Below are 57,671 nucleotides of genomic sequence, written 5' to 3'. Positions count from 1 at the left end.
TGCAGTTAAAATCGGTGACACAGAAGGGAAACGTCATCAATGGCCGGGTGGCAGAATTAAAAATTGCCGTTGGCGATCAGCTGCCGGAGAAGACCTTTCTGATAAGTGAAGATGGTCAGTATATTAACCTGTTATTCAAGCCGATTAATAAAGATAGCTGGCTGATGAAAATTAATGATAACTGGGTAGCAATGTGTGAGTATAAATAATCCCACGATAATTTTATTATAAGACATATCCAGGCTGACGAGTTTTTAAATCTGCTGCTGCAGTGAGCTGTTCTCCTGTTTTCAGGAAGATGAATATCCTATCTTGCGGGACAGGATTTCATTATTAAACCTGGAGCAGGATATCTCCCATGTTAAAGAAAAATAAAATATCTCTGAGCGCTATCGCCGCAGGCCTGGCGTTAAGCGGAATGCTGGTCAGCACGTTTAGCCATGCGGCCGCAACCGACGCCGCCTCACAGATGCCGGATATCAGTCAGAAAAAAATTCTCGTAGGTTATTGGCACAACTGGGGAATTAACCCGGAAGAGATAGACAAAGCGCGCGGCTATCAGGGAGGTTTACCTTCTGATATGTCGCTGCGTGAAGTGCCGAGAGGCTACAACGTCGTCAACGTCTCCTTCATGAAAGTTATGGACGGCCAGAGCGGGAATATTCCCACCTTCAAACCCTACAACGCGAGCGATGAGGAGTTCCGCGCTCAGGTTGCAGAGCTGAACGAGCAGGGGCGCGCGGTGTTGATTTCACTGGGCGGCGCTGACGCGCACATTGCACTGAACAAAGACCAGACTGAGGCGTTCGCGGCGGAGATTATTCGCCTGACCGATCGCTATGGTTTTGATGGTCTTGATATCGATCTGGAGCAGACGGCCATTACCGCTGCTGAAAACAGTACGGTGATCCCGGCGGCACTGAAAATGGTGCGCGACCATTATCAGCAGCAGGGCAAACACTTCATCATCAGCATGGCGCCAGAGTTCCCCTATCTCCAGGCCGATCGCGGGGTCAACTACAAAGCCTACCTGCAAAATCTTGAGGGCGTGTATGACTTTATCGCTCCACAGTATTACAACCAGGCGGGCGACGGCGTGAATATGATGACGCAGGAGGAGAAGGACGAAGTCGGTGAATGGTGGCTGCCGCAGGAATGGGGGAAGGGCTATAGCGACCGTCAAAAAGAGCTTTTCCTTTACTATCTCACCGACAGCCTGGCAAACGGGACGCGCGGTTATGTGAAGATCCCGGCGAACAAGCTGGTGATTGGTCTCCCGGCCAATGCGGATGCGGCAGGAACCGGCTATGTGCGAGACGCGCAGAGTGTCTTTAACGCACTTTCGCGACTGGAAGCAAAAAATGAAGCGGTAAAAGGGCTCATGACCTGGTCAGTGAACTGGGACAATGGCAACACTAAAAATGGTCAACATTACGGCTATGAATTTCTGAACCGCTACCAGAGCATCCTTGACGGCAGTCTGCCGGATGGGGGCGACGAAACGGATACTCAGGCGCCAACACAGGTGCAGGGCGTGCAGGCCACGCTGAAGGGGCAGGATGTTTCGCTCAGCTGGCTGCCAGCTAAGGATAATACGGGCGTGGCGGGGTATGCCATCTGGCGCGGTCTGGAAAAGATCGGTGATACCCATGAACTCAACTTTACCGACACCCAAACCCAGCCTGGCATGAGCTATCGCTATACGGTCATCGCCTATGATGCAGCCAACAACTTCGCTACGCCGAGCCAGCCGGTCAACGTTACCGTGCCCGATAATGACGATGGCGGAGGCGAAGAGGGCGGCCAGGGCGGCGACGTTACCCCATTCACGCCGGGCAAACTCTATGCCGTAGGGGATAAAGTGCTCTATGAGGGCAATGTTTACCGCTGTCAGATTGGCCATACAGGTGCCAGCCATTGGTCGCCGGATCGGGCCCGCAACTTGTGGGTAGCTGAATAACCTCTTTTTTAAACAGCATGGCTTCGCAGGGAGCCGTGCTTTTTGTTTTACAGGACAACGACTATGCAAACTTCTCTGGTTATTGCCAAACGTTACGATCGGTTTTCTCGCCTTCTGCACTGGGTGGTCGCAGCCGTCATTATCTACGCGATGTGCATGGGCTATATTCTGCACGCGCTGGAAGGAACCCGCTGGTTTACCTTTTTCTCCGTGCTGAATATGTCGCTGGGTACCATCGCCACGCCTATCATGATGGTGCGCTTCGTCTGGCGTTTCTTCCGCCCTTCGGTGCCCTATCCGGCAACGGTAGCCGGACGTAAAAAACAGCTGGTGGTATTTATTCATGAGCTGTTTTATCTGACCATTATGGTGGTGCTGGTTAGCGGTTTTCTGATGCTGCAAAAAGACTACAACCTGTTTGGTCTGGTGCCGGTTTCCCGCCCGATTGCCATCGCCGAAGTGAATGCGTTTTTCTTCCAGGTGCATCGCTATAGCTGCATTCTGCTGGGTGTGATTCTGCTTGGGCATGTCGCGGCGGTGTTGAAGTACACCTTTAGTGGGCAGCGGGAGATTCTGCAGCGGATGCTGTGAGAAAGAGGCTCACTCCCCCCATCAGATGCGCGGTATTGCCAATCCTGTGAAACATCACCATCCCGCGCATCTGCCTTCCGTGCAGCGTTTGCAGAACAACTTCCCGGGCAAAGCTGCTTTCACGTTGCTGTGAGTACCAGGCGCGAAAACCGGGCAGGAACGGCGTATCGCAGTGTGCGTCCAGTAGCGTCAGGGTGCTCAGCGTCTTTTCCTCATCAGGGAACAGCGCTTCCGTACTGCCTTGCCAGAGGATCTCCTCCTCTGGCATCGAGAGGCGAAACACGACGCAAGAACCCGTCTGCGACAGGCGAATAATGATGGCACTGGTGCTGGCCGCGAGCGCCTGTTGCTGTTGGATCCAGCGGCGGTACTGATATAAACAGTTGGCAAAAATCGCCGAAAATACCAGGTACCACTGCGCCTGCCAGATTGCGGGGATGAGATCGGGCGTTAGCGTGTAAAAAATCCCTTCCCGCTGCTGGGTCGCCAGCACCACAATCAGGTATTGAATAAGCAGCAGAGCGCCAACGCCGCGTCCGGAGAGCGCAAACACGCTCAGTAAAACCACCGTCGTTTGCACCAGCAGCAGGTTTAGCCCCTGCCAGAGCGGTGGCAGGAAAAAGTACCCCGTTATCAGCACCAGGGTATTCGCGGCAAGGAGCAACGCTTCCCGCCCGTTAAACCGCGGGTGCGACGGCATTTTGCTCTCACGCAGCAGCGGCAGAATGGCGAGAATGCCGGTTAATGCCGCCAGCACCCAGGAAAAAAAATGCAGAGGCGCAATCGGATACCCTGAGAGTAACAGCGCCAGATTAAGCAGCAGGCTGCCGCAAAAAATGCTGAAGATTAACTGCAGGGGGTAGATCAGTTCACCAATAATCGGCCTGCGCGCAAAACGCAGCGCAGGCAGTTGCGCATTCAGACGAAAGACGGCGACGCACAGTGGAAATATCGCGACGTCGAAGAGGGCGAACAGGCACGCCAGCGCGAGCGGGCGGCCTATCCAGACGCCAGCAAACACATGCAGCAAGCCCGCGGTAGCCAGCCACAGCGGCCACTCTCGCGGGGCCGTCAGCCATAACGCGGCGAAAAGCAGCGGCGCCGGGAGCCAGAGCGTGGTGGAGAGGCTCCAGCTATCCCGCGTATGAAAGCTCAGCAATGCCAGCAGGATATAGAGACCCGAAAAGGCCAGCCAGCGGATAATATTGGTAATCAGCGTTGTTCTCCCACTGAGGCATTCAGCGTTATTCAGGTATTTATCATTTTAAGCTCAATTATTTTATCGTCGCTATTGATACGCTGGGATTTTTTCTAAAGGGCTTAACGATGGACTGGCAAAGCGACAAACGCGACCCTGCTACCCTGTGGTTTTCACTTTCTTCACGAGCGGCAGAACATGAACAGGGAAAGGAGTGGCATATCGCGGCATTATTGTGGAAAGAAGCGGCACAGTATGCAAAAACGCATCTGAATATTGAATGGGCGAACTTGCGCGGAGACTTTTGTACTTTACGTGCAAACAGGCTGCCTAAATATAACGAGTAGTCTCTGCTATTATCGGAGATTGCATGTCCCTTAGAGTGTGGAACCATGGTTGAGAGTGTAATACTCGTTTTTAGCGTTTTTCTGGGTGCCATTATCGGCAGTTTTTGCAATGTCATCATTTATCGGCTCCCCTTGATTCTCCACGGTGAAGCACTCTCTTTATCGTGGCCTGCTTCCCACTGCCCACGCTGTAAACACCCCATTAAATTTCGCCACAATGTTCCTCTGATGGGCTGGCTGCTGCTGCGCGGGCGCTGCGCCAGCTGTGGTCAGGCGATATCGTGGCGCTATCCGCTGGTTGAAGGGCTTATGGCGCTGCTGTACGGGGTGATTATCTGGCAGCAGGGCGTCACGCCGCAGAGCCTGTTCGACCTGCTGGCGGTGACGTTTTTGCTGCCGCTGCTGTTTATTGACCTGCGCACCATGCTCCTGCCCGACCGTCTGACGCTCCCGCTGCTGGCGATGTCTCTGACGTTTGCCGTCAGCGGCTATAGCCGGGTGGAGCCAACGCAGGCATTAATCGCCGCTCTGCTGGGATTTGGCGTGCCCTGGACCCTCTCTTTGCTGTTTCGTTTGTTGCGCGGCCATGAAGGGATGGGGATGGGGGATATGAAACTGCTGGCGGCGATCGGGGCGTGGCTTGGCCCGCTGGCGCTGCTGGATGTTTTTGTTGCCTCGACCCTGCTGGCGCTGATCACGGCGCTGATTCTGTTGCGGATCAAGCCCGGTCAACCGTTTCCTTTCGGCCCGTATCCGATTATTGCCGCGATAGGGTGGGTGATCTTATACCGATAAAAAAGCGCCGGAACGAAGGGGTGATTTCCGGCGCAAAAATGATAACGAAAGTGTAGGCAGGGAATGATAATGTGAGGCGCGGGTCAGTGAAGACCCGGCCAGAGTTAACTTACAGTATTATTTGCACTCTTTAGGCATGTTGGCAGCACCTTCTTTCTTCCAGACGCCCCACTCGCCATCGGAACCAGGCTTAACGCCTCGGGTTTCCCAGCTGTTCAGCCAGATGTTGCCCTCATAGCTCACTTTTTCACAAGGTGTCTTGTAAGTCTTGCTGTGATCCCAGGCTTTTACATTGGTTTGCGCCGGGCGCAGCTTGATCACCTTCGTCGCCGTGGAGACTTTACCGGTGTCAGGCGCCGTCACTTTCACCTGCAGCGTCACGTCCACATTGTCGGTATACGGATGTTTACCCATGAGGTTGGTGCTGAAGTTATTTGGTGACGAGATCTGAATCTTATCGGCGTGATTCAGTGCGGACCATTCAATTTTTGCCCCTTTTAACGAGTCATTGTTTTTGGACACGACGGCGGCAGCAATAACGTCACTGCCAACGATGGTGTCCTGGTTGTTGCCCGTATTGATCTGCACATCAGAAGCCTGCTGCGCTTCCTTCACGGTCACCTTGATAGTGTCGGTGCTGGTTTTGCCATTTTTGGCCTTAACCGTCAGGCGATAGGTCACTACACCGATTTTGCCGGGTTTAATCAGCGCACGGGCTTTCGCTGCTTTGACGGTTGAAACCCATTCACCGCCATCGGCGACCTGCAACGCACCAATGTCATGGCCAGAGTCGATAGTCCATTGATATTCTTCAGCATTCACGCTTGCGGAACCGTTAAGGTCATAACCACGGGAACCGCTGTTGCTGGTCACGGTGAAGTCTTTGCCCGGCTTCGCCACCGGTGCCGTGTTACCTGCGTCCGCTTTGGCATTCAGGGTGACGGTTTTTGAATCAATCTCGTTTTTATCGTTAGTGACGGTCAGCTTCACATTAACGGTAAAATCGCTCTCAGGTTTAGCCTTCAGGCGAATGCTGGCTTTCGCGCTGGTGCTGTTTTCCAGAATGACCTTGTCGGCATTGCTGGTGACGGCCCAGTGATATTTCAGCTCTTTCCCGGTAGAGGCGCTACCGTCCAGCGACAGCGCGCTGGTTGACAGGTTATGGCTGGAAGGCGTGACGCTGGCCACCGGTTTGCTAATGACCTCACCGCCGAAATCAACGTCGACCATCTGATAAAATGCGTTATCGGTATCGCGCACGCGCCAGACGGCATAAATTTTCTGCTTACCTTCACGCTCCGGTACGTCGCAAGTGTGGGTTTCGAAGCCTGTCGGGATCGAAATATCTGCCGACGGGTTGCCTGGCGCATAGGTATAAACCTTATGGCAGAATGGCTTATCTTCAAACATCGCCCTGGTCAGGCGCGAATCCGCACCCGGAACAGACTGCCAGTCCGGCTTAGTGATGTAGTAGGTAAAATAGGTGGTGCGGTGCTTAGCCGGTAAATGCCATTTAAACTGGTGCGGACCCGCAGACATCGGGTTGTTGTAGGTATTCTGCTTTTCGTCATCAAGCTTGCTGAAGGCGGGAGTTGCCGTTGAACCACCGCTTGCCAGTTTTCCATCCGGCGGGAACTGGAATAGCTGTTCGTTGGCGATCGGGGTTGGGCTCATATCGTTGCCAGCCGGGAGCTTCGGCGCTTCCACGGCGTCAGCAGGCCAGACGTTACTATGCTCACCTTTATCGTTCATCGGCGGGAAATGAATCACCGAACGGGATTTTGGTTCAAAAACATAGCCATGCGCCAGTGCGCCCGTGGAATACATACCAATCAATGCCACGGCTAACGCCGACGTAATATTATTCATCTTGAGTATTTTCAAAATAATCTTCCCTGAATTAATTGAAGGACACTTCTACGTGACTGAGAGGGTTGTTCTGTTTGGCATACACCTTATTTGGCTCTGACTCATCGGGTGTAATCTCGCCGTTGCTGTGCCTGAAACCGGCACGCAGTTCGGGGTGCTGCTGATTGATAGCCTGGGCGAGGGCGTAGGACCAGTGGGCCTCTTCGCCAGCAAGAATGGTGACGCGCGTTTCCAGATTTGGCAGTTCGGTTCCGTCGTTAAAGAAGCGCGCACGAATCGTTTGCCCTTCAACGACCTTCACTTTCTCACCGTTGACGGCGCGTTCCAGCGTGCCTAGTTCTTTCATGCAGTTCTGGTGACCCTGTTCGCAGTTTGCCGATGGCGAGGTCGTGGCGGCGTTAGCTGAAACGCTGACGCCCGCCCCTGCCAGTAAAGCGGCAAGGACAAAAGCAGATCCTGTTAATTTCATAAGTTCCCTTATTTATTACTGAACAATAACGAAAAGTTAATCTCACCTGCGGCGCAGGTAAAAAGGCGTTATTACCGTGTGATAACAGGGACAAATAGTAACGGGAGGAGACAACCGGCTTGAATAAGAGACTTCTCTGAGCAATTAAGAGTCGGGGAGTTTCGGCAGAGAAGAGCGACCGTTCGTGCTGTAAAGAGGGCGGAGCGCGACAGAGTATGAAATAGTACTGCCAATTTCAGTCCTTGACGCGTATTAATAAAATCTGAGCGAGGACGGAGTTTAAGAAATGACGTTTTTACGCTTTTCCTGAGTGTTGAATTAATAAAGTAAAGCCTGGCTTATATCCAGGCTTTACTATTATGTTAACCAAAAGGGTTTTTAAGGGCAGCTATTATTAGCTGCATCCGACGTTCGCCATGCCCCCCACTCACCGCCGCTTCCTGGCTCTTCTTGTCCTGCGTTGACATACCACTGATTCAGCCAGATTTTGCCGTTATGCGATACGCGGGTACATTTCACCGGGTAGGCGATCCGCGGGTTATACGCTTCTGAGCTGTCATCAGGAATATCAGGTAACTGTGGTTTTTTCACCGTTACGGTGATCTTCTCAGCGCTCACGCTTCCGTCTTTGCCCGTGACGGTTAACCAGTAGGTTGCTTCTCCGTCTGTATTGGCAGGAATGAGTGCCCGGGCGGTAGGCCCTGAAACTTCACGTACCCAGCCTCCGGCATGTTTCTCCTGTAGCCAGAATGTGCCAGTACTGTTTTTGTCGATAGTCCATTTCCAGGAGACGGCATTCTTGCTGGCGCTCCCGTCTAACTGGTACGCACGGGAAGAATCGGTCGTGCCGGTAACGGTAAAGCTTTCTCCCGGCACTGCCTTTACCTCCTCCTGCTCTTCCTCTTTGAGTTCCAGAATCCTGGCTACAGCTTTTGCCATATTGGGGTGAGTACCTACTTTCGCTGAATCCCCCGCAGCTAAAGGTGTACCGGTTTCCTGGAGAATGGAGCGCATCTGTTGAGGCGTGACGGTGATATTGTGCGCTTTTGCAATGGCCGACAGGCTGGCGACCACGCCTGCGATAATCGGGTTCGCGGAGGACGTGCCGGAGAAACTTGAGGTGTATTCCGCATTTTTTATGCTATGCAAACCGCCGTAACCCGTAGTAACCACATCCCAGCAGCCCCAGCTGGCGCTGGTCACACGTGAGCCATAGGTGCTGAAAGAGGCTTTTTTGCCATTGTTTGCACAAAACGCGCCCGCAATGATCGCGCCGGAATCCCGCTTTTTAACGTCAAATTTTCCATTAAATCCGGCGTGATCGAGGTTGATATTGCCATTGCCTGCCGCCTGAATCACGTGCACGCCCTTATCCGTCAGCGCTTTTATCACGTCATAATAGGCTGGAGCGTTTTCCTGGGGAACATAGCAAGAGGAGGTGCAACCTGTCACATCTCCTCCGCCGGTCTGCATACCAATTTGCACTACATCTCCTGCCTGGAGTCTGGGGATCATATTGTAGAGATTATTGGCCTGCCATTTGACGTATCCCATACGGGCGTTCCACGTCAGGCCTTTGATGCCCGCATTGATATCTTTCGCCGCCATAATCCCGACGGAGCTGGTGTCGTGATCTTCGCCTGGCGTATAGCGCTTATCACCTTCATGGAAATCGATCGGCGGCAAATTCACATGGCTGGTATTCCATGCGTTGTTTTCCATCGAGACCAGCGAAATGCCGCTACCATCGTGCCCTGAATACTGACTTACGCTGTCGCGATTAACGCCACCCATATAGTAGCCGGGCCGTTTTTCATCTGGCGATTTGGTGTAATCCTGCAATCCACGAAAATCCGGGACGGTGGCCTGGCTGGTACTGTTCAGGGCATAGCTCAGCCCGGAATAGGGCGGCAGGTCGGGAACAGTGACCCCCTTTTCCAGCGACACCGGCATGGATTCCGGGTAAGCCAGCTCAATATCTTGTCGCGCCGCCAGTTCATTAATTACGTCATTGATATATGCCGCGTCATGTTGCTTATCGGCTGGCAGGGCTATACGTAAATAACGGTTAAAGCCGTAGCGTTCATTAAGCGCATCCATCTCGCTTAATTCACTGCTGCGCAAATGATTTGCCGTAAATAACGGACTCACGGCGAGGGTACTGTCGCGTAATGAAAAGGGTGAAGACTTATTAAGCGTTGTACCGGGTTTTAATTTCACGATAACGGAGAGATACGAAGTGCCTTCCCAGGCTTGCTCGTGCGTGACGGAATTTTGCGCAAAAGCGGGGGCACTCAATAGTGCACAAATAAGCAGGGCCAGTCCAGTTTTATTCATGTCAACGATCTTCCTTATTAAATGACATCCAGAGTATTGATGGGATCATCCTGCCATTAGGGGAAAACCTGCATAAGAAGACGGGCAGCAATAAAATTGCGAGGTGTCTGTTCCATGTTAAGAATTACCTGCTCCGGAAAATATACGGCTGAAGTTGGGCTGAGAAATTTATGAAGCAGGCTGAAAGAGTTGTTAAACATCAACGCCTAAGCATTGAATTTAATGAGGGACGGAAAATCTCATGATCATCTCCTGATTACTGTATGGAGTTTAGGAATTATCTGGATCTTAATATCGCTAACCAGGGAGTTTAATTAATTAGGGATGCGTCACAATGCCCAGTGTTTCGTACTGTTCTTTACGTCAAAAATTATCCGTGTGGATAATCCTTTTACATTATTTATTTTCCATCTTTTTGCTCACGGTTCCCCCCGTCGCGCGGGCGCAAACTGAAACTCACGCAACCATTGAAAGCGAAAGCAATCAGCCCCTGCGGGATAAAATGGCTGGCATGTGGGGAAGCGCCCAACAAAACGGCGCGGGTGATGCCCTGCGCGGTGCGGCAAATAGCGAGGTGAATGCCGCGTTAACCCAGGAAGTGGAAGCGTGGTTAAACAATATCGGCGGGAAAGCTCGCGTTAAGGCAGATGTCGGTATTGGCGGGAGCGATAGCCGCGATTTCGGGCTGGACTATCTGTGGCCGGTTAAAATCTGGCAACACGACATTCTGTTCACTCAGATGAGCGCACACCGCTGGAACGAGCGCGATATCCTTAACGTTGGCCTGGGCTGGCGGCATACCTTTAACCCGCATCTGATGGCGGGTGGAAACCTCTTTTTCGATCAGGATGTCACGCGCCACCATAACCGAATGGGGGCAGGCGCCGAGCTGTGGAGCGATGGGATTCGTGCGTCCGCGAACTACTACCTGCCCCTGAGCGGCTGGCGTCATTCTGACGACAGCATGTTTAATGACGATCCCGACCGCTATGAACTGTATGAACGTGCCGCCCGCGGCTGGGATCTCAATCTGGAGACGGCCCTTTCACAGCACGTCGCGCTTAAATTGGGCTGGTTCCAGTGGTATGGCGACAAAGTGGACGTTAACGGCAGCCGCAGCGAAGCCAGCCACAATCCTCACGGGCTTAACCTCGGGCTTAAGTGGCAACCTGTGCCGCTGGTAGGGGTCAGCGCGGAGCAGAGCATGATTAGTGGGCAGCGGGATAACTTCTCTGTGGGGCTGAATTTCCACTGGGAGTTTGGCCGAAAACTTTCCGAGATGCTGGCAAGTGAAAATGCGGCGGCTTTGCCATCGCTCATGCAGTCCCGCACGGAGTTCGTTACCCGTAATAACAACATCGTTCTCGCCTATAAGCAGGAAGAAAAAGACAGACGTCTCTATTTCAGCCCGACGGAAAAAACCACGCAGGCTGGCGTGCCTTTGCTGCACGCGGTGAAAGGTGGGCAGGGGGGCGTCATTCGCTACACCTCCTCCAGCACGGCGATCGCGACCGTGGAGCCGGGCAGCGGACTGGTGAATCCAACGCATCGGGGCGATGTCACCATCACAGCGACGGAAACGTCACCTGTCGATCCGGAGCACGTATTAAGTTCCGCCAGCTATCACCTGACCGTGACGCCGGGCGATTTTGCCCCTTCCGTCGAGGGCGTTGCCATTAAGGGGGACATGTCCCCGGGCCAGATCCTGGAGGGGAGTTATCTCTATAAAAGCAATGAAGGGGAGGATGAAGACCCTGAACAAACCCGGATGCGTTGGTATGACGCAGATTCAGGCGAACTGCTCAAGGAAGGGAGTGCTACGTATGAGGTGCAAACGCGTGATATGGCCCGAAGCGTGGTCTTTGAAGTCACACCGTTCAACAAAAAAGGGATACCAGGGGAGAGCGGAACGGCGAAAGTTACCGGGAGCGCAACGATAACCACCCTGCGTATCGATCATCTGCTTTCACCCGGTGAGATCCGCCGTGACGGCAGCGTGAAGTTCTTCGAAGAGAGTCACGGTGCGTTGCTGGTGTTAGCCGAGGTGAAAGACGGTCAGGGCTCCCCTCTGACCGATCAGATGGTGTACTGGCAGAGCAGGAACTCGCTTGGCTCGTTGTCGCAAAACAGCGTACGCACCGATGAGCACGGTCAGGCGCTGGTAAAAATAGAAAACATCATGGCGGATGGTGAAGATGAAATTACGGCCTCGCTGATCCCGCCAGGCGGGATCCAGACCCAGAGCACCGCCAGTGATAACAATGTTCAGCAGGAGAAGATGGCGCTGGTGGTCGATTTTGCCCACCCGCTTGCCATCCGCTTCGTGGCCTCTCCCGAGCGCGCAGAAGTTGCCACGGAAAAGACGTTCACTATTGAAGTTACCGATCAGGATGGTAAGCCTCTGACGGTTGAGAAGAACGTCACGTGGAGCAGTAACGGTGAAACCCTGAGCGGCAAAACGGATAGCGAGGGAAGAGCATCCATCGCGCTTATCGCGCCGCAAAAAGCAGCAGAGAAGTGGGTGGTGAACGCCACGGTAGATACCGTGAGTAGCCCGTCAGCGCCCGTAAGCCTTGAGCCAGGGCCGGTGGAAAAAGTTGTGCTGGACGTCCCGGAAAACGCGGTCGCAGGCAGTCAGGATAAAACCGTCAGCGCGCAGCTGTATGACCGGTTTGATAACGCGGTTATCAGCCGTAAGCAGGCCATCACCTGGCGGATAGAAGGGAGTCAGTTCCGGGAAGCGCCTACCGGAGACAGCGATGAGCACGGTATTGCCAGTGCAACCGTAGTAGTACCTGAAAAAGCGCCAACGCAGGTGAAAGTCTCCGCCGGTGATGAGCAGAAGATCGTCAATGTGACTGTCGGGAAAGTGAATCATGTTGAGCTTAAAGGTACCCCAGATACGCTGAATGCCAATGGGAGCAGCACTTCGACGCTGACCGCCATCGCGCTGGATGAGCACAACAATAGCGTACCGGACGCACCCGTAACGTGGTCGTTAATCACGCAGCAGTTTGGCGCGCTAAGCAACGCGATCGAAAAAACCGATGCAGAAGGCAAAGCGACGGCCACGTTTACGACCGCATCCGCGGGGGGCAATGCGCAAATAGAGGTCGATATTGGCGGCAAAAAACAAGCGACGCAGCTGACGCTCAACGGTTACCCGATTATCCGCAGCATCACGCTGAACCAAACCGCCGGGCTGAAGGTGGGCGATACGGTAAGCGTGGAAAAGGTGGACGTGGAGCAGAACGGCGGCGGTGAGGTGACGCTGAGCTACCAGTGGCACCGTGACGGTGGCGCGATCGATGCCGCCACGTCAGACAGTTATCACCTGACGGAGCAGGATACGGGTGCGACTCTCTTTGTGGTGGTGACCGCGACCAACAATGCCAAAAATGAAGGCGATAAGGCGTCGTTGAAAACGGAGCCGGTGGTCGGGAAGGCGTCAGATGTTACGGTAACCGCCAGCGCGGACAGCGTGGATGCGAACGGTCTCAACACCATTACCTATAACGCCGCGGCGAAGGATCGCTTCGGCCGTGCGGTTGTGGGCGAGGCGATTGTCTGGGACATCGACAAGCCCGAGCTGGTGAGCCGGGGAGAGGCAAGCGCCGTCACCGGTACAGAAGGCACGGGAACGATGATCGTCACCGCGAAAAATACCGGCGGAAACATCACGGTGAGCGCCACGGTCAACGGCAAAAAGGGCGAGTCCGGCGTGGCGCTGCAGGGGATTCCGACGATCAAAAGCATCACGCTGAACCAAACCGCCGGGCTGAAGGTGGGTGACACGGTAAGCGTTGAGAAGGTGGACGTGGAACAGAACGGCGGCGGTGAGGTGAAGCTGAGCTACCAGTGGCACCGTGACGGTGGCGCGATCGACGGCGCCACGTCGGACAGTTATCACCTGACAGAGCAGGACACAGGGGCAACGCTGTTTGTCGCGGTAACCGCTACCAACGCGGCCAAAAATGAGGGCTATAAGGCGTCATCAAAAACGGAGCCGGTCACCGGGAAAGCGTCAGCCGTGACGGTCACTGCCAGTGCGGCCAGCGTGGAAGCTAACGGGCTGAACACCATTACCTACACCGCCACGGTGAAGGACCGCTTTGGCCGTGCGGTAGTGGGCGAGGCGATTGTCTGGGATATCGACAAACCGGAGCTGGTGGCTCGGGGGGAGACCAGCACCATCACCGGAACCGGAGGCGTGGGGACAATGACCGTCACCACGAAAAATACCGGTGGAACCATCACGGTGAGCGCCACGGTCAACGGCAAAAAAGGCGAATCCGGCGTGGAGATTTACGGCGCGCCGTTGGTGACAGACCTGCATATCTCCGGCACGCCGAAGGTGGGGCAGACCCTGAGTGCGGAATACACCTTCTCGGCAAACGGGAGCGGTGCGGATGCGTCCACCTACCAGTGGCAGTGGAAGGACGGAGAGACATGGAAGAATGCGGCAGCCGCTGGCAATACGGCACGAACGTTCACGCTGCCGGACAGCTATGCGGGCTACAGCGTGCGGGTGGTGGTGACGCCGAAGGGCAGCAGTCACCCGTCGCTGACCGGAACGTTACAGGAGAGCCAGGCGGTGACGGCTTACGGCACGCCAGCGGTGGAGGACGTGCGTACATCCGGCACGCCGGAGGTAGGACAGACCCTGAGGGCGGAATACACCTTCAAGGCGAACGGAACCGGTGCGGATGCTTCAACCTATATCTGGGCGAGGTATGAGAAAACCAGCTGGATGCCGATCGAGGGGGCCAACGGCCGGGAATACACCCTCCAGGCGGGAGACGCGGGTTACAGCATTAAAGTAACGATAATACCGGAGGGCAGCAGTCAGCCGTCGCTGGTCGGGGCGGTGCAGCACAGCCCGGCATTAGATGTTTACGGTGCGCCATCGGTGGCAGATCTGCACATTTCCGGCACGCCGGAGGTGGGGCAGACATTGAGGGCGGAATATACCTTCACGGCGAACGGAAGCGGTGCCGATGCCTCAACCTATATCTGGGCGAGGTATGAGAGAACCAGCTGGATGCCGATCGAAGGAGCCACCGGCCGGGAATATACCCTCCAGGCCGGAGATGCGGGTTACAGCATTAAGGCGGTGGTGACGCCGACGGGCAGCAGCCAGCCAGCACTGGCCGGAGCGGTACAGAGCAGCCCGTCGGTAGACGCTTATGGGGCGCCGTCGGTAACCAATCTGCACATCTCCGGCACGCCGAGGGTGGGGCAGACCCTGAGGGCGGAATACACCTTCTCGTCAAACGGGAGCGGTGCGGATGCGTCCACCTTCCAGTGGCAGTGGAAGGACGGTGAGACCTGGAAGAATGCGGCCGCCGCTGGCAATACGGCACGCACGTTCACGTTGCCGGACAGCTATGCGGGCTACAGCGTGAGGGTGGTGGTGACGCCGAAGGGCAGCAGTCACCCGGCTCTGGCCGGAGTGGCGCAGGAAAGTTCAGCGGTCGAAGTATATGGCGCGCCGTCGGTGTCGGGCCTGAAGATTTCCGGCACGCCGAAGGTAGGGCAGACCTTGAGGGCGGAATATACCTTCAAGGCGAACGGAACCGGTGCGGATGCTTCAACCTATATCTGGGCGAGATATGAGAAAACCAGCTGGATGCCGATCGAGGGGGCCAACGGCCGGGAATACACCCTCCAGGCGGGAGACGCGGGTTACAGCATTAAAGTAACGATAATACCGGAGGGCAGCAGTCAGCCGTCTCTGGTCGGGGCGGTGCAGCAAAGCCCGGCATTAGATGTTTACGGTGCGCCATCGGTGGCAGATCTGCACATCTCCGGCACGCCGAAGGTGGGGCAGACATTGAGGGCGGAATATACCTTCACGGCAAACGGGTCCGGGACGGACGCCTCCAGCTTCCAGTGGCAATGGCAGGATGGTGCAACATGGAAGAATGCTGCAGGCGGCACGGCAAGAACGTTTACGCTGCCGGACAGCTATGCGGGCTACAGCGTGCGGGTGGTGGTAACGCCGAAAGGCAGCAGCCAGCCGTCGCTGACCGGTGTGGTACAGGATAGTCCGACGATGGCAGCCTATGACGCGCCGTCGGTAACGGGCCTGAGGATCTCCGGCACGCCGAAGGTGGGGCAGACCCTGAGGGCGGAATACACCTTCACGGCAAACGGGGCCGGTACGGACATCTCCAGCTTCCAGTGGCAGTGGCAGGATGGTGCAGCATGGAAGAATGCCGCAGGCGGCACGGCAAGCACGTTTACGCTGCCGGACAGCTATGCGGGTTACAACGTGCGGGTAATGGTAACGCCGAAGGGCAGCAGCCAGCCGTCGCTGACCGGTGCGGTAAAGAACAGCCCGGCGGTAGCGGTGTATGGTATGCCGTCTGTGACGGGGCTAAGGATCTCCGGCACGCCGGAGGTTGGGCAGACCCTGAGGGCGGAATACACCTTCACGGCAAACGGGGCCGGTACGGACGTCTCCAGCTTCCAGTGGCAGTGGAAGGATGGCCAGACGTGGAGGAATGTTGCAGGCGGAACGGCAAAAACGTTCACGCTGCCGGACAGCTATGCGGGCTATGACGTGCGGGTGGCCGTGACGCCTAAAGGTTCAGGGCAGCCGTTATCTGGCACTCAGGCCTTTAGTGGAGCTGTTACCATAAGATCTAAGCCTGCGCCTTTCGTTACAAACCTGGGTTACAGCGGCAGTACCGGAGCCTGTAACAGAATAACGGCAACCTACACCTACAACGCTAATGGCGGTGCATCTGAAGGCAACACGATATTTCAGTGGAAGTGGGGAAGCACCGTCGTTTCCAACATAAAAAGCGTTACTTTAGGCTATTGGGGGGAAGTCACGCTTTATGTGACGCCAGTTAATAAGGACGGTATCAGAGGAAAGACGGAATCAAAAACGTTTAAAAATACGGGCTTAAGTAGCTGTGATTGGTAAACACGTTAATTCATTCTGAGGTGTTTTTGTAAACAAGGGGGCATAAGCCCCCTGAACTCTACCTGTCGAATATTTTACAAAGTGCAGGGCTAAAATTCATGAATAATGTCTATCCTGAAAAGCAAGCATCAATACTCATTGGCGATGCCGCCACGCAATTATCCTTGCAGGGGATTAATATTGATCATGTTTCGCTTAGTTATTATCTGGGTAAAAAACTTGAGTATGCCCGGAGTATTAATGATTGCTTGTACGCTGAAGTCATATGTATTGCGCTATCAATGTTGAAGGAAAACACTAAGTCATCCGGGCAGTGCTGCTGTAAATATAAGGAATGGATTGAGGTATCACTTGATTAAGGGATGGGCTTATTACGTTTTCAGATCTGCCTTTTACTGTCTCGGGCGATTTTCACTTCTTCAGCAAAATCCAGTGCTTCTTTGTAATCAAAGCTACGCGTTTTGGCATTATGCCTGCCCGGTAACGGTGCCGGTATTTTCACCCCGAACAGCTCACCCGTCGTCATGAGCGCATACACTAATTCAGCCTCGGTGACATCGGCCATTTTCGCCAAAACATTCGTCCTGATACAAAAACTTAACTTCACGTCTAGTCCTCCGTTTGCAAAAGATTTTCAGTCATGTTGCCTTCTGTAAAAATCGATAACGCTGTCGAGATTGGGTCGCATAAAGTTCATGGCATCAATGGTTTCGCACCAGCCCGACAGGGATTCATTTGCTTTTACATACCATGCATGCTGCTCGCTTCGGGTGTGATGACCCGTGATCAAAACAAGCATGTCGGGTTTAATTCTTCTGATGAACTCCAGATACTTCACCAGATGCGTCTTCGTGCCAAACGTGTCAGCATCGATAATGCACAGTATTTTATCTCTGGCGATAAAATAAAATCGCGCTATTTCTTCAAGCCCTTTTTCGAATAAAAAAGAGTTTGTTCGCACGCAAACCCGAATTTTTTCATGAGTCTGTTTAATTGATGGTTCCATCTTATGTCTCGCTCGTCAGGGTATAATATATGAGATGGCTATTAAGCCTACTATTCCAGCCTGAATAGTAGCAAGGCATTATATTCATTCCTCAGAATAAAATAAGACGGTGCTGGTCTTCTGATTAATAAGAATCTTCTCTGTATCTATGAGTTAAAAATAAATAAACGATGATTTTATCTGGTGATATGTTTTACGGCCTGACGCATTAAGATATGGTCACTGTTGCGTAAACTTGTTGTTTTTATTTTTCTCAAAGAGGACATTTTCATGACAAAGACCGTCGTAGCATTAGCCATGCTTAGCGCTTTTTCAACGGCATCAGTATTTGCCAGTAATTATGCGCGTATGATTAATATTGAAAACCCTGACCATCTGAAAATCAGGGTTCAGAATGCTATTTATGAAGAGGGTTACGATAGCGATTTTATTCCTCATGTCTGGTTTGGTAACGAAGATAACGGCGTGATGAATATCATTGTCGATAATGGTGCGGTGCTGAACGAATCTATTGAAAACGGCCTTAACTGCAACTATGCCATGATTGTCAGTAAAGACAACGGCGTCAACTTACAGGCAAACGGGAAAAACTGTCGTTATAAGAAAAAGAGTTACCGTTCCATTAACTCTCCGGTGATCACCATTATTAATGATTCATCTTTAACGCTTCGGCCCTATTTTTCCGTTAACGGGAATGACTTTTTTGCTGCCGCCAGCACGATCATCCCCAACGGGATCCGCATGTTCACCGGGGACAGTGGCGACTGGAAAAAACAGGGCGTTCGTCACGGGGATAACCTGAAAGTGAAGTTTAGCTACACGCTGGCAGAGTCGGGTTCGCAAAAAGAGGTCGTCTGCCCGTCTCTTGACACCTTAACGGAAAACCGACTTTATCGCCTTCAGGGCGGTGAGCAAAATGCGCTCTGCGTCCTTGAGAGTAATGAGATTCACATTAAAAACGATCGTATTGTTGCCGGATGGAACAAACCTCTGACTAAAGCAGAGCTGCTGCGACGGATCGAAGCCACCGCCGCAGACGATGACGTCATCATAGATATGCCAGATGACAAATACATGGCGCTCTTTACCCAGCCGGATGAATATAAAATCCCGCTGAAAGCAGGGGACGCAAAGGCGACCATTACCTTAGTGGTTAGCAAAGTGACTATTCCCGTCTATTAGCGAAGCGGGCAGGCAACATCTTACAGAGCCTGTTGCCTGCCCTATTCGTACCGTTACGCCGGGCAGACCAGACTGCGTGACAGGGACATCAGGTCTCGCCACATCATTCCATTAGCGACCACAAGCCGCAGGCAGCGGGGCCTGCGGATCGCTCTCTACCTGAAATTTCCAGTCGTAATACGTTTTCGCTTTGGCAAACTGTTTTGGATCGTGACGAAAGCCGACTTTTTTCCGTGGCGTACCCTTTCCGAGACTGCGCACGCCAATCCAGCGTCCCTGAGGATCGAGGATCATCCCCCAGTTTTTACTCCCGGTTAGCGGGTCGGCGTAGTGCTGGCGCAGGTGATAAAGCGGTTTTCGCCCGCGTTTATCAATAAGTAGCTGTTCGAAACGCACGGGAAAACAGCCATCACCGTTGCCGCGGTAGGCCTGTATCGCCGCGCGGATTTGATCGCCGCGAAATAAAAGCTCAGCCTCCTGTTGCGCCTGATAACGCATCTGCACCTCATCGCGGCTTTTCAGCAGCGACAACGCCAGCGTGGAGAGCGCAATCAGCAGCAGCAGATAGGTAAAACCTCCCTGTTGTTTAATCGAACGCATCGCGATGATCCTGAACGGGTTTAGGTGGCGTCTCGACGTCAATAATTTGCCCTTCGTCATCGGTCTTCGCCTCCCAGATATCGCGGCGGTTGGTGATGGGATCCAGCGGCATCTGGCGCAGATAACCGGCCTCGATCAGATCCTCCAGGCTGTATGGCCCCGCCAGGCGATCGCGGCGGTAGTGATCGATCGCGCTGCGCAGCGCATGCAGGTTATGCTCGCGCACCACCTCTTTGGCTCTGTCCGCGTGCTGGAAAAAACGTGGAGCGACCAGGGTCATCAATGTCGCGATGATCGCCATCACCACCAGCAGCTCGATGAGCGTAAAACCTTTTTCACCATTGCGCATAGGGTACTCCATTCAGACCGCTGGCCGTACTGGTACTACTGACATCAAACACGTCTTTCCCGCCGCTGCTGAAATCGCCGGGTGGCTGCGTGGATGCGCGTAACCGCCAGGTCTCTTCATCATTTTTTCCCTCGCAATCGCACATCGGATCGCGCGGTATATGGCGCAGGAAGTAGATCATCGCGCCAGTGGGCGATGTCTTATCCCGGACGCCTTCCACCAGGCTTTTTAGTGTCGGCGGATATCCCGATTCGCTGGTTTTTTTCTCAATGATGCCGTCCACGCTTGCCTGGTGATAACGGTCAATGGCATCGCGTAGCGTGCGCAGCGACTCACGTAGCTGCGTCTCCTGCTGCCGCTGATGGTAGTTACGCATCAGCGGCGCAGCGGCAGCGGCAAGCGTGGCGAGTAGCGCCAGCGTGACGATCATTTCAATCAAGGTAAAACCGCGCTGGCGCTGCATTACGATGCTCCGTTTTCCGTCTCTGACTCATCGAGGATCGGTGGCGGCAGCGTGGCCGCCCGGTCAGGGAAATGGGCTGGCGGCGCTAGCGCCGGTGCGGTAAACCCGCTGCCCGGCTCGTCGCGCTGCAGGTCGCGCAGTTGAATGCTGTCGCCCGTTAAATCGTCGCTGCCCATCTCAATGGTACTGACGTGGCTTCCCGGTAAATCGAGGTTGCGCTCAATGGTCGGCGTAATTAACAGCACCACCTCCGTGCGCTCTTTGTTGTCGGAATTGCTGCTAAACAGGCGGCCCAGCCCCGGAATGTCACTTAATAACGGCGTTCCTTTTTGGGTCGTGGTTTCATCCTGCTTGATCAGCCCTGCCAGCATCTGGGTCTCGCCGTTCATACTGCTGAGCGTGGTATTGGCTTCGCGTTTCGTGGTGCGGTAATACTTTGCTCCGTTCTCACCGGGTTCTTCGGCGCCCAGGGCACTGAGCGTGAACTTCACCTCCATTGAGATATTGTCATCCATACTGACTTCCGGGGTGACTTCCAGCTTCAGGCCGACGTCCTGATAATCCACTTTCTGTTGCGAAATCCCGTCATTGACGGTTGTGGTCAGTACCGGGATCGTTTGACCAATATCAACCAGCGCTTTTTTATTGTTTTTCACCCGGATCCGCGGGTTGGCCAGCACTCTGGCGTTGCTCAACACCTTTTTCATGTCAATGGTCATATTGTCGATATCGACCATGATATTTTTGGCGCTCAGGTCGCCCAGCGGGATCCCGCTTCCCTTTAAATCACCTTCTTTACTTTTCGCAAAACCCGCACTGATGGTTTGCGGCAGCTTCACGCCAAGCGCTTCGAGATCGTTGGTATTCACTTCCAGCACCTCAACGGCCAGCGTGACCTCCGCTTCAGGCCGGTCGAGCGTCACTAACAGGCGCTCCGCTTTTTCCACGTTCTCTTTTGGCCCGCGCAGGGTGACGGAATTGGTTCGCTCATCAACGTGCACATCCTTCAGCTTGACCATATTGCGCAGGGCGACGTTGACCTCTTTTGCTTTCGCATAACCCAGGAAGATGGTTTTGACGACCACGTCGCGATAGATCTTCTCTTTTTGCGCGGTGGCGGGGTAGATCAGCAACGTATTGCTGTTCAGCACCTTCTTCCGCAGGTTATTCGACAACAGCAGCACGTTGATAGCATCTTCCGCAGTGGTGCGTTTGGCTATCAGGCTGCCGGTAGTGCTGGAAGAAATATCTTTGTCAAAAATGATATTGACCCCGGTCATCTGGCTGATGGTGTTAAAGATGGCCATCAGGCTGTGCTCGCGAAAATTAAGCGCTATCGTTTTTTGCAGTTCCCGGTTCAGACGCTGCTCCGGCTGGTTGATCCGCGACACCTCACGCATCAGGTGATCGCGCAGCGCGCGCGCCTGGGGCCAGTTGGGATCTTCTTCCAGTACCTGCTGGATTTTGTGCAGCGCGCGTGCCGGGTCGCGGGTGCTGTTAGCCACCGCCTCCTTATACAATGCGTCCAGCGCTCTACGGGCATCGAGTTTGCGTAAGCCTTGCAGGGCGCGCAGGTTGCCGGGCTCATAGGTAAGCGCATCGCGCCACATTTGCGTCGCCAGGGTGTAATTGTTCTGACGCACCGCGAGATCGGCGTTTTTCAGGTAGTCATTGACCAGCTTTTTGCTGATGTCAGCCTGCTCGGCGCGAAGCGCAATATCCTGTGGGCTGGCGATGCGCTGTTGGTCTATCTCCTTAAGCCGCTTAACCAGCACCTGCGGCGAGGCGGTCACTGATTCCCGGACCGGAGGCGCCGCACGTTGTGCACAGCCGCTCAGTAGCGCGCATGACAACAAAAAAGTGAGAGCAATTGTTTTTTTCATGATTAATGTGTCGGTTCCGATTGCAGCTCATCCAGTTCCAGCCGCTGCTGGCTATGGGTGGGCTGCCATTCAAACAGGAGGTGGTCGTTCGCCACCGCTTTTAAAATCCAGTTGTTAACCGGCGAACTGCCGATCCAGATCCTGCCGTCCGCCCTGCAGCGCTCGCAGACCGGCCAGGTCTCTTTGCCATCCGTCAGCACAACGATCCTCTGACGGTTTTCCCACCAGGCACCGAGGAGCTGAAGCGGTAGCGGCGGTGCGGTTGGTGTCGCCTCTTCAGGCCGATCGTTTTCCGGCGGCTTTTCTGCTGCGTCTTGCGCCCTGCTATGTGGCGTTGAAAAGAGATCGATGCGCGTTGCGTGAGCCGTCTCCGGCTTTGCTGGCGCGGGGCGCGGGCGTGAGACCGGCTGCGCCTCAAGCGGCGCTTGCGATATCTCGTCATCGGCAAACTGGCTCCAGAAAACAGCACCGGCGGTCAGCACCAGCGCCAGCTGTAAATAGCGCGGCAGTTTCATGGCGACTCCTTCAACAGGCGAAGCTGCACGGTGGCGCTGAGCTGGCTTTCCGATGGCCCGGCGCGCCGCAGGCTTAGCTGCTCAATGCGTAACGGCAAAGTGCGGCTTAGCGTTTCCAGGGCGTCCATCAGCGGCAGATATTCACCGCGCAGCGGAATATCCAGCCGTAGCGCGGTTTTGCCGTCGTCGTTTTCCAGCTGATAGCGGCTGGCGTCGACCTTCATCCCTCGGCTCCTGAACTGCTCAAAAATGAGCCTGACCTGCTGATATTCTCCGAGGCTGATGCGGCTTTGCAGTTCCGGCTGCTGTTTATCCAGCGGCAGCGTGGTTTGTAGCTGCGCCTGGATCCGGGCAAGGTTCTCCTGCAAATGGATGGTGTGCGGCCGCACGCCGCCAAGCCATAACAGCAGCAGTCCTGCGGGCAGCCCGGCGAGCACGAGCGGAACCGTTCCGATGCGCCCGGCAAATAACGCCGCCTGCCAGCGCAGCACGGCGGGTTTATTCTGAAGCCGCATGGTGCGCCTCCGTCGTCACCTTGACGTCGAGTACCGCGTTAATCGGCCAGGCAGGATCGCCCTGCGCCGACTGGCGATGGTTCTCAAGCACCACATGCGCCGGCAACTGCTGTAGCCGCTCGCTAAAGGCGAGCAGGGCGTCAAGATTGCCTGCATTCACCGTAAGCCGCGCATCGCCTTTACTGGCAATGACGTCAATACTCAGGAGCGCAATATCAGGCGTCAGTACGCTGCCGATGTTGTCCAGCAGCTTGATGGCCGGTGGGACGGCCTGCAGTTGCTTAGCCTGGCGCAACCGGCGCTGCTCCGCTTCACGCAGCTGGCGCAGCACCTGCTGCCGTTGGGCGAGCTGCTGCTGTATCTGCGACGTCTCCAGCTCAAGGCGCTGGTGCTCAAACAGGCCATACATCACGGCACCGGTGAGCGGTAAACAGAGGAGTCCGGTTAACAGCAGCGTGCGTACGGCCCACGGGGAACTACGCGTAAACAGCGGCGTCATGAGGACTCTCCTGTAGCGCGACTTCCTGGTGATGCTCACCGTCGGTATGAATGACGTAGCCAGGACAGTCCTGCATTCCGCTTAGCCGGGCGATAACCCGCAGCTGGGCGTCCATCTCCTGCTGTGGCAGGGTGAGTGTCCAGACGTCGCGCCAGCTGTGGTGCTGACGGCTGGCAATCCGGCTATGGTGGGGGCTCATCGCCACAAACAGGCCGTTTTCCGGCAGTGCGGCGGCGAAGTGGCTAAACAGCTTTTGAAACGGCGTGACAACACCGCGAAAACGCAGCCGCTCCCGACGCGCCAGCGCGACAAGCAGGTGCCAGCAAGGTTGCTTCAGGCACGCGGCCAGCGCTGACTGCTGCCAGTTAAGGGTCTCGAAGCGCACCTGCCAGTCGACGGGCGGACTCGCGCGAAGAACCGCCTGCTGTCGGGCGAGCCGGAGCAGTTCCTGCGGTGTGGTCACGCCGTCATGCCAGGGCTGAATTAAAAACGTCAGATCGTCGGTATCGAGGTGAAACTCCACCGCGTCACGCCACGGTAAGACGGAAGGGCGCTGGCGCAGCAGCGTTTCGAGCGCGGCTTCAAGAGGCTCATCTGGCCGGCGTTCATGGGTGGCGAGAACCACGTTGTTGCGGCGCAACCGCACGGCATGAGGCCAGATATCGCACTGCCAGGTGTTAGTGAGTGATAACACGGTTCACCTCCTCCCAGGTGGTTTTGCCTTCGACCACGGCGCGCAGCGCGATGGTCGAGAGCGGAACAAAACCGTCATTCAGCGCCACTTCCTTTAGCTTGCGCCGGGGCGATCGCGCCAGCATTGCCTCTTTCATCGCATCGCTGAAATGCAGCACTTCCGCCAGCGCCAGCCTGCCGCGAAAACCGCTGTCGCGGCAGGTATCGCAGCCTCGCCCTCGACGCCAGCGGGGCGTGAGCTGCTGCAGCGGTCCGGATTGCCACGCCGCGAGAAGGTCATCTGTGGGCGTGGTGTCATCAATACAGTCCGGGCAAATCTGGCGCACCAGCCGTTGCGCCACGACGCCGTTAAGGGCGGTGATCAGGCTGGCGGGCTCCACCTGCATATATAAAAAACGTTCCAGTACGCTAAAGACGTCATTGGCGTGAACCGAGGAGAGCACCACGTGGCCGGTGAGCGCCGCCTGCACGGCAATGCCAGCGGTTTCACCGTCGCGGATCTCACCCACCAGGATGATGTCCGGGTCGTGACGCAAAATGGCGCGCAGGCCGCGGGCGAAGGTGAGCCCTTTTTTATCGTTGACCGGAATTTGCAGCACGCTGTTGAGCTGGTACTCCACGGGATCTTCAATGGTGATAATTTTGCATTCACCACTGTTGAGTTCGCTGAGTGCTGAATAGAGGGTGGTGGATTTCCCGCTCCCCGTTGGCCCGGTGACGAGCACCATACCGTGGGGCAGATGGGTTAACTGGCGAATCGCGCCCAGCGTGTGCTCATCAAAGCCGAGCGTCTCCAGGCGCAGGTTTTGATCGTGAGATTTATCCAGCACGCGCAGTACGGCATCCTCGCCATAGACGCCCGGCATAATGGACACGCGAAAATCGACGGGACGCTGGAGAATCAACGCCTTAAAGCGCCCGTCCTGAGGCGTGCGTCGTTCGGAAATGTCCATGCAGCTTAATACCTTGAGACGGGAGATCACCTGTTCCGCCTGCTGAAGTCCGGCGCAGTGGCGAATGCTGTGCAGGACGCCATCAATGCGGTACTTCACCATCAACCCATCCGCGACGGCACAAAGATGAATATCGCTGGCGCGGCTCTGCAGGGCATCAAACAGCGTGGCGTTAACCAGCTTAATGACGGCATGGGGTTCACTGGCGATGGCTGCTGGGGTGATCTCCAGCCACCGGGCCTCTTTATTCTCTTCACTCTGCTGCTGCTCCAGCTGATCGAGCGTGCGCTGCTGTTTTGCCAGTTCATCAAGGCGGGCATTAAGCTGAGAGAGCGGGGCGAGCGCGGGGAGCGCATTCACGTTATAAGCCCACTGGCGCAGTGCCAGTGAAAACGGATCGCCCAGCGCAACGTGGAGCTGACCGTTAACGCGCAGCGGCAATGCTCGCTGGCTGAGCGATTCGGTCAGCGGCACGGCTTCGAAATCCTCTTCGCTGTCGGCGAGCTGTGTGGGTGAGAGCGGCGTGAGCCCCAGGGAACCGGCGGCTTCTTCTAACGCGCCGGGGAAACTGTCCAGCAGTTCCGCCAGCGCCTGACAGCGCTGCTCGTCTGGCAGGTCGAAAAGGGGGTCTACAGACGGTGAGTGAGACATTATTGCAATCCTCCTGCCAGTTCAAAAATGGGCATGTACAGTAAAAACACGACGAGCCCAACGATGCCGCCAACGACCATCATCAGAATCGGTTCAAAAATTTTGCTAAAGGTTTCAATCGCGCGTTCCAGCGATTCGTCATAAAAAGCGGCGATCCGCTCGCACATGGCAGGCAGTTCGCCACTGCGCTCGCCGACCTGCAGCAGGCGGCTGGCGACAGGAGTCGTCATCTGCTGGGCTTCCAGCATGCGGGAGAGCGACTCGCCGGCGGCGACGTACCGGATAACCTGTTCAACCTGCTGACGATGCGTGGCGGGCAGGATCTCCCGGCTCAGCATTAACGCATCTGGCGCGGGAAGGCCGCCCTGTAACAGCAGGCCCAGCGTGCGGTAGAAACGCACCAGCACAGAAAGCTGATGCTGCTGGCGTAAGGCGGGAATGCGCAGCAACAAACCGAGCGCGCGCTGGCGCAGGCGCGGGCTGCGCACCGCCATCACGATGCCTGCGACCGCTGCCGCGCAACCGGCCAGCAGCAGCGAGCCATGGGTTTGCGTCAGGCGTCCCCACCAGAGGATAAGCTGTGCGCTGGCGGACGGGTTCTTCATCCCGTCAAACACCACGGAAAAACGCGGAATAATAAAGCCGAGCAGAAAGAACAGAATTATTCCGCCGGCGGCAATGACAATCGTCGGATAGAGCAGGGTTGATTTAATCCGCTTGCGCAGAATTTCCATTCTTGATTCGTAAAACTGAAAACGCTTTAGCGCTTCGGGTAAGTGTCCGGTTTGCTCAGAAGAGGCAACGGTGTTAATCAGCAGAGGCGGAAACAGTGCTGGTAACGCCATCATCGCCTGGGAGAGTTGCGCTCCTTCGTAGAGCTTTTTAACCAGCGTATCCAGAACCAGCGAGGTGCCACCGTCGCGGCTGCTTTCGCGCAGCGCTTCGACGGCCTCGACCACGACCAGCCCGGCTTCCAGCAGAGCGATAAGCTCCTGCAAGAACAGATTCAGTGGAAAGCGTTTCTCCTTGCGGGCGGGGCGTTCCTGTACCTGCAAAACGATGCCGCCGCCGGCAATAATGCGGGCGCTGGCATCATCAGGCGACGCGGCAAGTACGGTCTGATTGACGCGTTTCCCCCCCTGGAGGATGGTGACGGTATATGGTTTCATTTTGGCGACAGTGTATGGCTCTGCCTTTTAAGGCGGGCATAATGCGGAGCCACTTTTTTTATGTATTGTTGACGAAGCGCGCGGCGCTGGGGGGTATTTGCCGTTCCGGCGTTATACGCCCCCACCGCGTCCCAGGTATAACCAAAGCGCTGGATTTGACCTGCCAGGATCCAGGCGCCGGTCATGACACTTTGGCAAGGGTCGGTTAGCAGATCTTTTTGACTAATACGAAATTTACGCAGCGCATCGAAGTGAATGCTATTGATCTGCATCAGACCGACATCCATTGAGCCATCACGATTTTTGTTGATGGCCCGGGTATTACCGTTGGATTCCACTATCGCTATCGCCTGTAATAGCTCTGGCTCAATGCCGTAACGTTCTCCCGCCAGCTGCCAGCAATCGGCCCGGCAGGAAAATACGCTGAAGATAAACAGCGAATATATGGACAGGCGCAACATATTCAGAACCCGTAAGTGACAGGCTTACCGTCTTTACCGCCGGAGGTTATTTCGACTTCATTAATGGCGTCTTTTGTCCGGGCGGGGTTATGCCACTGGTACGGATTGCCCCAGGGGTCTAACGGCACATGCTGGCTAAGATAAGGGCCATTCCAGTTTTGCGCGTTGGAAGGCTTTTCAGTCAGCGCTTTCAGACCTTGTGTTTCAGTTGGATAACTGCCGGTATCGAGGCGATATTGCCCGAGTGCCTCAGCAAGCGAGCGCATCTGGCGCATGGCGGTTTTCTCCTTAGCTGAGTCGACATTTGAAAAGACTTTTGGCCCGACAAATCCTGCCAGCAGCGCAATAATCATCAGCACGACCAGCAGTTCAAGCAGGGTGAAACCACCCTGTTTTCGCATCACGTTTGTTGCATATTTCATTGAGAGCGTCCCTAGTTGGATAATAGTTGTGATTAATTCCTGAATTTTCCCTGATAAAAGAGCGGGAACACAGGTATGCCATCTTTTTTAATTGGTGAAGATGGGAAAATTAAATAAAGAAGCGTCTTACAGGATGCGAGAATTCTCCCGCGCTGTCGTTGAAGTATTTATTATAAATGCGAGAGATATTTCTTATTTAACGCGGAGGGTTTCCTGATTCACCACTCTATTATCCCCAACGATCTCGGCGCTAAAAAAAAAGACAATTTGCGAGGTAATCCACAGGACTATCATCACAAAGCAATAAGGAACTTTGATGAAAAAACTTACATTATCTCTGTTAATTGGTAGCGCACTAATGGCGCAGTCGGCTTTCGCGGCGCAGGCACCGCGAGCGGTCACCTATCTGACCTCCTGGGGCGTTCCGGTCGAGTCCGTTGAGGATATGAAAGAGGTGAAAGCGGATACGTTCCTGCTTTCATTTGGTGGCTGGGATGCTAGCGGTAAGCTGTCCAGTTCCGATAATATTGTTGCAGTACCACAATATGATCCCTGGTACATTAATGCGCCAGCCTATGTCGTGTGGAGTCAGCTGAAGCTGGCGCACCCGGAGAAAAAAATGATGCTGGCGCTCGGCGGCGAGACGTATTCCGCGATGTGGTCTTATCTGAATAACGCGCAAACGCGAGAAACGCTGGCGCAGAATCTGGTGAATCTGCTGAATACCAACTTCCCGGTATATAAAAAGAACCTGAAGCCGGAAGAGATGGTTGGCGAATGCCTGAGCGCCGACTGGCAAGGCAAATGTAATATGGCGAACTACCAGAAGGCGGGTACCGTTCAGCTTGACGGCATCGATTTTGACTTTGAAAAGCCCGATCGCGTCACGCCAGAGGAAAACGCAAACCTGCTGGATCTGGCTGAACGGGTTCGTAGCAAGCTCAATGCGTCCGGCAGCAAAAAGCTGCTGAGCCTGACCACCTATCACGTTGGTGCTGACCCGGAGAACTGCACCAACAGCGCGGTAACCGAGAATTGTTCCTTCGTTGAGGCGGCTCGCTCTTCACACCATGGCGAAGTTCTGCCGCTGCTGACGCAGGGGAAAAACGTTTTCGATTTCTTCAACGTCATGGCCTATGACGCCGGCCCACGCTTTAAGTATGACGTGGCGATGGCTAACTACGCCCGGGCGGTGGGTGATAAGAGCAAAATCGTTCTCGGTCAGACCATCAACTCCCAGTGGGGGCCAGAAGGTCGCTTTGTTGAGAACCGACAGAACAACGTAAACCGTGCGGGCTGGCAGGCGGAAAACGGCTATGGTGGGTTCTTTATCTGGACGTTGGGTTCAAACGATCAGCAGCTGTCCATCCCGCAGCAGGTTGACTATTTCAATGAAATGAAAGAGCGCGCGGACCTGATGTCGCCTGAACGCCCGCAGGATACCGTCGCGCCAACTGCGCCAGCAGGACTGAAGGTGCTGAACAATGGCTTGACTATCACCCTTGCCTGGCAGCCCTCCACCGATGACCGTGGCGTAGTGGGATATGACATCTACCGTAATGACATCAAAGTCGGGTCTTCAACGGACACCCAGTGGACCGATAATGCAGTAGAGACCGGCGGTGTGGTGTACCACTACAGCGTGAAAGCACGTGATGCAGCGAACAATATCTCTGAAAGCAGCAACGTGGTTAAGGTAGAAACCGTACAGGTCGAAGAGGGACGTCCTGACGCGCCAGGCGGCCTGGCCCTGGTTTCTTCGACGGAAAACAGCCTGACGGTGAAATGGAATGCGGTAGACAACGCGGTGAAATACCACGTACTACGCGATGGGGCGGAGTTACTCACCGTAAGCGGAACGCAGATCTTCGACAGCGGCCTGCGCGCGGGAACAACCTACAGCTACCAGGTGATCGCCGAAAATGCCAAAGGTCATCAGTCTCTCGCCAGTACACCGCTTAAAGCCACGACGAAAGAGGGGTCTGTGACGCCTGAGCCGGAAGGCGAGTGGAAAGTCGGTACGCGCTATAAGACTGGAGAAATTGTCACGTATCACGGCACACAGTATCGCTGCGTGCAGGGGCATACGTCTCAGTCCGACTGGGCGCCGACTGCGGCTGCGACGCTTTGGCAGCCTGTTCCTTAATCTTTCGCGGCCCTCGCAAGGGGGCCACTTTCAGCCGTAAGCACGCCTTATTTATTACTTTTTTGTTAACTTATTGTTATCATTTACAGTGCAAAAAATTAACAATAGCACTATTGTAGTGCGATATTTGCACTGTTTTTGTGCGTTTCATGTTCTTTTCTGGCCTTTGTCGTCTCAGGATGCCGCCTGCATCTGTAACAATAGGTTGCTGTAACCCCTTCATTTACTACCGCTTTTTTAAATCTCTTTTGAACCATTAAAAAATTGGTTCGTTTATTGCTTAATCATTAGCACGATAAGTAGCACGCCATATCAATAACTTATCGTTCATAAAAAGAAAATAACGATGATAGTGAGCGAACCAATATGGAAAAACCGTCACGGTTTCTGGCCAATTCCAGCACCGCGCTTGAGCAACTGCGCGGGCTAATCAACCAGCATGAGTCAACACCAGGCACTCCGCTGCCCACGGAACGTGAGCTGTCGGAAACACTCGGCGTAGGACGACGCGAAGTGCGTCGCGCGCTGGACGTGCTGGAAGAGGAAGGGCGGATCTGGCGTAAACAGGGCAAAGGCACCTTTATTGGTCCGGCTGCCCCTGTTGAACCGCTGGCCCTTCAGGGATTGGTTCGGCAGACCAATCTGCTGGAAGTGATGGAAGCTCGTATACAGATCGAACCCGGCTTAGCCCGGCTTGCGGCACTGCGTGCCACCAGGGAAAACCTCGCGCTCATGCAGCGCATGCTGGAACGCATCGACAAGGTCAGCCCGGATGACCGCGATCTCAATGAACTCTGGGATAGCGCTTTTCACCGCGCCATTGCCGAGGCGGCGGGCAATCGCCTGATGCTCGGCCTGTTTGACGCCATTGACGCCGTGCGGCGCGAACCCGGCTGGCAGCATCTGCGTGAATTAGCCCGCACGCCCGAACGTGTCGACAGCTATAACGACCACCATCACAAGATCATGTCCGCGATTATCCATCGCCAGCCTAATGAAGCAGCGGCCGCCATGCGCGAACACCTGCTTAGCCTGCAAAACGCCCTGATTCAGGCGATCCACCTTGAGGACGATTTCACGCTATGACGACGATCCCGTTTAAGGACTCCACGCCTGTACTCCGGCTGAATAATCTCAACGTTAAGTTTTCCGGCTCGCCGGTCAGCGTCCTGGACGGCATTTCCCTGACGGTCAAAGCGGGCGAAACGCTGGCGCTGGTGGGGGAGTCCGGCTGCGGGAAAAGTATCACCTCACTGGCGCTGATGGGTTTACTGCCCGCCAGCGCGCAGATTGTCAGCGGCGAGATGCAGTTTCGCCGCCACGACCTGCGCAAGCTCTCGCCGCGGGAATATGCCGACCTGCGCGGGAGCGAGCTGGCGATGATTTTCCAGGAGCCGATGACCTCGCTTAATCCGGCCTTCACGTTAGGCGATCAGCTCAGTGAAGCGGTCATGCGTCACCAGAACGTTACGCGCCCGGAGGCGATGAAGGTCGCGCTGCAGATCCTTGAAAAGGTGCAGATCCCGGCGGCGGAGATGCGCCTCAAGGCGTATCCGCACCAGCTTTCCGGCGGCATGCGCCAGCGCGTGATGATTGCCATGGCGCTGATCAACCACCCTAAACTGCTGATTGCCGATGAACCGACCACCGCGCTCGACGTCACCATCCAGGCACAAATCCTGACCCTGCTGAACACTCTAAAAGAGGAAACCGGCACGGCGGTGCTGATGATCACCCACGATTTGGGCGTGGTGGCCGAAGTCGCCCAGCAGGTGGCGGTGATGTACGCCGGGCAGGTGGTGGAGCAGGGGAGCGTTGAGGCAATATTCGCTGACCCGCAGCACCCGTACACCATCGGCCTGATGGGCTCGATCCCTTCGCTGGGCGCACGCAAAGGCCAGCTCTCCACCATTCCCGGATCGGTCCCGCTGCCGGAGTCCATGCCGAAAGGCTGCCGTTTCGCGACGCGCTGCCCGTTTGCGCAGTCGCGCTGTCATGATGAAAAACCGCAGCTCACCACGCTCGGCGCGGGCCATCAGGTCGCCTGCTTCCGCGTGCCGCTCGAACACCACATTGCCCTGGGAGAGACCGCATGACCACGCCCATTCTTGAAGCCCGGGACCTCAGCAAGCTTTTCCCCGGTCCGAAAAAACTCTTTTCCCCGGCCCGGTTTGTCACGGCGGTCGATCGCGTTTCGCTTGCCGTGATGCCGGGCGAAACGCTGGCGATTGTCGGCGAGTCCGGTTCCGGGAAATCCACCCTCGGCCGTCTGCTGCTGCGTCTGCTGGCCGCCAGCGAAGGACGCGTGTTTTATCAGGGGGAGGAGATTACCCACGCCACAGGCGCCCGTCTAAACCAGCTCCGGCGCGAGCTGCAGATTATTTTTCAGGATCCTTTTGCCTCGCTGAACCCGCGCATGACGGTGGAGCAGATCGTCGGTGAGCCGCTGTGGCTGCACCAGAACATGAAGAAAGCGGATCGTCAGTACCGCGTCGCGGAGCTGCTCAAGACCGTTGGCCTGCCTGCCGCCTGGGCCGGGCGCTATCCGCACGAGTTTTCCGGCGGGCAGCGCCAGCGTATCGGCATTGCGCGCGCGCTGGCTTCGGGGCCAAAGCTGCTGCTGGGCGACGAGCCGGTTTCCGCGCTGGATGTATCGGTGCAGGCGCAGGTGGTTAATCTGCTGGAGAGCCTGAAGCACCAGCTGGGGCTGACGATGGTGATCGTCGCCCACGGTCTGGCGGTGATCCGCCACATGAGCGACCGCGTGGCGGTGATGTATCTTGGGCAAATCGTTGAGCTTGCCACCGTCGACGAGATCTTTGACGCACCGCTGCACCCTTACACCCAGGCGCTGATCGCCTCGGCGCCGCAGATGCAGCCGGGTATTGAGCGCGACGCGCCGCTGCTGCAGGGGGATCTGCCGAACCCGGCTAACCCGCCGTCGGGCTGTCGCTTCCACACCCGCTGCCCGTACGTCACCGACGAATGCCGCCAGGTCGAGCCGATTAATCAGGTGCTCGACGGCGAGCGTCAGGTTGCCTGCCACCGCTGGCAGGAAATTAACCGCGATCGCAGCGTTATCCAGATCGCACCGCCATCCGCAGCCTTTCTGCGCCGCCGCGCGCTGTTTGAACACGCGGCCACTCACTCCTCCCTTCCTTCAAGGAACTCATGATAATGACAATGCGTAATTCTCTTTTGACCGTACTGGGAAGTGTTATGTTGCTTGGCGCGGCGCTGCCCGCCCATTCTGAAAGCGTGCTGCGAATCGGCCTGGGGGCAGACCCGGACATGCTCGACCCGCACCTGGCGCGCACCTACTATGGCCGCTTCGTGTTTGCCTCCCTGTGCGACAGGCTGGTGGACGTCGACGAGCATCTGAAGGTCGTGCCAGGTCTCGCGAAATCGTGGGCCTGGAGCGCCGACGGCAAAACGCTGACCATGGATCTGCGCGAAGGCGTGACCTTCCATGACGGAGAGAAATTCGATGCCGCCGCCGCGAAATACAACCTGGACCGCGCCCTGACCCTCAAAGGCTCCCTGCGGAAAAGCGAGATCTCCTCCGTGGAATCGGTAGAGGTCACCGGCCCGATGCAGATAGCGCTGCACCTGAAAACGCCGGACGCCGCGCTGCTGATGCAGCTTACCGACCGCGCGGGCGCGATGATGGCACCCGAGGCCGCGAAAAAGCCTGACTTTGCCGCCCATCCGGTCTGTTCCGGCCCGTACAAGTTCGACAGCCGTGTGTCGCAGGACCGCATCGTTCTGACCCGCTTCGACAACTACTGGAACAAAGGCGCCTACCACTTCGACAAAATTATCTATCTGCCGATCCCGGATGCCTCCGTGCGTCTGGCGAACCTGCGCGCGGGCGATCTGGATCTGACCGAAGGCATCGCCGCCAGCGACGTCAAAACCGTCGAAGCCGACAGCAAGCTGGCGCTGGCGAAGGTCACCGGCTTGGGCTATCAGGGGATCACCTTCAATATTAATAACGGCAAGGTCCCGGCGAACGATCCGTTCAAAGATGCCCGCGTGCGCGAGGCGTTTTCTCAGGCCATCGACCGTGATGCGTTAAACCAGGTGGTCTTTGAAGAGCTGTATACGCCAGCCAACCAGGCGTTTTCGACGGTCAGCCCGTATCACGTCAACCTGCCGGTGCCGCCGCGTGACGTTGACAAGGCAAAAGCGCTGCTCAAAGCGGCAGGCGTCACCGCGCCGCTGACCGTCAACCTGCTGGTGCCGAACAACCCAACCTCGCAGCAGGTGGGTCAGGTATTGCAGGCGATGGTCGCCGAGGCCGGCTTCACGCTGAACCTGCAGATGACCGAATTTGCCACGCTGCTGGATCGCCAGCAGAGCGGTGATTATCAGCTGAGCTTCTCCGGCTGGTCGGGTCGCCCGGATCCGGACGGCAGCATCTACGGCTTTATCCACAGCAACGGCACGCTTAACGACGGCCGTTACAGCAACGCGCAGGTCGATGAGTGGCTGACGCAGGCGCGCCAGAGCACCGACCAGGCCGCACGCCAGCCGCTGTATGACAAGGTGGTTAAGCAGCTGCAAACCGACATGCCGATTGCCTACCTCTACTTCGAGCCGCGCATTTTTGGCCTGAACAAGCGCGTGCAGGGCTTTAAGCCTTACCCGGACGGCATCGTGCGTCTGGCGGGTTTGACGCTGGCGAAATAAACGTCCTGAGGAGAACCCATGCTGGAACTGATTTGCAAACGTCTGCTGCTGGCCGTCCCGACGCTATTGCTGGTGAGCATGATGGTGTTCGGGCTGCAAAAGCTGCTGCCCGGCGATCCGCTGATTGCGATGGCCGGTGAGGAACGCGATCCGGCGGTGATCGCCCAGCTGCGCGCGGAGCTGAACCTGGATGCGCCGATCCCGGTTCAGTATTTCCACTGGCTGACGCGGGCGCTGCAGGGCGATCTTGGCGTCTCCTTGCGCACGCACGAGCCGGTGACCGAGCTTATCGCCAGCAAGCTGCCGGTTACGCTGGAGCTGTCGCTGCTGGCGATGATTATTGCGCTGGTGTTTGGCATCAGCATGGGGATCCTTGCGGCGGTGAACAAAAACAGCTGGGTCGATCACGGGGCGAACTTCGTGGCGATCTCAGGGATCTCTATTCCCCACTTCTGGCTGGGGATCCTGCTGATTCTGGTCTTCTCGGTGAACCTTCAGTGGCTGCCCGCGTCCGGCTACGTGCCGTTCAGTGAAGATCCGCTTCAGAACCTGCGCACGCTGCTGCTGCCCGCGTCCGTGCTCGGAACCGGGCTGGCGGCGACGCTGATGCGCCATACCCGCGCGTCGATGATTGCGGTGCTGAAAGCGGATTATATCCGTACCGCACGCGCCAAGGGGCTGCTGCCGAAGGCGGTCATTCTAAAGCACGCGTTTCGCAACGCGCTGGTGCCGGTGATCACCCTCACCACGCTGCTGTTCGGCGAGCTGCTGGGCGGCGCGGTGCTGACCGAGCAGGTGTTCACCATTCCGGGCTTCGGCAAGATGATCGTCGACTCGGTGTTCAACCGTGACTACGCGGTGGTGCAGGGCGTGGTGCTGATTGTGGCGATCGGCTTCCTGCTGCTCAACCTGCTGGCCGACGTGCTTTATGTCCTTATCAACCCGAAAATGCGAGGTTAATGATGGCGGAACTGACGACGCAAACCGTAGCCCCCGCGCTGCCGCGCGCGCAGAACCGGGTGCTGAAGAAATTCCTCGCCAATAAAAGCGCGGTGATTGGCGCGCTTGTGGTGGGTTTCTTTGTGCTGGTGGCGCTGCTGGCGCCGTGGATCGCCCCGTTTGACCCGGTTAAAGCCAACTTCCTCGCGGTGCGCAAAGCGCCGTCGGCGATGTACTGGTTCGGCACCGACGAGCTGGGGCGCGACATTTTGTCCCGCATTATCTGGGGAGCGCGAACCTCGCTGATGGCGGGCTGTATGTCGGTGGTTATCGCGGTGGTCATCGGCGTGCCGCTGGGGCTGGTGGCGGGCTACTTCCAGAAGATGTGGGACGGCGTCATCTCGCGCTTTATCGAGGCGCTGCTGGCCTGTCCGTTCCTGATCATGGCGATCGCGCTGGGGGCATTTTTAGGCCCGAGCCTGACCAACGCGATGATCGCCATCGGTCTTTCGGCGATGCCGATCTTCGCCCGCCTGACGCGCGGGCAGGTGATCGCCATTCGCAACGAAGAGTACATCGACGGCGCGCGGGCGATTGGCCTGCCGGATCGCTGGATCATCATTAAATACGTTCTGCCAAACGTGATGTCGCCGATCCTGGTTCAGGCCACGCTGGCCATTGCCTCGGCGATTATTGCCGAAGCCAGCCTGTCGTTTTTAGGGCTGGGGCAGCAGCCGCCCAATCCGTCCTGGGGGTCCATGCTCAATACCGCGAAAGGTTTCCTTGAGCAGGCGCCGTGGATGTCCGTTTTCCCCGGCGTGGCGATTTTCCTTGCCGTGCAGGGCTTTAATTTACTTGGCGACGGGCTGCGCGATGCGCTCGATCCGCGCCACGACTAAGGAGTCATAATGACCAAAGCGCTTGATTTTACATCCGGTTACGCTTCACGCCGCCCGCCGATGATGGGCCACAACGCCGTTGCTACTTCGCAGCCGCTGGCGGCGCAGGCGGGAATGAAAATGCTGCAGCTGGGTGGTAATGCCGTCGATGCGGCCATTGCCACCGCCATGGCGCTGACCGTTGTCGAGCCGACCGGCAACGGCATCGGCAGCGATGCCTTTGCCATCGTCTGGGACGGTGAAAAACTTCACGGCCTGAACGCGTCCGGGCGCTCGCCGGCCAGCTGGCATGCGGATCTGTTTGCCGGTAAAAGCGCAGTGCCGGAAATCGGCTGGGACGCGGTGACGGTGCCGGGTGCGGTGTCGGGCTGGGTGGCCCTGGCAGAACGCTTCGGCACGCTGCCGCTTACCACGCTGGCGCAGCCTGCGATTGACTACGCGCGCAACGGCTTCCCGGTCTCGCCGCTGATTGGTCATCTCTGGCAGCGCGGCTATAACAAGCTGAAAGATCAGCCTGGCTTTAGCGCCTGCTTTGCGCCGGAAGGCCGCGCCCCGCGCGTGGGGGAGATCTTCCGTAACCCGGCGCAGGCACATTCGTTGGAGCTGATTGCCAAAACCAACGGTGAAGCCTTTTACCGTGGTGAGCTGGCGCAGAAAATCGCCGCCTTCGCCCAGGAGCACGGCGCGCACCTGTCAGCGGAAGATCTGGCAAACCATCGCGTGGACTGGGTTGAACTGCTGTCGCGCGACTTCGCGGGCGGCTCGGTACAGGAGCTGCCGCCAAACGGGCAGGGGATCGCCACGCTGATTGCGCTCGGTATTCTGGAGCAGTGCGGCATTGAGAAACATCATCCGGACTCCGTGCAGTCTCTGCACTTATCCATTGAAGCCATGAAGCTGGCGCTGGCGGATCTCGACCGCTATGTGGCGGATGAAGAACATATGGAGTTCGCAGCAAAAGAGCTGCTGAGCGACCACTATCTGAAGTCGCGTGCGGCGCTTATCGATCGCGATAACGCCTCTGACTTTGTGTACGGATCACCGACGCAGAGCGGCACGGTCTACATCAGCACCGCGGACGCCAGCGGGATGATGGTTTCGTTTATCCAGTCCAACTTTATGGGCTTCGGTTCAGGCATTGTGGTGCCGGATACCGGAATCAGCCTGCAAAACCGCGGCTGCGGCTTTGTGCTCGATCCCAAACACCCGAATGCGCTGGCGGGCAGCAAGCGTCCTTTCCACACCATCATTCCGGGCTTTGCGATGGACGGCAACGGCCAGCCGCTGATGTCCTTCGGCGTGATGGGCGGCCCGATGCAGGCGCAGGGGCACATGCAGATGGCGCTGCGCATTATGCTGCACGGGCAAAACCCGCAGGCGGCCATCGACGCGCCGCGCTGGCGCGTGGTGCAGGGCAGGGAGGTGATTGTTGAATCGACGTTCGATCGCAACACCATTGCCGCGCTGCGCGAGCGCGGGCATCAGATCGTGGTGGAAGATCCGCTCCAGGATTACAACTTCGGCGGTGCGCAGGTGATCTATCGTATGCCGGAAGGGCACTACGTGGCCGCGACGGAGAGCCGCAAAGACGGGCAGGCGTTAGTGAGTTAAAAGAAGCGAGCAACATTGGTAGGCCGGGTAAGGCGTAGCCGCCACCCGGCATTTTTTCACCCAATGCTAAACGGATCCGCATCCTGCCACGCCGGGAACTTCTCCCGATACTCCTTCAGCGCCGTCAACGACAGCTCCGCATCAATGCGCGTCGCCTGATGCGGCTCGGCGGTGGCAATAATCTCGCCCTGCGGGTTCACCACCCGGCTGTCGCCGCGATAGTGGTGGCCGTTGCCGTCCGTCCCCACGCGGTTACAGCCTACCACGTACGCCTGGTTCTCAATCGCGCGAGCCACCAGCAGCGCCTGCCAGTGCAGCGAGCGCGGCGCGGGCCAGTTGGCGACGTACAGCGCCAGGTCGTAATCGTTGCGGTTGCGCGACCACACCGGAAAGCGCAGGTCGTAGCAGACCAGCGGCAGGATGCGCCAGCCGCGCCACTCGAACACCACGCGTTCGTTACCGGCTTCATAATGATGATGTTCATCGGCCATGCGGAACAGGTGGCGTTTATCGTAAAAATGCACCTTTCCTTCCGGCTCAACCAGCAGGAAGCGGTTCACCGGGCCGCGTTCCGTCTGCAGTGCGGCGCTCCCGGCGATCAGCGCGTTGGTTTGCTGCGCTTTGGCATGCATCCAGGCGACCACCTCTTCCTGAGGCACTGACTGTTTCGCCGCTTCCATCGCGAAGCCGGTGGTAAACATCTCCGGCAGGACAATCACATCTCGCCCGGTAATCTCTTCCAGTTGACGATCAAAGTGGCGCAGGTTGGCAGGGCCATCCATCCACACTAAAGGCTGCTGCAAAATCGAAATCTTCAAACCAGGCACGATACAGACTCCTCAAACGACCCCTTTTTGACACTGTAGCACGTCATTACGAGAAAATGTGGCAATAAAAAACCCCGCACCGGGCGGGGTTTGTCAGAGCGAAGCGGGTTATGCCGCTTCAGGTTTGCGGTGCTTCTCCGGCAGCTTTACCGGCTGCGTCGCCAGCTCTTCCGGTTCGAAATCATCCACGTTAATACTGCGCAGACGGCTCTCTTCGGCTTTCACCAGCAGTGCAGCTTCGTCGTTATTGATAATGCCACCGGCCAGCGCCTGTTTCGCCAGTTCGTCCAGACGGGTAAACGGCAGGTTTTTACCCAGCTGTTTGCAGATTTTCTGGTGAATCGGGTCGGCGGCCATCACGTCCAGCAGCGCCTCTTCCAGCAGGCCCACCGGGTTATGCGGCGTTGGTGCCAGATACTGACCGCGGCCAATGCGGGAGCGGGTGGCGCTCGGAACCTGCAGGATCTTCGCCACTTTGTGGTCCAGCTTGTCTGACGGCGCCAGATGATGACGGCCGGTCGGGAAGATCACCACGCGCAGGGCACCTGCCACGAAGCGGTTCGGGAAGTTCGCCAGCAGGTCGTCAATCGCCTGTTCCGCCTGATACATCGCATCCTGCACGCCCCAGTGCACCAGCGGCAGATCCGCTTCCTGACGGCCTTCGTCGTCGTAGCGTTTCAGCACCGCAGAGGCCAGGAAGATCTGGCTCAGCACGTCGCCCAGACGGGCGGAGATACGCTCGCGACGCTTCAGGCTACCGCCCAGCACCGCCATGGAAACATCAGACAGCAGAGCCAGGTTGGCGCTCAGACGGTTCAGATGCTGGTAGTAACGTTTGGTCGCATCGCCGGTTGGCGTCGCGCTGGTCAGGCCGCGCGTCAGGCCCAGCCAGAAGCTCCGCACCTTGTTGCTGCCCACGTGACCGATATGTTTGAACAGCAGCTTGTCGAAGGCGTCCACGTCGTTATTCTGCGCAGCGGCCATCTCTTCCAGCACGTACGGATGGCAGCGAATCGCACCCTGGCCGAAGATCATCATGCTGCGGGTCAGGATGTTGGCCCCTTCCACGGTGATGGCAATCGGTGCGCCCTGATAGCCGCGCGCCAGGAAGTTGCCTTCGCCGAGCATAATGCCTTTACCGCCCGCAATATCCATCGCGTCAATGATCGACTGCTGCGCGCGGTGGGTACAGTGGTACTTCACAATCGCGGACAGCACGGCCGGTTTTTCGCCCAGCATGATGCCATAGGTAATCAGGGATGCAGCGGCGTCCATTACGTAAGCGTTGCCCGCGATGCGCGCCAGCGGCTCTTCGATACCTTCCATCTTGCCGATGGAGATTTTGAACTGACGGCGAATGTGGGCATAAGCGCCAATTCCCATCGCGACGGACTTCAGGCCGCCGGTTGAGTTCGACGGCAGGGTAATACCGCGACCCACCGACAGACATTCCACCAGCATGCGCCAGCCCTGACCGGCCATTTTCGGGCCGCCGATGATGTAGTCAATCGGCACGAAGATATCCTGGCCGCGGGTCGGGCCGTTCTGGAACGGCACGTTCAGCGGGAAGTGACGACGGCCAATTTCAACGCCCGGCGTCGAGGTTGGGATCAGCGCGCAGGTAATGCCCAGATCTTCTTCACCGCCCAGCAGTTTTTCCGGGTCGGAGAGCTTAAAAGCCAGGCCGAGCACGGTGGCGATAGGCGCCAGGGTGATATAGCGTTTGTTCCAGGTCAGGCGCATGCCCAGCACCTGCTGGCCCTGCCACTCTCCCATACAGACCACGCCGGTATCCGGGATTGCGCCTGCATCGGAGCCTGCTTCCGGGCTGGTCAGCGCGAAGCACGGGATTTCCTGACCGCGCGCCAGTCGCGGCAGATAGTGATCTTTCTGCTCTTCCGTACCATAGTGCTGCAGCAGTTCGCCCGGGCCTAAGGAGTTCGGTACGCCGACGGTAATCGCCAGGATCCCGGAGACGCCTGCCAGCTTTTGCAGCACGCGAGCCTGCGCGTAAGCGGAGAACTCAAGACCGCCGTACTCTTTCTTGATGATCATCGCGAAGAAGCGATGCTCTTTCAGGTACGCCCACAGCTCCGGCGGCAGGTCGGCCATTTCGTGGGTAATAGCAAAGTCGTTCGCCATGCGGCACGCTTCTTCCACCGGGCCGTCAATAAAGGCCTGTTCTTCGGCGGTCAGGCGCGGCTGCGGATAGTTGTGCAGCTTTTTCCAGTCCGGGTTGCCCTGGAACAGATCGCCTTCCCACCAGGTGGTGCCCGCATCAATCGCTTCTTTCTCGGTGCGCGACATCGGCGGCATCACTTTGCGGAAGCCTTTAAATACCGGCGCGGAGATCATCGACTTACGCATCGGGGCCAGGTTAAACGGCAGCAGAATGATGGCAAGAGGGACCAAAATCCAGATATTCCAGAGACCTGCGACGCCAAGCGCAGCCGTCCAGGCCAGAAGAATCAGGCTGCTCAGGAATAAACTGACGCGGTGATAGAACAACACACCGAGCAGTACAACGGTTGCGAGAATGCTCAAAATCATCATAAAGAAAAGCTCCCTTGCTTGTAGGAGGTCTGACCACTTGTGATGATATGGTTGTAGTTGATGTGAATTCCTTTAGCAATGTGTTTACAAAATAATTACAACCTGGTTCACATTGTTCGCGTTTTCGCCGGCACAAAAAATCAAAACGCCGGACGATTCGCATGGCTTTAGCTTCTCGCTTTTCCCGCTATCCGGTACACTCCACTGTGTTATTTCATCAATACTGAAGGATTATCCTCATGTACCAGGATCTTATTCGTAACGAACTGAACGAAGCGGCGGAAACGCTGGCGAACTTTCTGAAAGATGATGCCAATATTCACGCTATTCAGCGCGCGGCGGTCCTGCTGGCCGACAGTTTTAAGGCCGGTGGCAAAGTGCTCTCCTGCGGTAACGGCGGTTCCCACTGTGACGCCATGCACTTCGCCGAAGAGCTGACCGGACGCTATCGCGAAAACCGTCCGGGCTACCCGGCGATTGCGATTTCCGACGTGAGCCACATCTCCTGCGTAGGCAACGACTTCGGTTACGACCACATCTTTTCCCGCTACGTTGAGGCAGTAGGCCGTGAAGGCGACGTGCTGCTGGGTATCTCTACCTCCGGTAACTCCGCGAACGTGATCAAAGCGATCGCCGCCGCGCGTGAAAAAGGGATGAAGGTCATCACCCTGACCGGGAAAGATGGCGGTAAGATGGACGGTACGGCGGATATCGAAATTCGCGTTCCGCACTTCGGCTATGCAGATCGCGTTCAGGAAATTCACATCAAAGTGATCCACATCCTGATCCAGCTGATCGAAAAAGAGATGGTTAAGTAAGACTTCGCTGGGGGCACCGGTGCCCCCCGCTGTTGTGGAGGTGATGTATGTGCGAACTGCTCGGGATGAGCGCCAATGTGCCAACCGATATCTGCTTTAGCTTCACCGGGCTGGTTCAGCGCGGTGGGGGAACCGGGCCGCATAAAGACGGCTGGGGCATCACCTTCTATGAAGGCAAAGGGTGTCGCACGTTCAAAGATCCACAGCCCAGCTTTAACTCACCGATTGCCAAACTGGTGCAGGACTATCCCATTAAATCCTGTTCGGTGATCGCGCATATTCGCCAGGCAAACCGCGGCGAAGTTGCGCTGGAAAATACCCATCCCTTTACCCGCGAGCTGTGGGGCCGTAACTGGACCTACGCGCACAACGGGCAGCTTACGGGCTATAAATCTCTGGAAACGGGCAACTTCCGTCCGGTGGGCGAAACGGACAGCGAGAAGGCCTTCTGCTGGCTGCTGCATAAGCTGACAGAACGTTATCCGCGCACGCCCGGCAATATGGCCGCCGTATTCAAATACATCGCGACGCTGGCAGCCGAATTGCGTGAAAAAGGCGTGTTTAACATGCTGTTGTCTGACGGGCGCTACGTGATGGCGTTCTGCTCGACGAATCTCTTCTGGATCACGCGCCGCGCGCCGTTTGGCGTTGCTACGCTGCTCGATCAGGATGTGGAGATAGACTTTCAGAAGGAGACCACACCGAACGATGTGGTCACCGTTATTGCAACGCAGCCGCTGACGGGCAACGAAACCTGGCAAAAGATTATGCCAGGCGAGTGGGTGCTATTTTGTCTCGGGGACCGTGTAATTTGACGCCAGCTGCGGGTGGACGACTTCGTGGCTCAGCGGTTTGCTGACCACGTAACGGCCATCGACGATAGAGACTACCGGCGGCTTGTGGGTCTGCACAAAGTAGTCATAACCCGGCTTCAGCTGTTTCCAGAAATCGGCGTAGTAAGAGTACTTATGGCGCGCCATATTGGCATCGGTCATGCGGAACGGATAGATGCTGACCTGAACGTTAGGCTGCCCAAAGACCAGTGCGCCGGTTACGAACTGGAAAATCTCATCAATGCCGGAGTCGGTCATCGCGTAGCAGCCGACAGACACGCAGGCACCGTGGATCATCAGGTATTTCCCTTCATAACCGTGAGCACGGTCATAGGCGTTCGGGAAACCGATGTTGATGGCTTTATAGAAGCGGCTATCCGGTTTTAACTGGTTACGCTGAACGTTGTAAAAACCTTCCGGGCTTTTGAAATCGCCCTGACGCTGTTTCGGGCCCAGCCCGCCGGAATAGTTACAAATTTTGTAGCTATCAAGCAGCTGATATGTTTCGCCCATTTTTACAAACAGATCGAGCGTGCGCTCTTCCTTGAAGATTTGAATATAAACCGGGGATCCCATTAACTGCTGTTTATATTCTTTGCTGATCGGCGTGGTGGAGCTGTTGCTGCTGAGCAGCCCGGCAAACGACATGCACGGAATCAGAAGCATCGCAATGAACAATGCGATTTTACGCATACTACAAATTCCTTGATAAAACCTGGACTAACTTGCCAGGACGGCAAAAGAGACCCGAAATCAGATTATTCTGTTAGGTGCGCTCACATTAGCACCGCTATAGATTTTCGCAAGAGCCGGGCGGTGAGTTTACAAATTAGTTTTACTTTATAAACCATCAAAAACGCGCTGGCTCCAGGAACTTTGCGTAATAGCTCGCATTTTGGCGCGCCTGACCGTGGATCCCCTGCCCGAGAGAAGGGGAAAATGTTACACTTTGCGCCCACTGGATTGTTGTTTATGGAAACCTGCTAACCACATGTTTAAAATAAAAAAAGGACTTAATTTGCCGATTGCAGGCGTGCCTGAGCAGCACGTCTCGGGTGGCGCAAGCGTCCGTCATGTCGCAATTTTAGGTGACGATTATCTGGGAATGCGTCCTTCAATGCTGGTGCAGGAGGGCGATCGCGTGATCAAAGGGCAGGCGCTCTTTGAAGACAAAAAAAATCCCGGCGTCATGTTCACGGCCCCCGCCAGCGGCACCGTGGTAGCGATCAACCGCGGCGAGCGTCGCGTGCTGCAGTCGGTGGTAATCCGCATTGAAGGCGATGAACAGCGTGAGTTTGCTTGTTATGATGCGGCAGACCTCGGGACGCTTAGCCGCGAAGATGTGCAGGCTCAGCTGCTCGCGTCCGGCCTGTGGACGGCGCTGCGTACGCGTCCTTTCAGCAAATCACCCGTTCCTGATACCGCCCCGGCTGCCATTTTCGTGACGGCCATCGACACCAACCCGCTCAGCGCAGACCCGCAGCCCATTATCCTGGCGCAGCGTAAAGCCTTTGATGCCGGGCTGACCGTTCTGACTCGCCTGACGCCCGGAAAAGTGCACGTTTGCCAGGCCAGCGGCGGCAAGCTTGGCGGCCATCCGCAGGGGCAGGTTACGTTTAATGAATTTTCCGGCCCGCATCCGGCGGGTCTGGTCGGGACCCATATCCACTTCCTTGAGCCGGTGAGCCTTAAAAAACAGGTCTGGCACCTTAATTATCAGGATGTCATTGCCATCGGTAAGCTCTTTATTACGGGTGAACTCTGCGCTGAACGGATTATCGCCATCGGCGGGCCGCAGGCCGCAAACCCGCGTCTGGTTAAGACGCTTCTGGGAGCAGACATTAATGAACTGCTGGCAGGGGAAACGAAAGAGGGTGAAAACCGCCTCATTTCCGGTTCGGTACTCAGCGGCCGCCGCGCTGTCAATGCGCACGCGTACCTGGGACGTTTCCATCTTCAGGTGAGCGTCGTTCTGGAAGGGCGTGAGAAAGAGCTGTTCGGCTGGGTTCTGCCTGGCGCAGAAAAATATTCCGTCACCCGCACCACGCTTGGCCACTTCCTGCGTCATAAGCTCTTTAACTTCTCTACCAGCACGAACGGCGGCGAGCGCGCGATGGTTCCGATTGGCAACTACGAACGTGTAATGCCGCTGGATATTCTGCCTACCGTGCTGCTGCGCGATCTTCTGGCAGGCGATACCGACGGTGCGCAGGCGCTCGGTTGTCTGGAACTGGATGAAGAAGATCTGGCGCTCTGTACCTATGTGTGTCCGGGTAAATACGAATATGGACCCGTATTGCGCGAGGTGTTAACCCGCATTGAGCAGGAAGGATAACCATGGGATTAAAGCACCTCTTTGAAAAAATTGAGCCGCACTTTACCGACGGGAAGCTCAAAAAGTACTACCCGCTGTATGAAGCGACGACGACTATTTTCTACACTCCGGGTCTGGTGACGAAAGGGGCAGCGCACGTTCGCGATGCCATCGATCTGAAACGCATGATGATCCTGGTGTGGTTTGCGGTTTTTCCGGCCATGTTCTGGGGCATGTACAACGTTGGTCTGCAAACCATTCCGGCGCTGCATCATATGTACGACGCCCAGCAGCTGGCGCAGGTGATCCAGTCTGACTGGCACTATCGTCTGGCGCAGTCGCTGGGCGTCAGCTTTGCGGCTGATGCAGGCTGGGTCAGCATGATGACGCTGGGGGCCGTCTTCTTCCTGCCGATCTACATGACCGTCTTTATTGTGGGCGGCTTCTGGGAAGTGCTGTTCGCCATCATCCGCAAACACGAGATCAACGAGGGCTTCTTCGTGACCTCCATTCTGTTTGCGCTGATTGTTCCGCCTACTCTGCCGCTCTGGCAGGCGGCGATGGGGATTAGCTTTGGCGTGGTGATTGCCAAAGAGATTTTCGGCGGCACCGGACGTAACTTCCTCAACCCGGCGCTGGCGGGGCGTGCGTTCCTGTTCTTTGCTTACCCGGCGCAGATTTCGGGCGACCTGGTGTGGACGGCTGCGGACGGTTTCTCCGGCGCGACGCCGCTTTCTCAGTGGGCGGCAGGTGGCGGCGAAACGCTGGTCAACAATGCTACCGGCCAGCCAGTGACCTGGTTTGACGCGTTTCTTGGCAACATTCCGGGCTCTATTGGCGAAGTATCTACCCTGATGATTTTGATCGGCGGGGCCATCATCCTCTTTGGCCGCGTGGCGTCCTGGCGCATCGTCGCGGGCGTTATGCTCGGCATGGTGCTTACCGCCACGCTGTTCAACCTTATTGGTTCAGACACGAACCCGATGTTCTCCATGCCGTGGTACTGGCACCTGGTGCTGGGAGGTTTTGCGTTTGGCATGATGTTCATGGCCACCGATCCCGTCTCGGCCTCCTTTACCGACAGGGGGAAATGGTGTTACGGCGCGCTCATTGGCGTGATGTGTGTACTGATTCGCGTGGCCAACCCGGCCTATCCGGAAGGGATGATGTTGGCCATTCTGTTTGCCAACCTGTTTGCGCCGCTGTTCGACTACCTGGTCGTGCGCGCCAACATTAAGCGGAGGAAGGCGCGTGGCTGAGGTTAAAAATAACGACAGCATCAGCAAAACGCTGCTGGTGGTTTTGGTACTGTGTCTGGTCTGTTCCATCGTGGTTGCCGGTTCCGCCGTAGGGTTAAAGCCGCTGCAGCAGGAACAGCGCGCGCTGGATAAACAGCGCAACATCCTGGCCGTGGCCGGGCTGATGCAGGAAGGCATGACGAAGGACGACGTCGCGGCCGTGTTTGCTGAACGCATTACCGCACGGCTGGTGGATTTAAAAACCGGCGAGCTGATGGATAAAGACCCGGCGAAATATAACCAGGCGCTGGCATTAAAGGATCCGCAGATGAGCACCGTGCTTGACGCCTCGCAGGATCCGGCTGGCATTAAGCGCCGCAGCAATGTCGCGGAGATTTACCTCGTTCGTGACGAGCAGAAGCGCATACAGGAAATCGTGTTGCCCATCTACGGCAACGGCTTATGGTCAATGATGTATGCGTTTGTGGCACTGGATACCGATGGCCGCACGGTCAAAGGTATTACTTATTACGATCAGGGCGAAACGCCGGGGCTGGGTGGCGAAGTGGAAAACCCTAACTGGCGTGCGCAGTTTATCGGTAAAAAAGTGCTCAATGATAACGGTCAGCCTGCGCTGAAGGTGGTGAAAGGAGGCGCGCGTCCTGGGGATGAATTCGCCGTTGACGGTCTTTCCGGCGCCACACTCACCTCTAACGGGGTGCAGCACAGTTTTGATTTCTGGATGGGTGAACTGGGCTTTGGTCCCTTCCTGAAGAACGTACGTGAAGGAGCGCTGAACAATGGCTGATACGGGTGAACTGAAAGAAGTTAAAAAGGTGCTGATTGGCCCACTTTTAGCCAATAACCCGATAACCCTGCAGGTGCTGGGTGTGTGCTCGGCTCTGGCGGTAACGACCAAGCTGGAAACGGCGGTGGTGATGACGCTGGCGGTAACGCTGGTGACGGCGTTTTCCAGCATGTTTATCTCGATGATCCGCCACCACATCCCCAACAGCGTGAGGATCATCGTGCAGATGGCGATCATCGCCTCGCTGGTGATCGTGGTCGATCAGCTGCTGCGCGCGTTCGCCTATGAAACCTCCAAACAGCTTTCGGTGTTTGTCGGGCTGATTATCACCAACTGCATCGTGATGGGGCGCGCTGAAGCCTACGCCATGAAAATGCCGCCGCTGGCGAGCTTTATGGACGGTATCGGCAACGGCCTGGGCTACGGCGTGATCCTTCTGACGGTCGGTTTCCTGCGCGAGCTGATTGGCAGCGGCAAGCTGTTTGGCGTTCAGGTGCTGGATACGGTACAGAACGGCGGCTGGTATCTGCCGAACGGCCTGTTCCTGCTGGCCCCAAGCGCGTTTTTCATTATCGGTTTGCTGATCTGGCTGATTCGTACGTTGAAGCCTGAGCAGCAGGAAAAGGAGTAACCGACAATGGCTCATTACCTGAGTTTATTTGTGCGCGCGGTGTTTGTTGAAAACATGGCGCTCGCCTTCTTCCTGGGCATGTGTACGTTCCTTGCCGTCTCTAAAAAGGTCTCGACGGCATTTGGCCTGGGCGTGGCGGTCACCGTTGTGCTGGGGCTTTCGGTTCCGATTAACAACCTGGTGTTCAACTTCGTGCTGCGGGACGGCGCGCTGGTGGAAGGCGTCGATCTTAGCTTCCTGAACTTCATCACCTTCATCGGGGTGATTGCGGCGCTTGTACAAATCCTGGAGATGATCCTCGATAAGTATTTCCCGTCGCTGTACAACGCTCTGGGGATCTTCCTGCCGCTGATCGCGGTGAACTGCGCCATCTTCGGTGGCGTCTCGTTTATGGTTCAGCGCGATTACAACTTCAGTGAATCGGTGGTGTACGGCTTCGGTTCCGGTATCGGCTGGATGCTGGCGATTGTCACCATGGCGGGGATCCGTGAAAAAATGAAATATGCCAACGTGCCTGCGGGGCTGCGCGGCTTAGGGATCACCTTTATCACCACCGGCCTGATGGCGTTGGGCTTTATGTCCTTCTCCGGTGTGCAGCTATAAGGGCTAACAGATGGAAATTATTCTTGGCGTGGTGATGTTCACGCTGATAGTACTGGTGCTGTCAGGGCTGATTCTGGCGGCGCGCGCAAAGCTGGTTAATTCCGGGGATGTGATCATTGATATCAATGACGATCCGCAGAACCAGATCCGCACTCCGGCAGGGGACAAGCTGCTTAATACGCTCTCGGGCAACGGGATTTTTGTCTCGTCAGCCTGCGGTGGAGGCGGCTCATGCGGGCAGTGCCGTGTGACGGTGAAAGAGGGGGGCGGTGATATTCTGCCTACTGAACTGTCGCATATTACGAAGCGTGAAGCGAAAGAGGGGTGCCGCCTGGCGTGCCAGGTCGCGGTGCGTCAGAACATGAAGATTGAGCTGCCGGAAGAGATTTTCGGCGTGAAAAAATGGGAGTGCGAGGTTATCTCGAACGATAACAAAGCCACGTTCATTAAAGAGCTCAAGCTGCGTGTCCCTGAAGGGGAGAGCGTCCCGTTCCGTGCAGGTGGGTATATCCAGATTGATTGTCCGGCGCACACCGTGGCGTATGCGGACTTCGACGTGCCCGATGAGTACCGGGCCGACTGGGATAAATTTAATCTCTTCCGCTTTGTTTCCGAGGTAAAAGAGCCCGCGCTGCGCGCCTATTCCATGGCTAACTACCCGGAAGAGAAGGGCATTATCATGCTCAACGTGCGTATCGCCACGCCGCCGCCAAACGTGCCTGACGCGCCGCCTGGCGTGATGTCGTCGTATATCTGGTCCCTTAAGCCAGGCGACAAGGTGACGATCTCCGGTCCGTTCGGCGAGTTTTTTGCTAAAGATACCGACGCGGAAATGGTCTTTATCGGCGGCGGTGCGGGTATGGCCCCTATGCGCTCGCACATCTTTGACCAGCTCAAGCGTCTCGGCAGCAAGCGTAAAATCAGCTTCTGGTACGGTGCGCGCTCGCTGCGCGAAATGTTCTACGACGATGAGTTTGAACAGCTGGCGCGTGAGAATCCGAACTTTACCTTCCATGTGGCGCTCTCCGATCCGCAGCCGGAAGATAACTGGACGGGCTATACGGGCTTCATCCACAACGTGCTGTATGAAAACTACCTCAAACAGCACCCGGTACCGGAAGACTGCGAGTTCTATATGTGTGGTCCGCCAATGATGAACGCCGCCGTGATCAAGATGCTCAAAGATCTCGGCGTGGAAGATGAAAACATCCTCCTTGATGATTTCGGAGGCTGATTATGTTGACCTTTCTGGCAACCTTTGCGGTGTTTTTGCTGGTGGTGTTCGGTATGTCTTTAGGCTGGATCATCAAGCGTAAAAGCATTCAGGGCAGCTGTGGAGGTATCTCTACCATCGGAATGGAAAAGGTGTGCGACTGCCCCGAACCGTGCGATGCACGTAAAAAGCGCATGGCCCGGGACCAGCAGAGGATCATCTAGGAAAAGGCCGCTTCGTGCGGCCTTTATCATTTATTTTGCCCAGCTTTTGGCTTTGGCTGGTGAGTCCACAAGAACCCCTTCGGCACCCAGTGTTTTCGCCTTCTGGTAATCCTCTTCAGAGTTCACGCCGATAAAAATCAGATGGGCATTGCCCTGAGAGCGGAAGCAGTCAACGGCCTCTTTGTCCCACGTTAATGTTGCAGGAGAGACACCTTCGCCTAAGGTGAATTTCTCGACCACTTCTACTTTTCGTTTTAACTCAAGCCCATACCAGTAATCGTCCATTTTTTGTGAAGGAGGCAGACATTCATGGCTCAACGAAATCGTGGCCAGACGCGTGCGGGTTTCGCTGCGCGTGACAAAGCGGGGGATTTCGACAGGCAATGCTTCCATATAGCGATCTTCGGTTGAATAAACGCGAACGCGATTAAGGCTGTTGGTCTCTTTCAGTACGTTAAGCAGCGCGTTGCCCATGGTCGCCGGATCGGCATCCGGAGATTTGATATCAATAAAAAACCGCGTATCTGGCCAGGTGCTCAGCACCGACTTCAGCGTCGGTATCGGGGAATTAAGCAGGTTTTCCGGCAGGCCCTTATCTTTCCACTTCACGCTGGCATCCGCTTTTGCCAGTTCTTCAGCGGTATACTGTGACACCTTTCCCTGCAGATTGGTTAACGCTTTCAGATCGGCAGGTCGATAGAGAACCGGTACGCCATCCCGACTGAGCTGCACGGTTATCCAGACGATATCTGCTTTGTTTTCGAGGGCGAGCTTAATGGCTGGCAGGGTATTTTCAGGTGCATCCGCAGTCCCGCCCCGGTGGGCAACGATCGCAGGGCTAGCAGATGCAGCACTCGCCAGAAACAGTAACGAAATCGGGAGAATTTTCTTCATGAATAATTACGCTCCATTGATTTTCTAAATGTATGTATATAAAGGTTTTATTAAGAATGTTTGTAACACGTTTATATGACAACCGTGAGTAAGGAAAATAGCTGACGCATTTTTTGCCTTGTGTTATACTGTATATAAATACATGTGTGGTATGACCGATGCGCAAAATAATCCATGTCGATATGGACTGCTTTTTTGCCGCAGTGGAGATGCGTGACAACCCGGCGCTGCGGGATATTCCCATCGCCATTGGCGGCAGCCGCGTTCAGCGCGGTGTGATCAGCACCGCCAACTATCCTGCACGCAAATTTGGCGTGCGCAGCGCCATGCCGACGGCGATGGCGCTGAAACTGTGTCCGCACCTTACTCTTTTGCCAGGGCGCTTTGACGCCTATAAAGAAGCCTCAAACCATATACGCGAAATCTTCTCCCGCTACACCTCACTGATTGAACCGCTTTCGCTGGACGAAGCCTATCTGGACGTCACCGACAGCCTGCACTGTCACGGCTCCGCTACCCTGATGGCGCAGGAGATCCGCCAGACCATTTTCAACGAGCTGAATCTCACCGCGTCGGCAGGCGTCGCGCCGGTAAAATTTCTCGCCAAAATTGCTTCCGATTTAAATAAACCCAACGGCCAGTACGTCATCACCCCTGAAGAGGTTCCGGCGTTTTTAAAAACGCTGCCGCTTGGCAAAATCCCCGGCGTAGGCAAAGTCTCCGCCGCGAAGCTGGAAAGTATGGGGTTACGCACCTGCGAAGACGTGCAGCGAAGCGACCTGGCTATGCTGCTCAAGCGCTTTGGGAAGTTTGGCCGCGTGCTGTGGGAGCGCAGTCAGGGCATTGACGACCGCGATGTAAACAACGAACGGCTTCGTAAATCGGTCGGGGTTGAGCGCACGCTGAGCGAAGACATCCATGACTGGTCAGAATGCGAAACCATTATTACGGAACAGCTCTATCCGGAGCTGGAGCGACGCCTGATCAAAGTAAAGCCTGATTTACTGATTGCCCGACAGGGCATCAAGCTGAAATTTAACGATTTTCAGCAGACGACGCAGGAGCACGTCTGGCCGCGCCTGAATAAAGAAGATCTTATCGCAACGGCGAAAAAGGCGTGGGAAGAACGACGAGGCGGACGAGGGGTGAGGCTGGTGGGACTGCACGTCACGCTGCTGGATCCGCAGCTGGAGCGTCAGCTGGTTTTGGGATTGTAGATTGCACTCATCATAGGCCCGGCAAGCGTAGCGCCGCCGGGCAACAGACGACAAATTACTTCGCAGGGATCGCCTTCAGCAGTTCCGTCAACAGCGTCCAGTAATGGCCGACGCTTTCAATATGAACCTGCTCATCCGGCGAGTGTGGACCGGTAATGGTTGGCCCGATGGAAACCATGTCCATGTCCGGATACGGCTTCTTAAACAGACCACATTCCAGACCCGCGTGGATCACCTGGATGTTCGGGGTGCTGTTGAACAGACGCTGATAAGTTTCACGCACCAGCGCCATCACCGGAGAGCTTGCATCCGGCTGCCAGCCAGGGTAGCTGCCTTTGGCGGAGGTTTTCGCGCCCGCCAGCGCACCCAGAGATTCCAGCATGCTTACTACATACTCTTTACCGCTGTCGATCAGGGAGCGGATCAGGCAGATAATTTCCGCGCTGTCGTCGCTCATGGTCACCACGCCCACGTTCAGAGAGGTTTCCACCACGCCTTTCGCCACGTCAGAATTGCGAATCACGCCGTTTGGCGTCGCGTTCAGCAGCTGAACGAAGCTGTTGCGAGACTGCGCGGTCAGGGCGGCTTTATCCGTAGACACGGATTCCAGCACCACGGTCAGGTTCTTCTCTTTCGCCGACAGTTCGTTTTTCAGGATATCCAGGTAGACGCTGGAGAGTTTTTTCAGCTCGTCCGCTTTCGCCGCTGGCACCGCCACGGTGGCAAAGGCTTCGCGTGGGATCGCGTTGCGCAGGGTGCCGCCGTTGAAGTCCACCAGACGCAGGTCCAGCTCGGCCGCGTGGCCCGCCAGGAAGCGTGCCAGCAGTTTGTTGGCGTTACCCAGGCCCAGGTGAATATCACCGCCGGAGTGACCGCCTTTCAGCCCTTTCAGCGTCAGCTTGAAGGTCTGGAAGCCCGCAGGGATCGCTTCGCGTGACAGCGGCAGGGTAGAGATGAAATCAATCCCGCCCGCGCAGCCCATGTAGATCTCACCTTCTTCTTCGGAGTCGGTATTGATCAGGATATCCGCCTGCAGCCAGTTCGCCTGCAGACCGAACGCGCCGTCCATGCCCGCTTCTTCGGTCATGGTCAGCAGCACTTCCAGCGGACCGTGTTCAACGCTGTCGTCAGCCAGCACCGCCAGCGCAGAGGCCATACCGATGCCGTTGTCCGCGCCCAGGGTGGTGCCGCGCGCTTTTACCCAGTCGCCATCGATGTACGGCTGGATTGGGTCTTTAGTGAAGTCGTGAACGGTGTCGTTGTTTTTCTGTGGCACCATGTCCAGGTGCGCCTGCAGTACAACCGGTTTACGGTTTTCCATGCCTGCGGTAGCCGGTTTGCGGATCAGAATGTTGCCAACCTGGTCGCGCTCTGCGTGCAGACCTTTTTCCTTCGCCCAACCCATAATATGTTCGGCAAGCTGTTCTTCATGGTAGGAAGGGTGTGGAATGGAGCAAATTTTGGCAAAAATATCCCACAGCGGCTGCGGAGATAATTGAGACAGTTCAGACACGATAAGTCTCCTTGTCGAGGCGCTGCAAACAGGGTTGCAGGCCACAGGGTTAGCAGGTTAATAGTTACCACAAGTCAGGCTTGCGAGATGCACCTGAGAATACCACTTTCTCTGCTGGCTGGTAGCATAAAGCATGTAAAAACTCAGGCAGGGAGCGCTAAACACTGGTTTTTAGTGCGCCAGATCTCTATAATCTCGCGCAACCTATTTCCCCCTCGAACACTTTTTAAGCCGTATAAAAACAGGCTGGGACACTTCACATGAGCGAAAAATACGTCGTCACCTGGGACATGTTGCAGATTCACGCACGCAAACTGGCTGCGCGTCTGATGCCTTCCGAACAGTGGAAAGGCATTATTGCCGTCAGCCGTGGCGGTCTGGTACCGGGGGCGCTGCTGGCACGTGAGCTGGGTATTCGTCATGTCGATACCGTCTGCATCTCCAGCTATGACCATGATAACCAGCGTGAGCTGAAAGTGCTGAAACGCGCTGAAGGCGACGGTGAAGGCTTCATCGTTATCGACGATCTGGTGGATACCGGCGGTACTGCGGTCGCTATTCGCGAAATGTATCCAAAAGCGCACTTCGTGACGATCTTCGCTAAGCCAGCGGGTCGCCCACTGGTTGACGATTACGTCATTGATATCCCGCAGGATACCTGGATTGAACAGCCATGGGATATGGGCGTGGTCTTCGTGCCGCCTATCTCAGGCCGTTAATACCAGTACGTAACTTTACACGCCCGGCTATGCCGGGCGTTGTTCTTTTTGGCCTGCCACGCGTTACAATGGGCACTATATGACGTATCCATGGAGGCAACGCAATGACGCAGGCGAATCTCACCGAGACGCTTTTCAAACCCCGTTTCAAACACCCTGAAACGTCGACGCTGGTCCGTCGGTTTAATCCGGGAACCATGCCTGCCGTCCAGTCTGCGTTAGACGGTAAAAACGTGCCCCACTGGTATCGCATGATTAACCGCCTGATGTGGATCTGGCGCGGTATCGATCCCCGTGAAATCCTCGACGTGCAGGCGCGTATCGTAATGAGCGAGTCGGAGCGTACTGACAGCGAGCTCTACGACACGGTGGTGGGCTACCGGGGCGGGAACTGGATCTACGAATGGTCTAAACAGGCGATGCTCTGGCAGCAAAAAGCCAGCCAGGAAGAGGATGCCACGCGAAGCGGCAAGCACTGGCTGCACGCGGCCAACCTCTACGCCATCGCCGCCTATCCGCATTTGAAAGGGGATGAGCTGGCCGAGCAGGCTCAGGCGCTGGCGAATCGTGCCTATGAGGAAGCTGCTCAACGTCTGCCGGGTCAGATGCGCGAGCTTGAGTTCGCCGTTCCGGGCGGTGCGCCCGTCACCGGGTTCCTCCACATGCCTGAAGGCGACGGCCCGTTCCCGACCGTGCTAATGTGCGGCGGGCTGGATTCCCTGCAAATCGACTATTACAGCCTGTATGAGCGCTACTTCGCACCAAAAGGGATCGCGATGCTGACGCTCGATATGCCTTCTATTGGATTCTCATCAAAGTGGAAGTTAACGCAGGATTCGAGCCTGCTGCACCAGCATGCGCTTAAAGCGCTGGAAAATGTTCCGTGGGTTGACCACACCCGCGTCGCGGCGTTCGGCTTCCGTTTTGGTGCCAACGTTGCGGTGCGTCTGGCTTACCTTGAATCTTCACGTCTGAAGGCCGTCGCCTGCCTGGGCCCGGTGGTTCACGCCCTGCTCAGCGATCCTGCCCGTCAGGGCAGCGTGCCGGAGATGTATCTGGACGTCCTTGCCAGTCGACTTGGCATGCATGATGCCTCAGACGAAGCGCTGCGCGTCGAACTCAATCGCTACTCGTTAAAAACGCAAGGGTTGCTTGGACGCCGCTGCCCGACGCCGATGCTGTCCGGTTTCTGGAAAAACGATCCGTTCAGCCCGGAGGAAGAGTCGCGCTTAATCACTTCGTCATCTGCGGATGGCAAATTGCTTGAGGTGCCGTTCAGCCCGGTGTATCAGAATTTTGACAAAGCCTTGAAAGAGATCACGCGCTGGATCGCCCAGAGAGTGTGTTAATAGATTGCTAAATTTCGCTGGTTTGGTAAAACAGTGGCTTCACAAAAGGAGATCGCAATGACGTTACCGAGTGGACACCCGAAAAGTAGGCTGATTAAGAAATTTATGGCTCTCGGCCCGTATATTCGAGAAGAGCAGTGTGAAGAGAATCGCTTTTTTTTCGACTGCCTGGCTGTATGCGTCAACGTGAAGCCTGCACCCGAAAAACGTGAATTCTGGGGCTGGTGGATGGAAATGGAAGCAGAGGAGAAACGTTTTACGTATAGCTATCAGTTTGGCCTGTTTAACAAAGACGGCAACTGGCAGGCTACTACCATCAAAGATCAGGAAGTGATCGATCGCCTGGAATACACCCTGAAAGAGTTCCACGACAAAGCGAGCGCGCTGCTGGCCACCCTGGACCTTAAGTTCGAGCCTGCGGATGACTTTTCCAGCGAAGCGGTGAAGCTGACCGCGTAATGGTTTCTCCCTCTTCCTGTGAAAGAGGGCCGGGGTGAGGGCAGCAGACCGCATTTACCCTGGGCAAAAAAATCCCGGCTTGTATGCCGGGATTTTCTTATTTGGATAATCTTAGAACTGATACGTCACACCCAGCGCAACGATATCATCGCTGCTCACGCCCAGCTTATTATCGTCGTCAATCTGGTTGATTTTATAATCAACAAACGCGGACATGTTTTTGTTGAAGTAATACGTGGCGCCCACGTCAATATATTTCACGATATCTTCGTCGCCAATGCCTTCGATATCTTTACCTTTGGACTGTACATAACCCACGGATGGGCGCAGACCAAAGTCAAACTGATATTGTGCAACCACTTCGAAGTTTTGCGCTTTATTTGCAAAACCACCGGAGATAGGGGCCATATTGCGGGTTTCAGAATAAATAGTGGCCAGGTAAATATCGTTCGCGTCGTATTTCAGACCGGTTGCCCAGCCCTCGGCTTTTTTACCTTCACCGCGCGCCTGCAGGTTCTGCGCGTTGGTGCGATCGGAGCTGGCATAAGCACCAATGACGGAGAAATCGCTGCCGCCGAAGTCATAGGCCAGAGACGTACCAAAGCCGTCACCGTTCTGCTTTTTCACGTCGCGGTTTTCGTTTTTGCCCTGGTACTGCAGGGTCATATCAAGACCGTCTACCATGCCAAAGAAGTCGGTATTGCGGTAGGTGGCCAGTCCGGAGGCACGTTTCGTCATGAAGTTGTCGGTCTGTGCCAGGCCGTCACCGCCGAACTCAGGGAACATATCGGTGTATGCCGCGACGTCATAAAGCGCGCCCAGGTTACGACCGTAATCCAGTGAACCAAAGTCTTTCAGTTTAATACCGGCGAACGCCAGACGTGTTTTCTGCGAGGAGTCGCTTTCAGCTTTGTTACCTGCGAATTCAGCTTCCCAACGGCCATAGCCCGTCAGCTGATCGTTAATCTGGGTTTCGCCTTTAAAACCGAAACGAACGTAAGTCTGGTCACCATCTTTGGTGTCATCATCACTGATATAGTGCATAGCTTTGACTTTGCCGTACACGTCCAGTTTATTACCGTTTTTATTATAAACTTCTGCTGCGTGAACAGATGCGGAAGCCACCACGCCCATAACCACTAATGCCAGAGTGCTCTTTTTCATTTTCGATCCTGTCTTATAAACGCGCTTTAAAAATTCGCTGGACGATAAGCTGATGCTTAAGTCCCGTGAAAAAACAGGAAGGGTTTTATCGTTCTGGAATGAAACTTTTATGACAAACTAAGAATAATTTTAAAAAACTGTGATTT

General features: G+C 56.0%; 53 protein-coding genes (1 of these 53 running past the window's edge). 29 read left to right on the top strand and 24 right to left on the bottom strand.

Going from position 1 to position 57,671, the window contains the following annotated elements:
- The 3 genes from IM291_RS06150 to IM291_RS06140 all read left to right on the top strand — a co-directional run.
- On the top strand, positions 1-209 hold the end of the coding sequence (locus IM291_RS06150; RefSeq protein ID WP_126296587.1) for a hypothetical protein. 271 nt of this gene lie to the left of the window's left edge; the window shows 209 of its 480 coding nt (coding positions 272-480); its start codon lies beyond the left edge, outside the window; it ends in the stop codon at positions 207-209.
- A gap of 149 nt (positions 210-358) precedes the next feature.
- The gene (locus tag IM291_RS22045; protein WP_053087956.1) at positions 359-1,960 is read left to right on the top strand and encodes a glycosyl hydrolase family 18 protein; all 1,602 of its coding nucleotides are present in this window, start codon (positions 359-361) and stop codon (positions 1,958-1,960) included.
- 63 nt (positions 1,961-2,023) lie between these two features.
- Positions 2,024-2,551, top strand: coding sequence for a cytochrome b (locus IM291_RS06140; protein WP_028015621.1), 528 nt, complete (start codon positions 2,024-2,026; stop codon positions 2,549-2,551).
- Here the strand turns inward: IM291_RS06140 and IM291_RS06135 are convergent.
- Complete coding sequence (locus IM291_RS06135; RefSeq protein WP_048998757.1) at positions 2,514-3,710, bottom strand: hypothetical protein; 1,197 nt, start codon at positions 3,708-3,710, stop codon at positions 2,514-2,516. The two genes, IM291_RS06140 and IM291_RS06135, sit on opposite strands and share 38 nt — an antisense overlap.
- 167 nt (positions 3,711-3,877) lie before the next feature.
- Here IM291_RS06135 and IM291_RS06130 point away from each other — a divergent pair, with 167 nt between their 5' ends.
- Positions 3,878-4,096: an ANR family transcriptional regulator gene (locus tag IM291_RS06130; RefSeq protein WP_120279556.1), complete on the top strand. Its 219-nt coding sequence runs from the start codon at positions 3,878-3,880 to the stop codon at positions 4,094-4,096.
- A gap of 45 nt (positions 4,097-4,141) precedes the next feature.
- Entirely contained in the window at positions 4,142-4,891 is a 750-nt protein-coding gene (locus IM291_RS06125) for an A24 family peptidase (protein WP_192986369.1), read from the top strand.
- Positions 4,892-5,008: 117 nt separating this feature from the next.
- On the opposite strand, the gene IM291_RS06120 is transcribed toward IM291_RS06125, so the two are convergent.
- The 3 genes from IM291_RS06120 to IM291_RS06110 form a co-directional block, all read right to left on the bottom strand.
- Entirely contained in the window at positions 5,009-6,775 is a 1,767-nt protein-coding gene (locus tag IM291_RS06120) for a lytic polysaccharide monooxygenase (RefSeq protein WP_192986367.1), read from the bottom strand.
- A gap of 16 nt (positions 6,776-6,791) precedes the next feature.
- Positions 6,792-7,229 carry a hypothetical protein gene (locus IM291_RS06115; protein WP_041911163.1) on the bottom strand — a complete coding sequence of 146 codons (438 nt, stop codon included), beginning with the start codon at positions 7,227-7,229 and terminating at the stop codon, positions 6,792-6,794.
- A gap of 378 nt (positions 7,230-7,607) precedes the next feature.
- Positions 7,608-9,353: a S8 family serine peptidase gene (locus IM291_RS06110; protein WP_226840262.1), complete on the bottom strand. Its 1,746-nt coding sequence runs from the start codon at positions 9,351-9,353 to the stop codon at positions 7,608-7,610.
- A gap of 715 nt (positions 9,354-10,068) precedes the next feature.
- Between IM291_RS06110 and IM291_RS06105 the strand changes: the two genes are divergently transcribed.
- Together IM291_RS06105 and IM291_RS06100 are read left to right on the top strand one after the other, a co-directional pair.
- Positions 10,069-16,500 (top strand): inverse autotransporter beta domain-containing protein, encoded by a 6,432-nt coding sequence (locus IM291_RS06105; RefSeq protein WP_192986363.1) that lies wholly within the window; start codon positions 10,069-10,071, stop codon positions 16,498-16,500.
- A 98-nt stretch (positions 16,501-16,598) separates the two neighbouring features.
- Positions 16,599-16,859, top strand: a complete 261-nt coding sequence (locus tag IM291_RS06100) for a hypothetical protein (protein ID WP_192986361.1) — start codon at positions 16,599-16,601, stop codon at positions 16,857-16,859.
- A 20-nt stretch (positions 16,860-16,879) separates the two neighbouring features.
- On the opposite strand, the gene IM291_RS06095 is transcribed toward IM291_RS06100, so the two are convergent.
- Complete coding sequence (locus IM291_RS06095; RefSeq protein ID WP_045630703.1) at positions 16,880-17,065, bottom strand: hypothetical protein; 186 nt, start codon at positions 17,063-17,065, stop codon at positions 16,880-16,882.
- Positions 17,066-17,134: 69 nt separating this feature from the next.
- Positions 17,135-17,506, bottom strand: coding sequence for a hypothetical protein (locus IM291_RS06090; protein WP_041911158.1), 372 nt, complete (start codon positions 17,504-17,506; stop codon positions 17,135-17,137).
- A 225-nt stretch (positions 17,507-17,731) separates the two neighbouring features.
- On the opposite strand from IM291_RS06090, the gene IM291_RS06085 reads away from it, so the two are divergent.
- Positions 17,732-18,688 (top strand): hypothetical protein, encoded by a 957-nt coding sequence (locus IM291_RS06085; RefSeq protein ID WP_192986359.1) that lies wholly within the window; start codon positions 17,732-17,734, stop codon positions 18,686-18,688.
- Positions 18,689-18,799: 111 nt separating this feature from the next.
- On the opposite strand, the gene IM291_RS06080 is transcribed toward IM291_RS06085, so the two are convergent.
- The 12 genes from IM291_RS06080 to gspG form a co-directional block, all read right to left on the bottom strand.
- The gene (locus IM291_RS06080) at positions 18,800-19,288 is read right to left on the bottom strand and encodes a type II secretion system protein (protein WP_045259774.1); all 489 of its coding nucleotides are present in this window, start codon (positions 19,286-19,288) and stop codon (positions 18,800-18,802) included.
- Positions 19,275-19,637, bottom strand: coding sequence for a type II secretion system protein (locus IM291_RS06075; protein WP_192986357.1), 363 nt, complete (start codon positions 19,635-19,637; stop codon positions 19,275-19,277). Before IM291_RS06075 ends, IM291_RS06080 begins: the two co-directional genes overlap by 14 nt.
- Positions 19,624-20,100 (bottom strand): type II secretion system protein, encoded by a 477-nt coding sequence (locus IM291_RS06070; protein WP_192986355.1) that lies wholly within the window; start codon positions 20,098-20,100, stop codon positions 19,624-19,626. Before IM291_RS06070 ends, IM291_RS06075 begins: the two co-directional genes overlap by 14 nt.
- Positions 20,100-21,893, bottom strand: coding sequence for a secretin N-terminal domain-containing protein (locus IM291_RS06065; protein WP_232948720.1), 1,794 nt, complete (start codon positions 21,891-21,893; stop codon positions 20,100-20,102). Before IM291_RS06065 ends, IM291_RS06070 begins: the two co-directional genes overlap by 1 nt.
- Before the next feature lie 92 nt (positions 21,894-21,985).
- Entirely contained in the window at positions 21,986-22,498 is a 513-nt protein-coding gene (locus tag IM291_RS06060; RefSeq protein WP_028012055.1) for a hypothetical protein, read from the bottom strand.
- Positions 22,495-23,013, bottom strand: coding sequence for a hypothetical protein (locus IM291_RS06055; RefSeq protein WP_182034038.1), 519 nt, complete (start codon positions 23,011-23,013; stop codon positions 22,495-22,497). The genes IM291_RS06060 and IM291_RS06055 overlap by 4 nt, the downstream gene beginning before the upstream one ends.
- A complete protein-coding gene (locus IM291_RS06050) occupies positions 22,997-23,512 on the bottom strand; it encodes a hypothetical protein (RefSeq protein WP_192986353.1) in 516 nt (171 codons plus the stop codon). The genes IM291_RS06055 and IM291_RS06050 overlap by 17 nt, the downstream gene beginning before the upstream one ends.
- Entirely contained in the window at positions 23,490-24,206 is a 717-nt protein-coding gene (locus tag IM291_RS06045) for a hypothetical protein (protein WP_192986351.1), read from the bottom strand. The genes IM291_RS06050 and IM291_RS06045 overlap by 23 nt, the downstream gene beginning before the upstream one ends.
- Entirely contained in the window at positions 24,190-25,809 is a 1,620-nt protein-coding gene (locus tag IM291_RS06040) for a GspE/PulE family protein (protein ID WP_116341751.1), read from the bottom strand. Before IM291_RS06040 ends, IM291_RS06045 begins: the two co-directional genes overlap by 17 nt.
- Positions 25,809-26,978 carry a type II secretion system F family protein gene (locus IM291_RS06035; RefSeq protein ID WP_192986349.1) on the bottom strand — a complete coding sequence of 390 codons (1,170 nt, stop codon included), beginning with the start codon at positions 26,976-26,978 and terminating at the stop codon, positions 25,809-25,811. Before IM291_RS06035 ends, IM291_RS06040 begins: the two co-directional genes overlap by 1 nt.
- Entirely contained in the window at positions 26,975-27,439 is a 465-nt protein-coding gene (locus IM291_RS06030; protein WP_032644836.1) for a lytic transglycosylase domain-containing protein, read from the bottom strand. The genes IM291_RS06035 and IM291_RS06030 overlap by 4 nt, the downstream gene beginning before the upstream one ends.
- 2 nt (positions 27,440-27,441) lie before the next feature.
- Positions 27,442-27,861 (bottom strand): type II secretion system major pseudopilin GspG, encoded by a 420-nt coding sequence (gene gspG / locus IM291_RS06025; RefSeq protein ID WP_045630682.1) that lies wholly within the window; start codon positions 27,859-27,861, stop codon positions 27,442-27,444.
- 316 nt (positions 27,862-28,177) lie between these two features.
- Between gspG and IM291_RS06020 the strand changes: the two genes are divergently transcribed.
- The 8 genes from IM291_RS06020 (at position 28,178) to IM291_RS05985 (ending at position 38,148) form a co-directional block, all read left to right on the top strand.
- The gene (locus IM291_RS06020; protein ID WP_048999712.1) at positions 28,178-30,007 is read left to right on the top strand and encodes a glycosyl hydrolase family 18 protein; all 1,830 of its coding nucleotides are present in this window, start codon (positions 28,178-28,180) and stop codon (positions 30,005-30,007) included.
- A gap of 366 nt (positions 30,008-30,373) precedes the next feature.
- Positions 30,374-31,093, top strand: coding sequence for a FadR/GntR family transcriptional regulator (locus tag IM291_RS06015; protein ID WP_048999714.1), 720 nt, complete (start codon positions 30,374-30,376; stop codon positions 31,091-31,093).
- Positions 31,090-32,103 carry an ABC transporter ATP-binding protein gene (locus tag IM291_RS06010; RefSeq protein WP_047367562.1) on the top strand — a complete coding sequence of 338 codons (1,014 nt, stop codon included), beginning with the start codon at positions 31,090-31,092 and terminating at the stop codon, positions 32,101-32,103. The genes IM291_RS06015 and IM291_RS06010 overlap by 4 nt, the downstream gene beginning before the upstream one ends.
- On the top strand, positions 32,100-33,182 hold the full coding sequence (locus tag IM291_RS06005) for an ABC transporter ATP-binding protein (protein ID WP_192986347.1): 1,083 nt from the start codon (positions 32,100-32,102) through the stop codon (positions 33,180-33,182). The genes IM291_RS06010 and IM291_RS06005 overlap by 4 nt, the downstream gene beginning before the upstream one ends.
- 2 nt (positions 33,183-33,184) lie before the next feature.
- Complete coding sequence (locus IM291_RS06000; protein WP_192986346.1) at positions 33,185-34,699, top strand: ABC transporter substrate-binding protein; 1,515 nt, start codon at positions 33,185-33,187, stop codon at positions 34,697-34,699.
- An 18-nt stretch (positions 34,700-34,717) separates the two neighbouring features.
- Entirely contained in the window at positions 34,718-35,659 is a 942-nt protein-coding gene (locus tag IM291_RS05995; protein WP_028012068.1) for an ABC transporter permease, read from the top strand.
- Between the two features lie 2 nt (positions 35,660-35,661).
- Complete coding sequence (locus IM291_RS05990) at positions 35,662-36,537, top strand: ABC transporter permease (RefSeq protein WP_028012069.1); 876 nt, start codon at positions 35,662-35,664, stop codon at positions 36,535-36,537.
- A 9-nt stretch (positions 36,538-36,546) separates the two neighbouring features.
- On the top strand, positions 36,547-38,148 hold the full coding sequence (locus IM291_RS05985; protein ID WP_059357368.1) for a gamma-glutamyltransferase family protein: 1,602 nt from the start codon (positions 36,547-36,549) through the stop codon (positions 38,146-38,148).
- A 56-nt stretch (positions 38,149-38,204) separates the two neighbouring features.
- On the opposite strand, the gene IM291_RS05980 is transcribed toward IM291_RS05985, so the two are convergent.
- Both IM291_RS05980 and fadE read right to left on the bottom strand, forming a co-directional pair.
- Positions 38,205-38,975, bottom strand: a complete 771-nt coding sequence (locus IM291_RS05980; protein WP_192986344.1) for an amidohydrolase — start codon at positions 38,973-38,975, stop codon at positions 38,205-38,207.
- A gap of 108 nt (positions 38,976-39,083) precedes the next feature.
- Complete coding sequence (fadE, locus tag IM291_RS05975; RefSeq protein ID WP_028012072.1) at positions 39,084-41,528, bottom strand: acyl-CoA dehydrogenase FadE; 2,445 nt, start codon at positions 41,526-41,528, stop codon at positions 39,084-39,086.
- A 239-nt stretch (positions 41,529-41,767) separates the two neighbouring features.
- Here fadE and lpcA point away from each other — a divergent pair, with 239 nt between their 5' ends.
- Entirely contained in the window at positions 41,768-42,346 is a 579-nt protein-coding gene (lpcA, locus tag IM291_RS05970; protein ID WP_003863232.1) for a D-sedoheptulose 7-phosphate isomerase, read from the top strand.
- A gap of 47 nt (positions 42,347-42,393) precedes the next feature.
- Entirely contained in the window at positions 42,394-43,161 is a 768-nt protein-coding gene (locus tag IM291_RS05965) for a class II glutamine amidotransferase (RefSeq protein ID WP_028012073.1), read from the top strand.
- Here IM291_RS05965 and dpaA read toward each other — a convergent pair.
- Complete coding sequence (dpaA, locus tag IM291_RS05960; RefSeq protein ID WP_192986342.1) at positions 43,132-43,872, bottom strand: peptidoglycan meso-diaminopimelic acid protein amidase; 741 nt, start codon at positions 43,870-43,872, stop codon at positions 43,132-43,134. The genes IM291_RS05965 and dpaA overlap by 30 nt on opposite strands.
- Before the next feature lie 298 nt (positions 43,873-44,170).
- Here dpaA and IM291_RS05955 point away from each other — a divergent pair, with 298 nt between their 5' ends.
- The 7 genes from IM291_RS05955 to nqrM are packed head-to-tail and all read left to right on the top strand — an operon-like array spanning position 44,171 to position 50,210.
- On the top strand, positions 44,171-45,514 hold the full coding sequence (locus tag IM291_RS05955) for a Na(+)-translocating NADH-quinone reductase subunit A (RefSeq protein WP_126300298.1): 1,344 nt from the start codon (positions 44,171-44,173) through the stop codon (positions 45,512-45,514).
- Between the two features lie 2 nt (positions 45,515-45,516).
- A complete protein-coding gene (locus IM291_RS05950; RefSeq protein WP_192986340.1) occupies positions 45,517-46,752 on the top strand; it encodes an NADH:ubiquinone reductase (Na(+)-transporting) subunit B in 1,236 nt (411 codons plus the stop codon).
- Positions 46,745-47,539 (top strand): Na(+)-translocating NADH-quinone reductase subunit C, encoded by a 795-nt coding sequence (locus IM291_RS05945; protein WP_041911137.1) that lies wholly within the window; start codon positions 46,745-46,747, stop codon positions 47,537-47,539. The genes IM291_RS05950 and IM291_RS05945 overlap by 8 nt, the downstream gene beginning before the upstream one ends.
- Positions 47,532-48,170 carry an NADH:ubiquinone reductase (Na(+)-transporting) subunit D gene (locus IM291_RS05940; RefSeq protein WP_028012078.1) on the top strand — a complete coding sequence of 213 codons (639 nt, stop codon included), beginning with the start codon at positions 47,532-47,534 and terminating at the stop codon, positions 48,168-48,170. Before IM291_RS05945 ends, IM291_RS05940 begins: the two co-directional genes overlap by 8 nt.
- A 6-nt stretch (positions 48,171-48,176) precedes the next feature.
- Entirely contained in the window at positions 48,177-48,773 is a 597-nt protein-coding gene (gene nqrE, locus IM291_RS05935; protein ID WP_003863217.1) for an NADH:ubiquinone reductase (Na(+)-transporting) subunit E, read from the top strand.
- Positions 48,774-48,783: 10 nt separating this feature from the next.
- Positions 48,784-50,007, top strand: a complete 1,224-nt coding sequence (gene nqrF / locus IM291_RS05930) for an NADH:ubiquinone reductase (Na(+)-transporting) subunit F (protein WP_048999727.1) — start codon at positions 48,784-48,786, stop codon at positions 50,005-50,007.
- Between the two features lie 2 nt (positions 50,008-50,009).
- Positions 50,010-50,210, top strand: coding sequence for a (Na+)-NQR maturation NqrM (nqrM, locus tag IM291_RS05925; protein WP_192986338.1), 201 nt, complete (start codon positions 50,010-50,012; stop codon positions 50,208-50,210).
- 30 nt (positions 50,211-50,240) lie between these two features.
- On the opposite strand, the gene IM291_RS05920 is transcribed toward nqrM, so the two are convergent.
- On the bottom strand, positions 50,241-51,104 hold the full coding sequence (locus tag IM291_RS05920) for a glycerophosphodiester phosphodiesterase family protein (RefSeq protein WP_048999730.1): 864 nt from the start codon (positions 51,102-51,104) through the stop codon (positions 50,241-50,243).
- A gap of 158 nt (positions 51,105-51,262) precedes the next feature.
- On the opposite strand from IM291_RS05920, the gene dinB reads away from it, so the two are divergent.
- A complete protein-coding gene (dinB, locus tag IM291_RS05915) occupies positions 51,263-52,321 on the top strand; it encodes a DNA polymerase IV (RefSeq protein WP_041911133.1) in 1,059 nt (352 codons plus the stop codon).
- A gap of 55 nt (positions 52,322-52,376) precedes the next feature.
- On the opposite strand, the gene pepD is transcribed toward dinB, so the two are convergent.
- Positions 52,377-53,834: a cytosol nonspecific dipeptidase gene (gene pepD / locus IM291_RS05910; RefSeq protein ID WP_048999731.1), complete on the bottom strand. Its 1,458-nt coding sequence runs from the start codon at positions 53,832-53,834 to the stop codon at positions 52,377-52,379.
- 260 nt (positions 53,835-54,094) lie between these two features.
- Between pepD and gpt the strand changes: the two genes are divergently transcribed.
- From gpt to crl, 3 genes are all read left to right on the top strand, one after another.
- Entirely contained in the window at positions 54,095-54,553 is a 459-nt protein-coding gene (gene gpt / locus IM291_RS05905; protein ID WP_003863205.1) for a xanthine phosphoribosyltransferase, read from the top strand.
- Positions 54,554-54,657: 104 nt separating this feature from the next.
- Positions 54,658-55,902: an esterase FrsA gene (gene frsA, locus IM291_RS05900; protein WP_028012084.1), complete on the top strand. Its 1,245-nt coding sequence runs from the start codon at positions 54,658-54,660 to the stop codon at positions 55,900-55,902.
- Between the two features lie 57 nt (positions 55,903-55,959).
- Positions 55,960-56,361, top strand: coding sequence for a sigma factor-binding protein Crl (crl, locus tag IM291_RS05895; RefSeq protein ID WP_008500249.1), 402 nt, complete (start codon positions 55,960-55,962; stop codon positions 56,359-56,361).
- A gap of 111 nt (positions 56,362-56,472) precedes the next feature.
- Here crl and phoE read toward each other — a convergent pair whose 3' ends face one another.
- Positions 56,473-57,525: a phosphoporin PhoE gene (phoE, locus tag IM291_RS05890; RefSeq protein WP_028012086.1), complete on the bottom strand. Its 1,053-nt coding sequence runs from the start codon at positions 57,523-57,525 to the stop codon at positions 56,473-56,475.
- Positions 57,526-57,671 lie beyond the last annotated feature (146 nt).

Origin of the sequence: Enterobacter cloacae complex sp. P27C, from assembly GCF_014895705.1 — a bacterium.
Classification (GTDB): Bacteria; Pseudomonadota; Gammaproteobacteria; order Enterobacterales; family Enterobacteriaceae; genus Enterobacter; species Enterobacter bugandensis.
The sequence above is the reverse complement of the archived record's forward strand: the minus strand, read 5'-3'. Positions and strand labels throughout refer to the sequence as shown.

Bases quoted from the DNA above. Each gene is read 5' to 3' on its own strand.
- IM291_RS22045 (WP_053087956.1), top strand. From the start codon at position 359: ATGTTAAAGAAAAATAAAATATCTCTGAGCGCTATCGCCGCAGGCCTG.
- IM291_RS06140 (WP_028015621.1), top strand. From the start codon at position 2,024: ATGCAAACTTCTCTGGTTATTGCCAAACGTTACGATCGGTTTTCTCGC.
- IM291_RS06130 (WP_120279556.1), top strand. From the start codon at position 3,878: ATGGACTGGCAAAGCGACAAACGCGACCCTGCTACCCTGTGGTTTTCA.
- IM291_RS06125 (WP_192986369.1), top strand. From the start codon at position 4,142: ATGGTTGAGAGTGTAATACTCGTTTTTAGCGTTTTTCTGGGTGCCATT.
- IM291_RS06115 (WP_041911163.1), bottom strand. From the start codon at position 7,229: ATGAAATTAACAGGATCTGCTTTTGTCCTTGCCGCTTTACTGGCAGGG.
- IM291_RS06105 (WP_192986363.1), top strand. From the start codon at position 10,069: ATGGCTGGCATGTGGGGAAGCGCCCAACAAAACGGCGCGGGTGATGCC.
- IM291_RS06100 (WP_192986361.1), top strand. From the start codon at position 16,599: ATGAATAATGTCTATCCTGAAAAGCAAGCATCAATACTCATTGGCGAT.
- IM291_RS06095 (WP_045630703.1), bottom strand. From the start codon at position 17,065: ATGGCCGATGTCACCGAGGCTGAATTAGTGTATGCGCTCATGACGACG.
- IM291_RS06090 (WP_041911158.1), bottom strand. From the start codon at position 17,506: ATGGAACCATCAATTAAACAGACTCATGAAAAAATTCGGGTTTGCGTG.
- IM291_RS06080 (WP_045259774.1), bottom strand. From the start codon at position 19,288: ATGCGTTCGATTAAACAACAGGGAGGTTTTACCTATCTGCTGCTGCTG.
- IM291_RS06075 (WP_192986357.1), bottom strand. From the start codon at position 19,637: ATGCGCAATGGTGAAAAAGGTTTTACGCTCATCGAGCTGCTGGTGGTG.
- IM291_RS06070 (WP_192986355.1), bottom strand. From the start codon at position 20,100: ATGCAGCGCCAGCGCGGTTTTACCTTGATTGAAATGATCGTCACGCTG.
- IM291_RS06060 (WP_028012055.1), bottom strand. From the start codon at position 22,498: ATGAAACTGCCGCGCTATTTACAGCTGGCGCTGGTGCTGACCGCCGGT.
- IM291_RS06055 (WP_182034038.1), bottom strand. From the start codon at position 23,013: ATGCGGCTTCAGAATAAACCCGCCGTGCTGCGCTGGCAGGCGGCGTTA.
- IM291_RS06050 (WP_192986353.1), bottom strand. From the start codon at position 23,512: ATGACGCCGCTGTTTACGCGTAGTTCCCCGTGGGCCGTACGCACGCTG.
- IM291_RS06040 (WP_116341751.1), bottom strand. From the start codon at position 25,809: ATGTCTCACTCACCGTCTGTAGACCCCCTTTTCGACCTGCCAGACGAG.
- IM291_RS06035 (WP_192986349.1), bottom strand. From the start codon at position 26,978: ATGAAACCATATACCGTCACCATCCTCCAGGGGGGGAAACGCGTCAAT.
- IM291_RS06030 (WP_032644836.1), bottom strand. From the start codon at position 27,439: ATGTTGCGCCTGTCCATATATTCGCTGTTTATCTTCAGCGTATTTTCC.
- gspG (WP_045630682.1), bottom strand. From the start codon at position 27,861: ATGAAATATGCAACAAACGTGATGCGAAAACAGGGTGGTTTCACCCTG.
- IM291_RS06020 (WP_048999712.1), top strand. From the start codon at position 28,178: ATGAAAAAACTTACATTATCTCTGTTAATTGGTAGCGCACTAATGGCG.
- IM291_RS06015 (WP_048999714.1), top strand. From the start codon at position 30,374: ATGGAAAAACCGTCACGGTTTCTGGCCAATTCCAGCACCGCGCTTGAG.
- IM291_RS06010 (WP_047367562.1), top strand. From the start codon at position 31,090: ATGACGACGATCCCGTTTAAGGACTCCACGCCTGTACTCCGGCTGAAT.
- IM291_RS06005 (WP_192986347.1), top strand. From the start codon at position 32,100: ATGACCACGCCCATTCTTGAAGCCCGGGACCTCAGCAAGCTTTTCCCC.
- IM291_RS06000 (WP_192986346.1), top strand. From the start codon at position 33,185: ATGACAATGCGTAATTCTCTTTTGACCGTACTGGGAAGTGTTATGTTG.
- IM291_RS05995 (WP_028012068.1), top strand. From the start codon at position 34,718: ATGCTGGAACTGATTTGCAAACGTCTGCTGCTGGCCGTCCCGACGCTA.
- IM291_RS05990 (WP_028012069.1), top strand. From the start codon at position 35,662: ATGGCGGAACTGACGACGCAAACCGTAGCCCCCGCGCTGCCGCGCGCG.
- IM291_RS05985 (WP_059357368.1), top strand. From the start codon at position 36,547: ATGACCAAAGCGCTTGATTTTACATCCGGTTACGCTTCACGCCGCCCG.
- fadE (WP_028012072.1), bottom strand. From the start codon at position 41,528: ATGATGATTTTGAGCATTCTCGCAACCGTTGTACTGCTCGGTGTGTTG.
- lpcA (WP_003863232.1), top strand. From the start codon at position 41,768: ATGTACCAGGATCTTATTCGTAACGAACTGAACGAAGCGGCGGAAACG.
- IM291_RS05965 (WP_028012073.1), top strand. From the start codon at position 42,394: ATGTGCGAACTGCTCGGGATGAGCGCCAATGTGCCAACCGATATCTGC.
- dpaA (WP_192986342.1), bottom strand. From the start codon at position 43,872: ATGCGTAAAATCGCATTGTTCATTGCGATGCTTCTGATTCCGTGCATG.
- IM291_RS05955 (WP_126300298.1), top strand. From the start codon at position 44,171: ATGTTTAAAATAAAAAAAGGACTTAATTTGCCGATTGCAGGCGTGCCT.
- IM291_RS05950 (WP_192986340.1), top strand. From the start codon at position 45,517: ATGGGATTAAAGCACCTCTTTGAAAAAATTGAGCCGCACTTTACCGAC.
- IM291_RS05940 (WP_028012078.1), top strand. From the start codon at position 47,532: ATGGCTGATACGGGTGAACTGAAAGAAGTTAAAAAGGTGCTGATTGGC.
- nqrE (WP_003863217.1), top strand. From the start codon at position 48,177: ATGGCTCATTACCTGAGTTTATTTGTGCGCGCGGTGTTTGTTGAAAAC.
- nqrF (WP_048999727.1), top strand. From the start codon at position 48,784: ATGGAAATTATTCTTGGCGTGGTGATGTTCACGCTGATAGTACTGGTG.
- nqrM (WP_192986338.1), top strand. From the start codon at position 50,010: ATGTTGACCTTTCTGGCAACCTTTGCGGTGTTTTTGCTGGTGGTGTTC.
- IM291_RS05920 (WP_048999730.1), bottom strand. From the start codon at position 51,104: ATGAAGAAAATTCTCCCGATTTCGTTACTGTTTCTGGCGAGTGCTGCA.
- dinB (WP_041911133.1), top strand. From the start codon at position 51,263: ATGCGCAAAATAATCCATGTCGATATGGACTGCTTTTTTGCCGCAGTG.
- gpt (WP_003863205.1), top strand. From the start codon at position 54,095: ATGAGCGAAAAATACGTCGTCACCTGGGACATGTTGCAGATTCACGCA.
- frsA (WP_028012084.1), top strand. From the start codon at position 54,658: ATGACGCAGGCGAATCTCACCGAGACGCTTTTCAAACCCCGTTTCAAA.
- crl (WP_008500249.1), top strand. From the start codon at position 55,960: ATGACGTTACCGAGTGGACACCCGAAAAGTAGGCTGATTAAGAAATTT.
- phoE (WP_028012086.1), bottom strand. From the start codon at position 57,525: ATGAAAAAGAGCACTCTGGCATTAGTGGTTATGGGCGTGGTGGCTTCC.